General features: G+C 73.4%; 58 protein-coding genes and 1 riboswitch (2 of these 59 only partly in view). Of the genes, 32 read left to right on the forward strand and 26 right to left on the reverse strand.

The window, feature by feature from the left end:
* From ltaE to ACFYXS_RS13715, 3 genes are all read left to right on the forward strand, one after another.
* Window positions 1-972: the 3' portion of a low-specificity L-threonine aldolase gene (ltaE, locus tag ACFYXS_RS13705; protein WP_389247399.1), read on the forward strand. 120 nt of this gene lie to the left of the window's left edge; 972 of the gene's 1,092 nt are visible here — the last part of the coding sequence; its start codon lies off the left edge, out of view; it ends in the stop codon at window positions 970-972.
* 169 nt (window positions 973-1,141) lie between these two features.
* A complete protein-coding gene (locus tag ACFYXS_RS13710) occupies window positions 1,142-1,789 on the forward strand; it encodes a L,D-transpeptidase family protein (protein WP_389247968.1) in 648 nt (215 codons plus the stop codon).
* 256 nt (window positions 1,790-2,045) lie between these two features.
* Entirely contained in the window at window positions 2,046-3,332 is a 1,287-nt protein-coding gene (locus tag ACFYXS_RS13715; RefSeq protein WP_389247401.1) for a ricin-type beta-trefoil lectin domain protein, read from the forward strand.
* A gap of 303 nt (window positions 3,333-3,635) precedes the next feature.
* Here the strand turns inward: ACFYXS_RS13715 and ACFYXS_RS13720 are convergent, their stop codons facing one another.
* From ACFYXS_RS13720 to ACFYXS_RS13755, 8 genes are all read right to left on the reverse strand, one after another.
* Window positions 3,636-4,229 carry a lytic polysaccharide monooxygenase gene (locus ACFYXS_RS13720; protein WP_389247404.1) on the reverse strand — a complete coding sequence of 198 codons (594 nt, stop codon included), beginning with the start codon at window positions 4,227-4,229 and terminating at the stop codon, window positions 3,636-3,638.
* Window positions 4,230-4,485: 256 nt separating this feature from the next.
* On the reverse strand, window positions 4,486-5,508 hold the full coding sequence (locus ACFYXS_RS13725) for a GNAT family N-acetyltransferase (RefSeq protein WP_389247406.1): 1,023 nt from the start codon (window positions 5,506-5,508) through the stop codon (window positions 4,486-4,488).
* A 52-nt stretch (window positions 5,509-5,560) separates the two neighbouring features.
* Complete coding sequence (locus ACFYXS_RS13730; RefSeq protein ID WP_389247408.1) at window positions 5,561-6,193, reverse strand: uridine kinase; 633 nt, start codon at window positions 6,191-6,193, stop codon at window positions 5,561-5,563.
* 69 nt (window positions 6,194-6,262) lie between these two features.
* Complete coding sequence (gene gndA / locus ACFYXS_RS13735) at window positions 6,263-7,702, reverse strand: NADP-dependent phosphogluconate dehydrogenase (RefSeq protein WP_389247410.1); 1,440 nt, start codon at window positions 7,700-7,702, stop codon at window positions 6,263-6,265.
* A gap of 98 nt (window positions 7,703-7,800) precedes the next feature.
* On the reverse strand, window positions 7,801-8,424 hold the full coding sequence (locus ACFYXS_RS13740) for an SRPBCC family protein (protein WP_389247412.1): 624 nt from the start codon (window positions 8,422-8,424) through the stop codon (window positions 7,801-7,803).
* A gap of 137 nt (window positions 8,425-8,561) precedes the next feature.
* Complete coding sequence (locus ACFYXS_RS13745) at window positions 8,562-10,709, reverse strand: SpoIIE family protein phosphatase (RefSeq protein ID WP_389247415.1); 2,148 nt, start codon at window positions 10,707-10,709, stop codon at window positions 8,562-8,564.
* Between the two features lie 187 nt (window positions 10,710-10,896).
* Window positions 10,897-11,430 (reverse strand): winged helix-turn-helix domain-containing protein, encoded by a 534-nt coding sequence (locus ACFYXS_RS13750; protein ID WP_389247418.1) that lies wholly within the window; start codon window positions 11,428-11,430, stop codon window positions 10,897-10,899.
* 297 nt (window positions 11,431-11,727) lie between these two features.
* Window positions 11,728-11,928 (reverse strand): hypothetical protein, encoded by a 201-nt coding sequence (locus ACFYXS_RS13755; protein ID WP_389247420.1) that lies wholly within the window; start codon window positions 11,926-11,928, stop codon window positions 11,728-11,730.
* Between the two features lie 81 nt (window positions 11,929-12,009).
* Between ACFYXS_RS13755 and ACFYXS_RS13760 the strand changes: the two genes are divergently transcribed.
* Window positions 12,010-14,097, forward strand: a complete 2,088-nt coding sequence (locus tag ACFYXS_RS13760) for an FUSC family protein (protein WP_389247422.1) — start codon at window positions 12,010-12,012, stop codon at window positions 14,095-14,097.
* 494 nt (window positions 14,098-14,591) lie between these two features.
* On the opposite strand, the gene ACFYXS_RS13765 is transcribed toward ACFYXS_RS13760, so the two are convergent.
* A complete protein-coding gene (locus tag ACFYXS_RS13765; RefSeq protein ID WP_389247424.1) occupies window positions 14,592-15,815 on the reverse strand; it encodes an acyl-CoA dehydrogenase family protein in 1,224 nt (407 codons plus the stop codon).
* 125 nt (window positions 15,816-15,940) lie between these two features.
* On the opposite strand from ACFYXS_RS13765, the gene ACFYXS_RS13770 reads away from it, so the two are divergent.
* Entirely contained in the window at window positions 15,941-16,591 is a 651-nt protein-coding gene (locus tag ACFYXS_RS13770; RefSeq protein WP_389247426.1) for a TetR family transcriptional regulator, read from the forward strand.
* A gap of 14 nt (window positions 16,592-16,605) precedes the next feature.
* On the opposite strand, the gene def is transcribed toward ACFYXS_RS13770, so the two are convergent.
* On the reverse strand, window positions 16,606-17,151 hold the full coding sequence (gene def / locus ACFYXS_RS13775) for a peptide deformylase (RefSeq protein WP_389247428.1): 546 nt from the start codon (window positions 17,149-17,151) through the stop codon (window positions 16,606-16,608).
* 163 nt (window positions 17,152-17,314) lie between these two features.
* Here def and ACFYXS_RS13780 point away from each other — a divergent pair, with 163 nt between their 5' ends.
* The 6 genes from ACFYXS_RS13780 (at window position 17,315) to ACFYXS_RS13805 (ending at window position 22,915) form a co-directional block, all read left to right on the forward strand.
* Window positions 17,315-18,553 (forward strand): MurT ligase domain-containing protein, encoded by a 1,239-nt coding sequence (locus tag ACFYXS_RS13780; RefSeq protein ID WP_389247430.1) that lies wholly within the window; start codon window positions 17,315-17,317, stop codon window positions 18,551-18,553.
* Between the two features lie 31 nt (window positions 18,554-18,584).
* Window positions 18,585-19,313, forward strand: a complete 729-nt coding sequence (locus ACFYXS_RS13785; RefSeq protein ID WP_389247432.1) for a type 1 glutamine amidotransferase — start codon at window positions 18,585-18,587, stop codon at window positions 19,311-19,313.
* A 167-nt stretch (window positions 19,314-19,480) separates the two neighbouring features.
* Window positions 19,481-20,506 carry a 6-phosphofructokinase gene (locus tag ACFYXS_RS13790; protein WP_389247434.1) on the forward strand — a complete coding sequence of 342 codons (1,026 nt, stop codon included), beginning with the start codon at window positions 19,481-19,483 and terminating at the stop codon, window positions 20,504-20,506.
* A 141-nt stretch (window positions 20,507-20,647) separates the two neighbouring features.
* Window positions 20,648-21,601: a cytochrome c oxidase assembly protein gene (locus ACFYXS_RS13795; protein ID WP_389247436.1), complete on the forward strand. Its 954-nt coding sequence runs from the start codon at window positions 20,648-20,650 to the stop codon at window positions 21,599-21,601.
* A 32-nt stretch (window positions 21,602-21,633) separates the two neighbouring features.
* On the forward strand, window positions 21,634-22,680 hold the full coding sequence (locus tag ACFYXS_RS13800) for a hypothetical protein (RefSeq protein ID WP_389247438.1): 1,047 nt from the start codon (window positions 21,634-21,636) through the stop codon (window positions 22,678-22,680).
* A gap of 73 nt (window positions 22,681-22,753) precedes the next feature.
* Entirely contained in the window at window positions 22,754-22,915 is a 162-nt protein-coding gene (locus tag ACFYXS_RS13805; RefSeq protein ID WP_319660654.1) for a hypothetical protein, read from the forward strand.
* A gap of 35 nt (window positions 22,916-22,950) precedes the next feature.
* On the opposite strand, the gene ACFYXS_RS13810 is transcribed toward ACFYXS_RS13805, so the two are convergent.
* Complete coding sequence (locus tag ACFYXS_RS13810) at window positions 22,951-23,655, reverse strand: TetR/AcrR family transcriptional regulator (RefSeq protein WP_389247440.1); 705 nt, start codon at window positions 23,653-23,655, stop codon at window positions 22,951-22,953.
* A gap of 119 nt (window positions 23,656-23,774) precedes the next feature.
* On the opposite strand from ACFYXS_RS13810, the gene ACFYXS_RS13815 reads away from it, so the two are divergent.
* A complete protein-coding gene (locus ACFYXS_RS13815; protein WP_389247442.1) occupies window positions 23,775-25,232 on the forward strand; it encodes an MFS transporter in 1,458 nt (485 codons plus the stop codon).
* 34 nt (window positions 25,233-25,266) lie between these two features.
* Here ACFYXS_RS13815 and ACFYXS_RS13820 read toward each other — a convergent pair whose 3' ends face one another.
* The gene (locus ACFYXS_RS13820) at window positions 25,267-26,463 is read right to left on the reverse strand and encodes a S1 family peptidase (protein WP_389247444.1); all 1,197 of its coding nucleotides are present in this window, start codon (window positions 26,461-26,463) and stop codon (window positions 25,267-25,269) included.
* 275 nt (window positions 26,464-26,738) lie between these two features.
* Between ACFYXS_RS13820 and ACFYXS_RS13825 the strand changes: the two genes are divergently transcribed.
* From ACFYXS_RS13825 to ACFYXS_RS13840, 4 genes are all read left to right on the forward strand, one after another.
* Window positions 26,739-27,464 carry a lysophospholipid acyltransferase family protein gene (locus ACFYXS_RS13825; RefSeq protein WP_389247446.1) on the forward strand — a complete coding sequence of 242 codons (726 nt, stop codon included), beginning with the start codon at window positions 26,739-26,741 and terminating at the stop codon, window positions 27,462-27,464.
* A 93-nt stretch (window positions 27,465-27,557) separates the two neighbouring features.
* Window positions 27,558-28,631, forward strand: a complete 1,074-nt coding sequence (locus tag ACFYXS_RS13830; protein WP_389247448.1) for an NAD-dependent epimerase/dehydratase family protein — start codon at window positions 27,558-27,560, stop codon at window positions 28,629-28,631.
* A gap of 26 nt (window positions 28,632-28,657) precedes the next feature.
* Complete coding sequence (locus tag ACFYXS_RS13835) at window positions 28,658-29,485, forward strand: TIGR02452 family protein (protein WP_389247450.1); 828 nt, start codon at window positions 28,658-28,660, stop codon at window positions 29,483-29,485.
* 9 nt (window positions 29,486-29,494) lie between these two features.
* Window positions 29,495-29,848, forward strand: a complete 354-nt coding sequence (locus tag ACFYXS_RS13840; protein ID WP_389247452.1) for a cupin domain-containing protein — start codon at window positions 29,495-29,497, stop codon at window positions 29,846-29,848.
* A 78-nt stretch (window positions 29,849-29,926) separates the two neighbouring features.
* Here ACFYXS_RS13840 and ACFYXS_RS13845 read toward each other — a convergent pair whose 3' ends face one another.
* Together ACFYXS_RS13845 and ACFYXS_RS13850 are read right to left on the reverse strand one after the other, a co-directional pair.
* Window positions 29,927-31,519, reverse strand: a complete 1,593-nt coding sequence (locus ACFYXS_RS13845) for an alpha/beta hydrolase (protein WP_389247454.1) — start codon at window positions 31,517-31,519, stop codon at window positions 29,927-29,929.
* A gap of 107 nt (window positions 31,520-31,626) precedes the next feature.
* Complete coding sequence (locus ACFYXS_RS13850) at window positions 31,627-32,391, reverse strand: hypothetical protein (protein WP_389247456.1); 765 nt, start codon at window positions 32,389-32,391, stop codon at window positions 31,627-31,629.
* Window positions 32,392-32,468: 77 nt separating this feature from the next.
* Here ACFYXS_RS13850 and ACFYXS_RS13855 point away from each other — a divergent pair, with 77 nt between their 5' ends.
* Both ACFYXS_RS13855 and ACFYXS_RS13860 read left to right on the forward strand, forming a co-directional pair.
* A complete protein-coding gene (locus ACFYXS_RS13855; RefSeq protein WP_389247458.1) occupies window positions 32,469-33,377 on the forward strand; it encodes a LysR family transcriptional regulator in 909 nt (302 codons plus the stop codon).
* 292 nt (window positions 33,378-33,669) lie between these two features.
* Window positions 33,670-33,987 carry an antibiotic biosynthesis monooxygenase family protein gene (locus ACFYXS_RS13860; RefSeq protein ID WP_384277061.1) on the forward strand — a complete coding sequence of 106 codons (318 nt, stop codon included), beginning with the start codon at window positions 33,670-33,672 and terminating at the stop codon, window positions 33,985-33,987.
* Window positions 33,988-34,092: 105 nt separating this feature from the next.
* Here ACFYXS_RS13860 and ACFYXS_RS13865 read toward each other — a convergent pair whose 3' ends face one another.
* The 8 genes from ACFYXS_RS13865 to ACFYXS_RS13900 form a co-directional block, all read right to left on the reverse strand.
* Window positions 34,093-34,536: a type II toxin-antitoxin system PemK/MazF family toxin gene (locus ACFYXS_RS13865; RefSeq protein ID WP_389247970.1), complete on the reverse strand. Its 444-nt coding sequence runs from the start codon at window positions 34,534-34,536 to the stop codon at window positions 34,093-34,095.
* A gap of 5 nt (window positions 34,537-34,541) precedes the next feature.
* Complete coding sequence (locus ACFYXS_RS13870) at window positions 34,542-35,303, reverse strand: urease accessory protein UreD (protein WP_389247461.1); 762 nt, start codon at window positions 35,301-35,303, stop codon at window positions 34,542-34,544.
* Window positions 35,300-36,001: an urease accessory protein UreG gene (ureG, locus tag ACFYXS_RS13875; RefSeq protein WP_389247463.1), complete on the reverse strand. Its 702-nt coding sequence runs from the start codon at window positions 35,999-36,001 to the stop codon at window positions 35,300-35,302. Before ureG ends, ACFYXS_RS13870 begins: the two co-directional genes overlap by 4 nt.
* Before the next feature lie 9 nt (window positions 36,002-36,010).
* Complete coding sequence (locus ACFYXS_RS13880; RefSeq protein WP_389247465.1) at window positions 36,011-36,703, reverse strand: urease accessory protein UreF; 693 nt, start codon at window positions 36,701-36,703, stop codon at window positions 36,011-36,013.
* Window positions 36,704-36,710: 7 nt separating this feature from the next.
* Window positions 36,711-38,432, reverse strand: a complete 1,722-nt coding sequence (locus ACFYXS_RS13885) for an urease subunit alpha (RefSeq protein ID WP_389247467.1) — start codon at window positions 38,430-38,432, stop codon at window positions 36,711-36,713.
* Window positions 38,425-38,736, reverse strand: coding sequence for an urease subunit beta (locus ACFYXS_RS13890; RefSeq protein WP_389247469.1), 312 nt, complete (start codon window positions 38,734-38,736; stop codon window positions 38,425-38,427). The genes ACFYXS_RS13885 and ACFYXS_RS13890 overlap by 8 nt, the downstream gene beginning before the upstream one ends.
* Window positions 38,733-39,047: an urease subunit gamma gene (locus tag ACFYXS_RS13895; protein WP_389247471.1), complete on the reverse strand. Its 315-nt coding sequence runs from the start codon at window positions 39,045-39,047 to the stop codon at window positions 38,733-38,735. The genes ACFYXS_RS13890 and ACFYXS_RS13895 overlap by 4 nt, the downstream gene beginning before the upstream one ends.
* Before the next feature lie 287 nt (window positions 39,048-39,334).
* Window positions 39,335-39,628: a type II toxin-antitoxin system Phd/YefM family antitoxin gene (locus ACFYXS_RS13900; RefSeq protein WP_389247473.1), complete on the reverse strand. Its 294-nt coding sequence runs from the start codon at window positions 39,626-39,628 to the stop codon at window positions 39,335-39,337.
* 78 nt (window positions 39,629-39,706) lie between these two features.
* Here ACFYXS_RS13900 and ACFYXS_RS13905 point away from each other — a divergent pair, with 78 nt between their 5' ends.
* The 4 genes from ACFYXS_RS13905 to ACFYXS_RS13920 all read left to right on the forward strand — a co-directional run bounded on the left by ACFYXS_RS13905 (window position 39,707) and on the right by ACFYXS_RS13920 (window position 42,396).
* Window positions 39,707-40,348, forward strand: a complete 642-nt coding sequence (locus ACFYXS_RS13905) for an ATP-dependent Clp protease proteolytic subunit (protein ID WP_389247475.1) — start codon at window positions 39,707-39,709, stop codon at window positions 40,346-40,348.
* Window positions 40,349-40,354: 6 nt separating this feature from the next.
* Window positions 40,355-40,660: a hypothetical protein gene (locus ACFYXS_RS13910; protein WP_389247477.1), complete on the forward strand. Its 306-nt coding sequence runs from the start codon at window positions 40,355-40,357 to the stop codon at window positions 40,658-40,660.
* Between the two features lie 383 nt (window positions 40,661-41,043).
* Window positions 41,044-41,203: riboswitch (cyclic di-AMP (ydaO/yuaA leader) on the forward strand.
* Window positions 41,204-41,207: 4 nt separating this feature from the next.
* Window positions 41,208-41,681: a C40 family peptidase gene (locus ACFYXS_RS13915; protein WP_389247479.1), complete on the forward strand. Its 474-nt coding sequence runs from the start codon at window positions 41,208-41,210 to the stop codon at window positions 41,679-41,681.
* Between the two features lie 73 nt (window positions 41,682-41,754).
* Window positions 41,755-42,396: a GNAT family N-acetyltransferase gene (locus ACFYXS_RS13920; RefSeq protein WP_389247481.1), complete on the forward strand. Its 642-nt coding sequence runs from the start codon at window positions 41,755-41,757 to the stop codon at window positions 42,394-42,396.
* A 40-nt stretch (window positions 42,397-42,436) separates the two neighbouring features.
* Here ACFYXS_RS13920 and ACFYXS_RS13925 read toward each other — a convergent pair whose 3' ends face one another.
* Window positions 42,437-42,874 carry an ATP-binding protein gene (locus ACFYXS_RS13925; protein WP_389247483.1) on the reverse strand — a complete coding sequence of 146 codons (438 nt, stop codon included), beginning with the start codon at window positions 42,872-42,874 and terminating at the stop codon, window positions 42,437-42,439.
* 275 nt (window positions 42,875-43,149) lie between these two features.
* On the opposite strand from ACFYXS_RS13925, the gene ACFYXS_RS13930 reads away from it, so the two are divergent.
* The gene (locus ACFYXS_RS13930) at window positions 43,150-44,004 is read left to right on the forward strand and encodes a helix-turn-helix domain-containing protein (protein WP_389247485.1); all 855 of its coding nucleotides are present in this window, start codon (window positions 43,150-43,152) and stop codon (window positions 44,002-44,004) included.
* A 14-nt stretch (window positions 44,005-44,018) separates the two neighbouring features.
* Window positions 44,019-44,270 (forward strand): DUF397 domain-containing protein, encoded by a 252-nt coding sequence (locus ACFYXS_RS13935; protein ID WP_389247487.1) that lies wholly within the window; start codon window positions 44,019-44,021, stop codon window positions 44,268-44,270.
* 2 nt (window positions 44,271-44,272) lie between these two features.
* Here the strand turns inward: ACFYXS_RS13935 and ACFYXS_RS13940 are convergent, their stop codons facing one another.
* Window positions 44,273-45,421: an 8-amino-7-oxononanoate synthase gene (locus ACFYXS_RS13940; protein WP_389247489.1), complete on the reverse strand. Its 1,149-nt coding sequence runs from the start codon at window positions 45,419-45,421 to the stop codon at window positions 44,273-44,275.
* Between the two features lie 147 nt (window positions 45,422-45,568).
* Between ACFYXS_RS13940 and bioB the strand changes: the two genes are divergently transcribed.
* The 6 genes from bioB (at window position 45,569) to ACFYXS_RS13970 (ending at window position 50,796) form a co-directional block, all read left to right on the forward strand.
* The gene (gene bioB, locus ACFYXS_RS13945; RefSeq protein ID WP_389247491.1) at window positions 45,569-46,780 is read left to right on the forward strand and encodes a biotin synthase BioB; all 1,212 of its coding nucleotides are present in this window, start codon (window positions 45,569-45,571) and stop codon (window positions 46,778-46,780) included.
* Window positions 46,773-48,074, forward strand: coding sequence for an adenosylmethionine--8-amino-7-oxononanoate transaminase (locus ACFYXS_RS13950; protein WP_389247493.1), 1,302 nt, complete (start codon window positions 46,773-46,775; stop codon window positions 48,072-48,074). The genes bioB and ACFYXS_RS13950 overlap by 8 nt, the downstream gene beginning before the upstream one ends.
* Complete coding sequence (gene bioD, locus ACFYXS_RS13955; protein ID WP_389247495.1) at window positions 48,071-48,796, forward strand: dethiobiotin synthase; 726 nt, start codon at window positions 48,071-48,073, stop codon at window positions 48,794-48,796. Before ACFYXS_RS13950 ends, bioD begins: the two co-directional genes overlap by 4 nt.
* A 135-nt stretch (window positions 48,797-48,931) precedes the next feature.
* Window positions 48,932-49,597 carry a class I SAM-dependent methyltransferase gene (locus ACFYXS_RS13960; RefSeq protein ID WP_389247497.1) on the forward strand — a complete coding sequence of 222 codons (666 nt, stop codon included), beginning with the start codon at window positions 48,932-48,934 and terminating at the stop codon, window positions 49,595-49,597.
* Between the two features lie 39 nt (window positions 49,598-49,636).
* Window positions 49,637-50,197 carry a TetR/AcrR family transcriptional regulator gene (locus ACFYXS_RS13965; RefSeq protein WP_389247499.1) on the forward strand — a complete coding sequence of 187 codons (561 nt, stop codon included), beginning with the start codon at window positions 49,637-49,639 and terminating at the stop codon, window positions 50,195-50,197.
* A gap of 8 nt (window positions 50,198-50,205) precedes the next feature.
* Complete coding sequence (locus tag ACFYXS_RS13970) at window positions 50,206-50,796, forward strand: DUF4865 family protein (RefSeq protein WP_389247501.1); 591 nt, start codon at window positions 50,206-50,208, stop codon at window positions 50,794-50,796.
* 33 nt (window positions 50,797-50,829) lie between these two features.
* Here ACFYXS_RS13970 and ACFYXS_RS13975 read toward each other — a convergent pair whose 3' ends face one another.
* Together ACFYXS_RS13975 and ACFYXS_RS13980 are read right to left on the reverse strand one after the other, a co-directional pair.
* Window positions 50,830-51,201, reverse strand: coding sequence for a fic family toxin-antitoxin system, toxin component (locus ACFYXS_RS13975; protein WP_389247503.1), 372 nt, complete (start codon window positions 51,199-51,201; stop codon window positions 50,830-50,832).
* Complete coding sequence (locus tag ACFYXS_RS13980; RefSeq protein ID WP_389247505.1) at window positions 51,198-51,425, reverse strand: toxin-antitoxin system HicB family antitoxin; 228 nt, start codon at window positions 51,423-51,425, stop codon at window positions 51,198-51,200. Before ACFYXS_RS13980 ends, ACFYXS_RS13975 begins: the two co-directional genes overlap by 4 nt.
* A 182-nt stretch (window positions 51,426-51,607) precedes the next feature.
* Here ACFYXS_RS13980 and ACFYXS_RS13985 point away from each other — a divergent pair, with 182 nt between their 5' ends.
* Together ACFYXS_RS13985 and ACFYXS_RS13990 are read left to right on the forward strand one after the other, a co-directional pair.
* Window positions 51,608-52,393: an ABC transporter ATP-binding protein gene (locus ACFYXS_RS13985; protein ID WP_389247507.1), complete on the forward strand. Its 786-nt coding sequence runs from the start codon at window positions 51,608-51,610 to the stop codon at window positions 52,391-52,393.
* Between the two features lie 9 nt (window positions 52,394-52,402).
* On the forward strand, window positions 52,403-54,233 hold the 5' portion of the coding sequence (locus ACFYXS_RS13990; RefSeq protein ID WP_389247509.1) for an ABC transporter permease. It continues 737 nt past the right edge of the window; 1,831 of the gene's 2,568 nt are visible here — the first part of the coding sequence; its start codon is at window positions 52,403-52,405; its stop codon lies off the right edge, out of view.

Raw genomic sequence — 54,233 nt, forward strand, 5'->3', positions numbered from 1 at the left:
GACGCCCCGGTGGGGGACGACGTCTTCGGGGAGGACCCCACCGTCAACGCCCTGCAGGAGCGGATCGCCGAGCGCCTGGGCTTCGAGGCCGCGCTCTTCGTGTCCTCCGGTACGCAGAGCAACCTGTGCGCCCTGCTGACCCATTGCGGTCGCGGCGACGAGTACATCGCCGGGCAGTCGGCCCACGTCTACCGCTGGGAGGGCGGCGGCGCGGCCGTGCTGGGCGGCATCCAGCCGAACGCGCTGCCGCACCGCGCGGACGGCACGCTGGACCTGTCCGACATCGCGGCGGCGGTCAAGCCGGACGACCCGCACTTCCCGCGCACCCGCCTGCTCTGCCTGGAGAACACCATCGGCGGCCGGCCCGTCCCGCTGGACTACCTGCGCGCGGCCACCGGCCTCGCCCGGGACCACGGGCTGGCCACCCACCTGGACGGGGCGCGGCTGTTCAACGCCGCGGTGGCCGAGGGCGGCGACCCGTTCGAGCAGGCGCGGCTGATCGCGGGGAACTTCGACAGCGTCTCGGTCTGCTTCAGCAAGGGCCTCGGCGCCCCGGTCGGCTCCACGCTGCTGGGCTCGCGGGAGTTCATCGGGCGCGCCCTGCGCTGGCGCAAGGCGCTGGGCGGCGGGATGCGGCAGGCCGGTGTCCTCGCGGCGGGGGCGCTGCACGCGCTGGAGCACCACGTGCCGCGACTGGCCGACGACCACGCGCACGCCGCGCTGTTCGCGGAGGGGATGAAGGACGTTCCGGGACTGGTGGTCGAGCCCGCGCAGACCAACATGGTCTTCGCAGAGCCCGGGCCCGGGCTGACCGCGGACGAGGTGCGGGACCGCCTCGCGCGGCGCGGGGTGCTGTGCGCCGCGTACCCGGGGCGGCTGCGGTTCGTGTTCCACCTGGACATCACCCGCGAGGACACGGAGCGGGCGGTGCGCACGGTGCGCGAGGCACTGGAGGGGTCCCCAACCCGCTGAAATTGTCGGGTAGTTGTCGCGGTACGCCGTCCCGTCACCGCAACCTCCCGCGGCTCCCGGATGTCCTAGGGAGTGAGGCCGTCGCACGGCGGTCAGGCGGGGAAGGGGAAGCATGGGAGCGAGAGCGACAGCGGGACGGCGCGCGGGGGCGGCCCTCGCGGTGGCCGTGATGGCGGTGACTCCGGTCGTCGCGGGGGGCGGCACGGCGCACGCCGCCGCGAAGTGCACGGCGACCAAGGGGCCGTACCAGAAGGACGTGGAGAAGTTCCTCGGGCGGCCCGTGGACGGGAAGCAGTCCTCGGCGGACTGCAACGCGATACGCGCCTTCCAGACGAAGAACGGCATCTACCCGAACGCGGGCTACGCGGGACCGGTGACCTGGGGCGTCATGAAGATCATGAACGCCCAGAAGGCCGCCGGCCGCACGCCGAACAAGGCGGGCAAGTGCCCCACGAACAAGGGCCGCATCGCCTGCGTCGACCTGACCCGGCAGCTGAGCTGGATACAGGACGGCAAGACCCTCAAGTTCGGGCCGGTGCCGGTCCGGACGGGCCGCAACGGGTACGAGACGCGGACCGGCCTGAAGAAGATCTACTGGCGGCACATCAACCACTACTCGACGATCTACCACGTCGCCATGCCGTACAGCCAGTTCTTCGACGGCGGCGAGGCGTTCCACTCGATCGCGGGGAGCGTGTGGTCCCCGCCGGGTTCGCACGGCTGCGTGAACATGCGCTCGGCGGACGCGAAGAAGTACTGGAGCATGCTGAAGACCGGTGACGACGTGTACGTGTACGGGCGCAAGCCCGGCACCTGACGGACGGACGGCCGGGGAGCGCGCCGGGCATCGTAGCGGCGCGGGGCGGGCTCGTGCGGGGTTTCCCGCGCGGGCCCGTTCTTCTTGGTCCAGACCTCTTGACGGGCTCTTGACCCGGCAGTTCAATCACGGCGTGAACTAAGCCTTGAACAAAGGCGGATGGACCTCAGGCCTCCCCCATGGACCGACCGGCCCGGCCCGTCCCGCACGGGTTCACATGACAGGTGCATGACCTCCCCCACGAAAGGCAGCGCCCGTGAACGCACTCCCCCCACGCCCGCGCCGACGCACCCGCGCCCGCGGTCTGCTCGCCGCCGGCATCACCGGCCTCCTCGCCCTCGCCGCCCTCACCACCACGGGCCCCGCGAGCGGCGCCCCGGCACCGGCCCCCGCCGCCGCGGCGGCCGTCACCACCTTCGCCGACGAGTTCGACGGCCCCGCGGGAAGCGGCGTCGACGGCGGCAAGTGGCAGACCGAGACCGGCGACAACGTCAACAACCACGAGCGGCAGTACTACACCGCGGGCAACCGCAACGCCGCCCTCGACGGCCAGGGCCACCTGGTCATCACCGCCCGCAAGGAGAACCCCGCCGGATACCAGTGCTGGTACGGCAGTTGCCAGTACACCTCGGCCCGGCTCAACACCTCCGGCCGCTTCACCACCACGTACGGGCATGTCGAGACCCGGATGAAGCTCCCCCGCGGCCAGGGCATGTGGCCCGCGTTCTGGATGCTGGGCAACAACATCGGCGACGTCGGATGGCCCAACAGCGGCGAGATCGACATCATGGAGAACGTCGGCTTCGAGCCCGGCTCGGTGCACGGCACGCTCCACGGCCCCGGTTACTCCGGGTCCGGCGGCATCGGCGCCGGCTACACGCTCCCGGGCGGCCAGGCCTTCGCCGACGCCTTCCACACCTTCGCCATCGACTGGAGCCCCGACTCCATCAGCTGGTCGGTCGACGGCACCGTCTACCAGCGCAGGACCCCCGCCGACCTGGGCGGCCGGCAGTGGGTGTTCAACAAGCCGTTCTTCGTCATCCTCAACCTCGCGGTGGGCGGCTACTGGCCGGGCGACCCGGACGGCAGCACCTCCTTCCCGCAGCAACTGGTGGTCGACTACGTGCACGTCACCACGTCCGACACCTCGGGCGGGGGCGGCGGCACCGGGCGCATCACCGGCCTGGCCGGCAAGTGCGTCGACGTCGCCGGCGCCAACCCGGCCAACGGCACCCCCGTCCAGCTCTACGACTGCAACGGCTCGGCCGCCCAGCAGTGGACGGCCGCCGCGGACGGCACCCTGCGCGCCCTCGGCAAGTGCCTGGACGTGAAGGACTTCGGCACCGCCGACGGCTCCCAGCTCCAACTGTGGGACTGCGCCGGCGGGACCAACCAGAAGTGGACCCTGTCCGCCGCCCACGACATCGTCAACCCGCAGGCGAACAAGTGCCTGGACGTGACGGGCAACAGCTCGGCCAACGGCACCCGGCTCCAGCTGTGGACGTGCACCGGTGGCGCGAACCAGAAGTGGACGCTGGGCTGACCCCCTGAGCGTGGGGGGGGGCGGGGGCCCCCCCCCCCCCCCCCCCCGCGCCCCGGGCCCCCCCCCCCCCCCCCCCCCCCCCGGGGGGGGGGGGCCGGGGCCCCGGGGGGGGCGGGGCGCGGGGCCCCCACCCCGTTCGGGGCGGGGGCCCGCCCCCCGTGGCGGGGCGGCGCCCCGCCCCCCGCCCCCCCCCACGGCAGGACCCCGGGAACGGCCACGCCGCCGGGCCGCCGAGGGGGGATCGGCGGACCCGGCGGCGCGACCGTGGGGGATCAGGCCCCGGGGGGGGGCAGGGCCGGAGGATCAGAACCGCACGTCGGAGCAGGCGTAGAAGGCGTTGCCCGTGTCCGCGATGGTCCACACCGCGAGCACGATGTGGCGCCCGGTGCGGCCGGTCGGGATCGTGCCCTGGTGCGTGACGGTCGTCGGGACACGGGCCCCGTTGTAGTCGACCGTCAGGAACGGCGTCGGCGTGAGCGCGGAGCGGGTGAGCGGCCGGCTCGGGTCGAAGCCCTGCTTGGTGATGTAGTACCTGAAGTCGGCGGTCGCGTGCGAGGCGGTGAACTGCCAGCGGAAGCTGTAGTTCTGGCCGCCCGTCACCTTGGTGGTGGGCCAGCCGGTGCCGCCGCGCGGGTCGTCGAGCTGCGCGAACCTGCTGTTGCCGCCCGCGCAGATGGTGCCGTCGGAGGGTCCGCCGGACGGGAAGCCCTTGGGGCCCTCGACACTCTGCGGTTCCCACTGGATGTCACCGCAGTTGGTCACCGTGCCGTTGGCGCAGAGCTTCTGACGGCTGATCGGGGAATCAGTGTAGCCGTGGCTGTAGGCGCTGCCGGTGGCCAGGACGGACAGCCCGGCGAGGGCGAGGCCGACAACGGCCGCACCGAGTTTTCTGGGCATGCTTCGCTCCTCGGAGAACGTGGGGGAGTTCTGAGAGCAGTTGCGGAGCCTGCAGGACCGGCTTGGTCTGGACCAATAGTGAAGCTACTCCGACGAGTTGGTCATGTCTAGGCCAAGAAAAGGAGAAGCCCCGGCCAGGACGGGGGGATCTGGCCGGGGCGGTCACAGGGACGCGACAGCGGAAACGATTCTCTTCGCCGCGCGATCCGAAGATAGTTTAACAGTCAAGGAGAGGCAATTCGAACCGCCAAACTTCTCAACGCTGTGGAGTCGCGCACATCCGCGGGTCGAGCACCCGCTGCAGCCGGTACGCCACGGGGCGGAACCCCACCGCCGGCCAATTCGCCGCGGACACCGGTGATCCCGCGGACCAGCTCGCCGTGATGTGCCGGTACCCGTGGTCGTACGCCCAGGCCAGCGCGGTCGCCAGCAGCACCCGGCTGATGCCCTCGCCGCGGGCGACGTGCGTCACGTACGCCTCGACCAGTTCGACGCATCCCTCCGGCACCATCGGGCCGGGCTCGGCGGGGATCAGCACGACCATGCCGATCTCCTCGCCGCGCCGCAGCGCGACCCACGCCCCGCTGCGGGAATCGGCCAGGGCGCCCGCGTAGTGCGTGCGCAGCGCGGCGAGCGCCGGCTCGGGCTGCGGGCGGAACACCGCGGAGCCCCGGTCGGCGCGGGCCGCCTCCACCGCCATCCGCCCGATCCGTTCCAGGTCCCCGGGGCCCGCCCGGCGCACCGACAGCGCGTCCACACCGCGCGGCTGACGGCCTTTGGGCCGCACCGCCATCAGTCCGCGGACGCGTTCCAGTCCGAAACCGCAGCGGAACCAGGCGAGCGCGGCCTCGTCGTCGGCGGGCAGGTCCACGTAGTGCACGTAGCGGCGGTCCGCGACCAGCCGCTGCGCCACCGTCGCGTACAGCCCGCGCAGCACGTCGTCCCGCACTCCCTCACGGCCGCCGCGCAGGGCGTGGCCGCCGTACTCCACCAGTGCCGAGCGCGGGTGGGAGCGCAGCGCCGCGCGGTCGTCGTCCGCCAGGTCCAGCGCGGTCGCCGCGAGGTACCCGGTCATGGCGCCGTCGCCGGCGCGCGAGGCGACCGCCTCCGTGCGCGGCCCGGCGAGGATCTTCCCCAGCAGCTCCTCGCCGCCCGGCGGGACCGCGGCCCGTCCCGGCTGGAGCGGCAGCCCTCTTCGGACCTTCCCGTACCAGCGGTCCAGCAGTGCGGCGGCCTCGGGGACGTGCTCGGTGGTCAGCGGAGCTATGGCGACAGTCATGGTGCTCCGGGACGCTAACGGTCGCCGTGGGGCGGCGGCAAGCGGCGCCCGGTCAGCCCGTCCACGCCGGATGCCGGGGGTCGTCGGTATGGACGAGGATGTCCGCGGTCTCCCCCGGCGCGGCCTCCCGCTCGTACCGCTCGTACGCCGGGAGCGTCCAGTGCTCCTCCTGCGGCGTCCGGCGGGCCAGCGCCCCCCGCGACATCCGCAGGTGCACGCTCAGGTCGAACGGGAACCCGTATCCCTGCAGCAGCGCCCCCTCCAGGAGCAGCACGCCGCCGGGCGGCAGTTCCTCGTACGCCGCGCGGGTGGCGCGGTCCGTCTCCGGGTTCCAGCGGGAGGGCAGCACGCGCCCGCTGCCGCCGGGCGCGAGCGGGTCGAACACCTCGCGCCACAGTGCGCCGGTGTCGAGCCAGCGGTCGTAGTAGGCGTCCGGGTCCTGGCGCCCCAGCTCGAAGCGCTGCGACGCGGGCCGCCAGTACGTCCGCGCGCCGACCCGCAGCACCGGCCGCCCGCGCAGCCGCAGGGCCTCCGCGAGGGCTTCCGCCAGCGCCTCGGGGTGCGCCGCGGGGGCTCCGTCGACGGCCACGCGCGGGCGTTCTCCCCCGTCCTGCGGTGTCAGCTCCACCACACGGTCGGCCAGCGCTTCGGTCAGCCGTTCCCAGCTCACGGGGGTCAGTCGCACGCGCCCATTGTGCCGGGCACGCCTGTGCACCCGCCCTCGCGGGGGCGGGTGCACAAATCGGGCCGGGACTCAGCCGGCGGAGGTCTCCGAGCGGTCGCCGCCCCACAGTGTGTGGAACGCGCCCGGCTTGTCGACGCGCCCGTAGGTGTGCGCCCCGAAGAAGTCCCGCAGCCCCTGGACGAGCGCGGCGGGCAGCCGCTCGGCGCGCAGCGCGTCGTAGTACGCGAGCGCGGCGGAGAACCCGGGCGCGGGGACGCCCAGTTGGGCGGCGGTGGTGACGACCCGGCGCCAGGCGTCCTGGGCGGAGCCGAGCGCGTCGGCGAAGTGGGAGTCCGTCAGCAGGGTGGCGCGGCCGGGGTCGGCGTCGTACGCCTCCTTGATGCGGTTGAGGAAGCGGGCCCGGATGATGCAGCCGCCGCGCCAGATGGTGGCCATGGCGCCCGGGTCGACCTGCCAGCCGAACTCCGCGCTGCCGGCCTGGATGAGGTTGAAGCCCTGGGCGTAGGCGACGATCTTCGAGGCGTACAGCGCCTCCTCGACGTCGTCGGCGAAGCGGTCGCTCGCCGCGCTGTCGAGCCAGGTCTCGCCCGGCCCGGGCAGTCCCTGGCTGGCCTCGCGCAGTTCGGTGCTGCCGGACAGCGAGCGCGCGAACACCGCCTCGGCGATGCCGGAGGCCGGGACGCCGAAGTCGAGCGCGTTCTGCACGGTCCAGCGGCCGGTGCCCTTCTGCTCGGCGCGGTCGAGGACCACGTCGACGAACGGCTTGCCGGTCCCGGCGTCGGTGTGCGCCAGCACCTCGGCGGTGATCTCCACGAGGTACGACTCCAGGCGCCCGGAGTTCCACGTCCGGAAGATCTCCGCGATTTCGCCCGGCCGCTTGCCCGCCGCGTGCCGCAGCAGGTCGTACGCCTCGGCGATGAGCTGCATGTCGGCGTACTCGATGCCGTTGTGCACCATCTTCACGAAGTGCCCGGCGCCGTCGGGGCCCACGTGCGTGCAGCACGGGACGCCGTCGACCTTGGCGGCGATGTCCTCCAGGATCGGGCCCAGGGACTCGTACGACTCCGCCGAGCCGCCCGGCATGATCGAGGGGCCGTTGAGGGCGCCCTCCTCGCCGCCGGAGATGCCGGTGCCGACGAAGTGCAGGCCCTGCTCGCGCAGTGCCTTCTCCCGGCGCCGGGTGTCGCGGTAGTCGGCGTTGCCGCCGTCGACGACCATGTCGCCCGGTTCCAGCAGCGGCACCAGCTCGTCGATCACGGCGTCGGTGGGGTCACCGGCCTTCACCATGATGATGATGCGCCGGGGGCGTTCGAGGGAGTCGACGAACTCCTTGAGGGTCTCCGCGGGGTGGAATTCGCCCTCGCCGCCGAACTCCTCGACCAGGGACCGCGTCCTTGCCGGAGTGCGGTTGTGCAGGGCCACCGGGTGACCGTGCCGCGCGAGGTTCCTGGCCAGGTTGCGGCCCATGACCGCCAGTCCGGTGACGCCGATGCGGGCCTGCTCCGCCATCTGCGGGTCCTCTCTGTTCAGTCCTGCGGGGGTGGGGCACCTACGGCGTCCAGCCTGTCAGCGAAGTAACCCGATCGAGGGAACTTCGGGCGGATCCGTCAGGTGCCCGTGCCTATGCGGTCCTGACCTGCTACACGCGGGAGCGCGGGACGCAGGGCGGCCGCCGGGAGCATCGCCGCGGCGGCCGGTGCGCGCGGGGCGCCGGCACGTACCTGCCCGGCGGGCGGGGGCGGCTGCGGCGGCGCCACCATGGGGCTGCCGAGCGCCTCGCGGAACCGGCGCGCGTCCTCGGGAAGGTCGCGGCGCCAGGCCCAGCCGAGAAAGGGTGCCAGCAGCAGCATGCCCCCGCCGAGCGTACTGGTGACGCTGAGTTGCACGAACGAGCCCTGTGCGTGGGGCAGCATGCGGAAGGCGTACTCGGGGACCTGGGTGCCCAGCGGGCTCCACATCCGCCGGCCTCGGTAGCTGATCCTGCGGCAGGGCTGGTAGACCGAGCAGACCAGCCGGTGTTCGCGGTGGCGGCCCGGATAGTGATAGCGGTACACGGCCCGCTCCCCCGGTGCCACGCACTCCGTCGAGACGGCGGCGACGCCCGAGCTCCACACCTGGAGGTTGCGGGCGTCGGCCAGGAAGTCGAAGACCTCTTCCACGGTTCGGGTGACGATCACGCTTGTAGACACCGTCGGCATCGCAGACCTCCCCGGTGCCGGCGCGGCCAGCATGTGAGCAGTTCCCTCTTGGCTCCTCACCGACAGCGTGCGGGGGAAAAGGCGGCGTGTCGTGGCGGGTGAGCCGTACGGGTGAATCCGAGGCCCGTGACCGGCCGAAACGTACTCGGGGAGAATGCCGCCGCGTGCTTTCAGCCGGCCGGGGTACCAGGGGCCGGCGCACCGGCCCCCGGATCGTGGAACTCGCACCACACGGCCTTGCCGGAACCGTGCGGTTCCACACCCCAGGCGTCGGCGAGCCGGTCCACCAGCAGCAGCCCGCGGCCGGACGGCTCGCCGTCACCGGGATGGCGGCGGCGCGGCCAGTCGGCGGCCAGGTCGTGCACCTCGACGCGCAGCCGCCGGGCGGGGCCCGCGCCGTCGTGTGCCGGGGCCGGGGCCGGATCGGGGAGCAGCCGCAGGGTGAGCACGGCGCCGCCGTCGGTGTGCACCAGGGCGTTGGTGATCAGTTCGTCGGCGGCGAGGGCGGCCTCGTCGGCCCGGTCGGGCATGCCCCACTCCGCCATGGCGTCCCGGACCACGGCACGGGCCTCGGCGAGCGCCCGCGGGTCCCCGGGGGCGACGTGCTGGTGCCGCCGGCGGGCCGGGGAAGGCTCGCCCTCACCGTCGCCGTCGCGGCGCAGCAGGAGTAGCGCCATGTCGTCCTCGGTGGCCGGCTCGCCCATGACGGTGGTCAGGTGGTCGGCGAGGTTCTGCAGGCCGCAGGGGCCGTCGCGCAGCGCCCCCGCCAGCAGGCGCACACCGTCGTCGAGGTCGGCGCCGGGCCGCTCGACGAGTCCGTCAGTGAACATCAGAAACGTTTCGCCTGGGGCGAGTTCGGCCCGGGTCACCGGGTACTCGGCCGGGCCGAACTGGGCGGACAGGCCGAGCGGGAGCCCACCGGCGGTGGGCAGCACGCGGACGGTGCCGTCGGCCCGCCGCACGAGCGGGTCGATGTGGCCGGCACGGACCACGAGGGTGGTGCCGGCGGCGGGGTCGACCTGGGCGTACAGGCAGGTGGCGAAGCGGTCGGTGTCGAGTTCGTGCAGGAAGGCGGAGGCACGGGCCATGACGGTGGCCGGCGGGTGGCCCTCGGCGGCGTAGGCGCGCAGCGCTATCCGCAACTGCCCCATGACGGCGGCGGCGTGGGTGTCGTGTCCCTGGACGTCGCCGATGACGACCGCGACCCGGCCCCCGGGGACCGCCACGACGTCGTACCAGTCACCGCCGATGTCCCGGGCCAGTCGCGCCGAGCGGTAGCGCACGGCGATCCCGGCGCCCGGGACGTCCGGAATCGTGCGGGGCAGCATCGCGGTCTGCAGGCCCTGCGCGATGTCGTGCTCCTGGTCGAACAGGATGGCCCGCTGCAGGCTCTGGGCGATGCTGCCGCCGAGCGCGATGAGCAGATCGCGCTCCTGCGGGGAGAACGTGGTCTTGTGCCGGTAGAGCAGACCCAGCGCGCCGATCGGCTTGCCCTGCGCGATGAGCGGCAGATAGGCCGCGGCCGAGGGGCCCAGCGGCTCGATGTGCGGCCACAACGTCGGGTAGCGGCGGGCGAATTCCTCGGGCGAGGTGATGAAGCGCGGCGTCAGCGTGCGGACGACCTCGCTCATCGGGTAGTCGTCGTCGATGCGGGTGAACTGGAGCTCCGGGACCCAGCTGGTCTCCTTGGCGTCGCTCACCACGTGCACCCGGCCGCCCTCGACCTGGCCGAGGAAGAGGCTGGCGATGCCGAGCCGGTCCATCCTGCGGTTGCCGGTCAGGGCGGCGGTCACGTCGCGGACGGTCACGGCCCGCGCCAGGGACGCGGTCACCTCGACCACGAGGTTGCTCTCGGTGGACCGGTCCTCCTCCTCGCGCAGGCAGGCGGCGGCCTGGGCGAGTTCGTCCGTGGCGTCGATGGCGATGCCGATCACGCGGCAGGCCCGGCCGGCGCCGTCGCGCACGACACGGCCCCGCAGGCGGACCCATCCGAAGCGCCCGTCACGGCGGGTCAGCCGGCTGTAGGCGCCCCAGGACGCGTGCCCCTCGGCGAGCGCCTGCTTGATCGTGCGGCCGACGGCGGCGGCATCGTCGGGTGTCAGCCGGGACAGCATGGCCAGGGGGTCGCCCTCGAACTCCTCGGGGCGCACGTCGAGCACGCGCAGCGCCTCCGCGTCCAGGTGCACACGCTCGCGGTCGAGGTCCCAGTCGAAACCGCCCACGCCGTTGAGCGCCATGTGCGTGGCCGCGGAGGCCGGCCAGCCGGCCGGCACGGGTATCCCGGATGCCGGGGGCGCCCACTCCCGAGACTCAGCCATCACGCCCTCCGGACCTGCCTCCGTCGCGCTGGACCGCGCCGGAAATGGGGACAGCGTACCCATACTCCGCTGGGGGGACATGCCACGGACGTTACGCGTGGGAAAAGCGGGCGCCGCCGGGGCCGCGGAAGCTCCCCGGCGGCGTCGCGAGGCCGTCGCGGGACCGGCCCGCGCGCCTCACGGAGCGTCAGCCGGCCGCGGGCGGAGCGTACTTGTAGCCGACCCGCCGCACGGTGACGATGCTGCCGCGGTGCTCGGGCCCGAGCTTGCGGCGCAGCCGGGCGACGTGGACGTCCACGGTGCGGCCGTCACCCACATGGCCGTACCCCCAGACGGTGGTGACCAGCTGGTCCCGGGTGTGCACCCGGTGCGGGTGGGCGACGAGATGGGCGAGCAGCTCGAACTCCAGGTACGTGAGGTCGAGGGTGCGGCCGCGCACCTGGGCGACACGCCGTTCGGCGTCCACGCGCACCAGCGGCGGCACGTCGGGGGCGGCGGGCGGCTCCGGCGCGGGAGCCACCTGCTCGGCGGGGACGAGGACGAGGTAGCCGACCATCGGGGGCTGTCCCGCCAGTTCCGGGATCACATGTCCCGGAGCGGGCAGCCAGGTGGCACCGGGCGGCAGGAAGTCGGGAACCGGCGGCGGGACCTCGCCGGGACGCACGGCGCGCAGGCGCTGGCGGCCCGCGGCCGGCACGGGGAGGGGCGGGGGGAGCGACATGGGGTCTCGGTTCTTTCGCGCGAAGGAGTCGTGGACGACGTCTTGCGCGGGACGACCGGGACACCGACAGCGGGCGGCAGCCGTGGTTCGGTGGCGTCAGCTGTGGGCCGGGGTCCGCGCGGGAACCGCGCGACAACACTCCCGGTCGAACTGGTACTCCTGCCGAGACGGCCAGAACGGCTCGAGGTCGCTGCGACCTGTCGCGGTGTCAGTGAGGCTGGCCATGGAAACCATTGAACCACGGGCCCCGCCCGCCGCGAACGCGAATTCCCGACCCCGAGCGTTCGGCCCTTTCGTCTACAGCGGCTGCGGTTCCGGCTGCGGTTCGGGCGCGGGATCGGGGTCCGGCCGCGACGGCGGCTCGGGCAGCGGATCCGGTGCGGGACCGGGCACCGGGTGCGGCGAGGGCGGCACCGGGTCGGGCGGGAAGGGCGGCACGGGGTTCGGGGACGGCACAGGAGGCACGGTCGCGCGGGGTGCGCGGGCAAGGGCGGTCATGACGGGATGTCCTCCTCGGGGCTCGCCGGAACGGATCTTGCGCTGCGCTTACCCGACGCTCCGGGTCCTATCCTCTGGATCATGAGCTGGTTGCCCGCGGTGGGCCGCGCCGCCCGTGCGGGGCTGCGGCTGGAGCGCGCCAAGCTGGAGCCACTGATCGCCCTGCGCGGCGCCGCGGGGGTCGCCGTCGTGGTCGGCGTGACGCTCTGGCTGGCCTCCCCGGTGTTCGCCGCGGCGTCCGCCTTCGGGGCCTTCGCCTCCGGCATGGCGACCTTCCAGCGCAGCTGGCGCCCCCGGCCGCTGCTGGCCCTGGTGACGGGGACCGGGCTGGCGGTGAGCACCTTCCTGGGCTACCTCGCGGGCGCGCACTGGGCCCTGTTCGTGGTGCTGATCGCGGTCTGGGCGTTCCTGGCGGGCACCGCGTGGGCGCTGGGCCCGACGGCGGGCCTGGTCTCGTCGCTGACGGTAGCGGTGATGCTGGTCGTGGTCACCCTGCCCACGTCGGTGGCGACGGCGCTGGGTCACGCGGCGGTGATCGCGGCCGGTGGAGCGGTGCAGGCCGCGCTGATCGTGATCATCCCCCTGCGGCGCTGGGGGCCGCAGCGCGACGCCCTGGCCGACGCCTTCGCGGCGGAGGCGGACTACGCGCGCCGGCTGCGGCACGACCCCGTGGCGCCGTTCGATCCCGCGCCGCTGATGGCCGCGCGCAGCGCCGCCACGGTCACGCCCCGCCAGGCCCGCCGCCGGCCGGCGGCACTGCGGGGCAAACGCGTGCTGGCCGAGCGCATCCGCCCGGTCCTGGCCTCGCTGGCGGACCCGGCGGTCGGCGCGGCCGCCGAGGGGCCCGAACGCGACCGGGCCCGGCAGCTGCTGGCGGCAGCCGCCGACGTGCTGGACGCGGTGGCGCGGGCGGTGCGCAAGGCCGAGCCGGTGCGCGTGCCGGCGGAGGCCGAGGCCGTCGTGCTCGTCGATCCCGGACCCGAGGACCGGCTCACCGGGCCCGCCCGGCGCACCGCCTTGCGGCTGATCGCGCTCCTCGGCGAGGCCGTGTCCGCCGCGGCCGGCCGCCAGGGCTCCGTCGGGGCGGACACCGCCCACCTGCGGCGTCCCACGCTGTGGGAGCTGGTGCCGCTGACCGCCCGCACGGTCCGCCGGGAGCTGCGGTCGGACTCCCCCGTCCTCCGGCACGCGATCCGGCTCGCGGCGGTCACCCCGGCCGGCTACGCCCTCGGCGCCGCACTGCCGCTCGGCCACGGCTACTGGGCGCCGCTGACCTCGGTGATGGTGATGCGGCCGGACTTCTCGCAGACGTACGCGCGCGGCGTGGCGCGTTTCGTCGGCACGCTGGCCGGGGTGACCGTGGCGACGGCCGTCATGCAGGCGTTCTCCCCCGGGCCGTACCTGTGCGCGGCCCTGGCCCTGGTCTCGGTCGCCCTGCTGTACCTGCTGATGCGCACCGGGTACCTGGTCTCGCAGGTGGCCGTCTCCGCGTACGTGGTGTTCCTGCTGGGCATGGCCGGCGCCCAGTGGACGCAGACCGTGCCGGAGCGGGTCCTGCTGACCCTGCTCGGCGGGCTGCTGGCGATGATCGGGTACGCGGTCTTCCCCGCGTGGGAGACGCCCCGGCTGCGGGACCGCCTCGCGGAGCGCATCGAGGCGACCGGGCGCTACGCCGCCGCTGCCCTCGACGCGCACGGCGCCCCGGGGACCGGCCGCCGCGAGGCCGTGCGCTCCGCGTTGCTGGACGCACGCGCCGCCGCCGTCGCGTGGGACCAGGCCGTGGCCCGCGCGAACGCCGAGCCGGTCCGCGGCCGCGGGATCTCCCGGCGCTCCGCGGACGCCGCCGACGCCGCGCTCTCGGCCCTCGGCCGCGTCCCGATGCTCATGGAGGCCCACATCCCCGCGCCGGACGCTCCCCCGGTACCGGACGCCGTCCCCTTCGCCGCCGCGCTGCGCGACGCCACGGCCCGGGGCGCCGCCGCGGTCCGCGCCCGGCGCCCGCCGGACTTCTCCGGCGTCCGGGCGACGCTGGAGCCGTGGCCGCCGTCGGCGGACGACCGCGTGGTGCGCCGCAGTGCCGAGCTCCTCCTCGAAACCCTCGACGACCTCGAAGCCGCCTTCCGCCCCCTCCCCCGCACCCGCCCCTCCCGCCGCCGACTCGCCCCGTAGGGCGCCGGGACCGGGTGAGGCCGCGCCGGATCGCGGCGCGGCGGGCGCGCGACCGGCCGAAACAGCCGCCTCCGTCACGTGCCGGGACGGTGGGCGGGCACACCGCCGCACCGTCACCCCACAGCGACAGCCGGCGGCAGGCCGCGGGTGCGGTGGTACCCCGGACGCACAGGTCGAGGACGTCGCGAGTACCTGCGGCCGCAGCCCGCACCGTCACGGCGTCCGCCGGCTCCGCGGCGAAGGGGCGACAAGTGCTCGCGGCAGTGCGCCGGTGCGTCGCGGCGGACCTGCGAGCGGGCGGGTGGCTGCCGTACGCCGCGACAGCGGCTCGAACTGCCGGCCGGCCCCGCCTGGCCGCAGGCCCGGCCGTGCACCGGCCGGCCCCGGAACCGTCCCTCGCGCCGCGCGCGACGCACACGGGGTAGGGGGCGCCACCGAAGCCTCCGGTGACACCCCCGAGCCGGCCCGCCGGAATCCCTCCGCGGAGCGGCCCGTCAGCGGATGGGCACGCCCGAGACCGTACGGGCGATGACGAGGCGCTGGATCTCGCTGGTGCCTTCGAAGATCGTGTAGATGGCCGCGTCCCGGTGCATGCGCTCGACCGGGTACTCGCGGGTGTAGCCGTTGCCGCCGAGGATCTGGATGGCCTGGCCGGTGACCTTCTTGGCCGTCTCGCTGGCGAAGAGCTTGGACATCGAGCCCTCGGCCGACGTGAAGGGCTTGCCGGCGATCGCCATCCAGGAGGCGCGCCACACCAGCAGGCGCGCGGCGTCGATCTGCGTGCGCATGTCGGCGAGTTGGAAGGCGACGCCCTGGTTGTCGATGATCGGGCGGCCGAACTGGGTGCGGGTCGTCGCGTAGTCGAGGGCGACCTCGTACGCGGCGCGGGCGGTGCCCACCGCCATCGCGCCGACGGCGGGCCGGGAGGCCTCGAACGTGGCCATGGCGGCGTTCTTGACGCGCTCGCCGCCCAGGGCGCGCTCCCGGGCACGGGCGAGGCGCTCGTCGAGCCGTTCCTTTCCGCCGAGCAGGCAGTGCCCGGGGACGCGGACGCCGTCGAGGACGACCTCGGCGGTGTGGGAGGCGCGGATGCCGTGCTTCTTGAACTTCTGCCCCTGCGAGAGCCCGGGGGTGTTCGGCGGGACGATGAACGAGGCGTGGCCCTTGGACCCCAGCGCGGGGTCGACGACGGCGACCACGACGTGGACGTTGGCTATGCCGCCGTTGGTGGCCCAGGTCTTGGTGCCGTTGATGACCCACTCGTCCTTGGCCTCGTCGTACACCGCGGTGGTCCGCATGGAGCTGACGTCGGAGCCCGCGTCCGGTTCCGAGGAGCAGAACGCGGCCACCTTCACGTCGGCGGCGTCGCCGTACATCTGCGGGATCCAGGTGCCGATCTGCTCCTCGGTGCCGTTGGCGAGGACGCCGACCGCCGCGAGCCCGGTGCCGACGATGGACAGGCCGATGCCGGCGTCGCCCCAGAAGAGCTCCTCCATGGCGATCGGGATGCCGAGACCCGTGGGGTCGAAGTACTGCTGGGCGTAGAAGTCCAGGGAGTACAGGCCGATCTTCGCGGCCTCCTGGATCACCGGCCACGGAGTCTCCTCGCGCTCGTCCCACTCCGCCGCGGCCGGGCGCATGACGTCGGCGGCGAAGCCGTGGATCCAGTCACGCACCGATTTCTGGTCGTCGTCGAGCTCGAGCGTGAAGCCGCCCATGGTCCCCTCCACGTGCTGGTTACTTGCGGTAACGCCAGTCTGTTACCGGCCGGTAAGCGATGTCAACCGGACCTGGGGTGTTACGTTGCGCAGACGGGAGAAATCGAACGGGCGGGGAGGCTCGGGTGGGTACCAGCCAGCGGCAGGACCAGCGAACGGCGACCGCGGCGGAGGAACGCCGCAGGGAGCTGCTCGAGGCCGCGGACCGCGTCGTGCTGCGGGACGGCCCGGAGGCGTCCATGAACGCGATCGCCGCCGAGGCCGGCATCACCAAGCCCATTCTGTACCGGCACTTCGGCGACAAGAGCGGTCTTTACCGCGCCCTGGCCATCCGTCACACCGACGCGCTGCTCGCCAACCTGCGGGCCGCTCTGGACGCGCCGAACGAGCGCCGCGACCGGGTCGAGGCGACCCTGCACGCGTACCTCTCCGCGATCGAGGCCCGGCCCCAGGTCTACCGCTTCCTGATGCACCCGGCGGAGAACGCCACCGAGGGCGAGCACGGATTCGACGTCGGCCGCCACTCGGCCCCGGTGCTGCGCCGCATGGGCGAGGAACTGGCCCGATTCATCGCCGAGCGGCTGGACCTCGGCCCCGACGGCCAGGAGGCGGCCCGGGTCTGGGGTCACGGCATCGTCGGCATGATGCACGCCGCCGGTGACTGGTGGCTCGGCGAACGCCCCTGCTCGCGGGACGTGCTGGTGCGGCACCTGGCCGATCTCCTGTGGGGCCGGCTGGCCGCGGTGGGCGACCGCCCCGGCGCCCCGCTGCTGTAGACCCCGCCGACGTGTCAGCGGGACACCGCCCACGGGGCACGCCGGGCGGCGCGCAGGGTCCACCGGCGGCGCAGGCCGGTGAGCCGGTCGGTGAAGACGCCGCCGTCGAGGTGGTCACTCTCGTGCTGCAGGCAGCGGGCGAAGAATCCGGTGCCCTCCACGCGCAGCGGCCGGCCGTGCAGATCGACGCCCTCGACGACGGTCTCGTCGTGGCGGGACGTGGGCGCGTGCACGCCCGGGAGCGACAGACAACCCTCGTGGCCGGTCACCGTGACCCCGCCGATGTGCGTCACCCTCGGATTCACCACATGGCCGAGGTGGCGGATCTCCTCGTCGTCCGGGCAGTCCCAGACGAACACCCGCAGGGGGACCCCGATCTGGTTCGCGGCCAGGCCGACCCCGTCGTGCGCGTACATCGTGGCGTACAAGTCCTCGACCAGCGCGGCGAGTTCGGCGTCGAAAGCGGTCACCTCACGGCAGGGCGCGGTGAGCTCCGGGTCTCCCAGCAACCGCATCGGACGGACGGTCCCGGAGCTGCCGGGGATGGTGACGTGTGGCATGCGGGCCAGCGTACGGGGGCGGCTCGTTTCAGCGCCGGTAGGGGAAGTGGATAGGCTGATCGGCGACCGATGCCTTCCGGCCGGTGAGACGGCCGGGGCACGCGCTCCGGCGGACCGCCGGGGAGGGCGACCGGGGCCGGACGCGAGGAGGATGGTGGAGACGATGGCAGGCAACGCGGAGCCACTGTCGCCGCGGGCCAAGCTGGCCGTGACGGCGGGCAAGGCCGCGGCAGCGGTGTCGCGGGCGGCGGGACGCGGCAGCGGCTCGGTGATCGGCGGCCGGGTGGCGCTCAAACTCGACCCGGACCTGCTGGCCCGGCTGGCGACGCACCTCGACGTCGTGCTCGTTTCGGCCACCAACGGCAAGACCACCACCACCCGGCTGCTCGCCGAGGCGCTGCGTGCCAACGGCGAGGTCGTCTCCAACGCGCTCGGCGCCAATATGCCGGCCGGCATCACCTCGGCCCTGGCGGGCGGCTCCGAGGCCCGCTACGGCGTGATCGAGGTCGACGAGAAGTACCTGGCCGGTGTGGCACGGGACGTGCACCCCAAGGCCATCGCCCTGCTGAACCTCTCGCGCGACCAGCTGGACCGGGCCGCCGAGACGCGCATGCTGGCCGAGAAGTGGCGCGAGGGACTGGCCGGCACCGACGCGATCATCATCGCCAACGCCGACGACCCGCTGATCACCTGGGCGGCCTCCTCCTGCCCGACCGTCGTCTGGGTCGCCGCCGGCCAGGAGTGGAAGGACGACGCCTGGTCCTGCCCGTCCTGCGGCGGTGTGCTCCAGCGCCCCTCCGAGGACTGGTTCTGCGGCGAGTGCGGCTTCCGCCGCCCGACCCCGACCTGGGCGCTCTCCGGCGACCACGTGATCGACCCGTACGGCTCCGCCTGGCCGATCCAGTTGCAGCTGCCCGGCCGCGCCAACAAGTCGAACGCCACCGTCTCCGCCGCCGCGGCCGCCGCCTTCGGCGTGGACCCCAAGGTCGCGCTGGAGCGGATGTACAAGGTCCAGGCGGTGGCCGGACGCTACGACGTGGTGCAGTTCCAGGGCCGCGACGTACGACTGCTGCTGGCGAAGAACCCGGCCGGCTGGCTGGAGACCTTCTCGCTGATCGACGGGCCGCCCACGCCGGTGATCCTCTCGGTGAACGCCCGCGGCGCCGACGGCACCGACACCTCGTGGCTGTGGGACGTGGACTACACCCGGCTGGCCGGGCACCCGATCCGGGTGATCGGCGACCGTAAGCTGGACCTGGCGGTCCGCCTGGAGGTCGCCGGGCTGCAGTTCCAGGTGTGCGCGGACTTCGACGAGGCGGTGCGCACCTCGCCGCAGGGCCGGATCGAGGCCATCGCCAACTACACCGCGTTCCAGGACCTGCGCCGCCGCGTCGGCAACTGACCGAAGACCCGTTTCGACAGGAGAACACGCCATGAGCGACTCCAGCCTGCGCCTGGTGTGGGTCTACCCCGACCTGCTCAGCACCTACGGCGACCAGGGCAACGTGCTGGTCACCGAACGCCGCGCGCGCCAGCGCCGGGTCCCGGTCACCCGCATCGACGTACGGTCCGACCAGCCGATCCCGACCTCCGGTGACATCTACCTGATCGGCGGCGGCGAGGACCGGCCGCAGCGGCTGGCCGCCGAGCGGCTGCGCCGCGACGGCGGGCTGAACCGCGCGGTCGACAACGGTGCCATCGTCTTCTCGGTCTGCGCCGGCTACCAGATCCTCGGCCACGAGTTCGTCAACGACCTCGGCCGCCCCGAGCCGGGCCTCGGCCTGCTCGACGTGGTCAGCGTCCGCGGCGAGGGCGAGCGGTGCGTCGGCGACGTCCTGGCCGACATCGACCCGGCGCTCGGCCTGCCGCCGCTGACCGGCTTCGAGAACCACCAGGGCATCACGCACGTCGGCAAGTACGCCCGCCCGCTCGCCCGCACCCGGTTCGGCAACGGCAACGGGACGGGCGACGGCACCGAGGGCGCGTACAACGAGACCGTCTTCGGCACCTACATGCACGGCCCGGTCATGGCCCGCAATCCGCAGATCGCGGACATGCTGATCAAGCTGGCGATGGACGTCAGGGCACTGCCGCCCGTGGACGACCAGTGGTACGAGGCGCTGCGCACGGAGCGGATCGCCGCCGCCACGCAGCCTGCCTGAAGCAGCGGTACCGGGAGCGGGGCCCGGGCCGGGAGTGTCCGCAGTGCGGGCGGCGTTTCCGTCGTCCGTGCCCGGCTCGATAACGTAGGTATTGCGGCGCGCGCGTCGCAGGTCCATCCGGACGACGGCGTCCGGCGCCCGGATCGATCTTCCAGGAGTAACGAGCAATGCGTATTGGTGTGCTGACGAGCGGCGGCGACTGCCCCGGCCTGAACGCCGTCATCCGGTCGGTCGTGCACCGCGCGGTCGTCGACCACGGGGACGAGGTCATAGGTTTCCACGACGGGTGGAAGGGCCTCCTCGAATGCGACTACCGCAAGCTCGACCTCGACGCGGTGGGCGGCATCCTGGCCCGCGGCGGCACGATCCTCGGTTCCTCCCGGGTCCGTCCCGAGCACCTGCGGGACGGCGTGGAGCGGGCCAAGGGCCACGTCGCCGACCTCGGCCTCGACGCGATCATCCCGATCGGCGGTGAGGGCACCCTCAAGGCGGCCCGCCTGCTGTCGGACAACGGGCTGCCGATCGTGGGCGTGCCCAAGACCATCGACAACGACATCGCCTCCACCGACGTCACCTTCGGCTTCGACACCGCCGTGACCGTCGCCACCGAGGCGCTGGACCGTCTCAAGACCACCGCCGAATCGCACCAGCGCGTGCTGATCGTCGAGGTCATGGGGCGCCACACGGGCTGGATCGCGCTGCACTCCGGCATGGCGGCCGGCGCGCACGCGATCGTGGTGCCGGAGCGTCCCTTCGACATCGAGGAGCTGACCCGGCGGGTCGGCGAGCGCTTCTCGGCGGGCAAGAAGTTCGCCATCGTGGTGGTCTCGGAGGGCGCCAAGCCCCGCGAGGGCACCATGCCGTTCGAGGCCGGCGTCAAGGACGCGTACGGCCACGAGCGCTTCACCGGCATCGCCACCCGGCTCTCGGTGGAACTGGAGGAGCGGCTGGGCAAGGAGGCCCGCCCGGTGATCCTCGGCCACGTGCAGCGCGGTGGCACCCCGACCGCGTACGACCGCGTGCTCGCCACCCGCTTCGGCTGGCACGCCGTGGAGGCCGCGCACAACGACGACTTCGGCATGATGACGGCGCTGCGCGGCACCGACATCACCCTGGTCCCGCTCGCCGAGGCCGTCGAGCACCTCAAGACGGTGCCCGTCGAGCGCTACGTCGAGGCCGAGTGCGTGCTGTGACGCGCTGATCACCCTTCTGGAACCGCCCCCGGCCGCGAGCGCGACCGGGGGCGGTTCTAGTCTGGTGCGGGCGCACCCGCCCCAACCGGCACATTGCCGACGGCGCGGTGCGTGCGGACGGGCACGACAGGAGAGTGACGGATGGACCACGGCGGACACGGCATGATGACGGAGCTCCCGCCGTTCACTCTCGGCCGGGGGCTCGCCTTCAGCGGGGACGCGTTCTTCCTCGTCGGCTGCCTGCTGGCGCTGGGCCTGTACGGCGTCGCCGTCGTGCGCCTGCGCAGCCGCGGCGACCACTGGCCGGTCGGACGCGTCATCGCCTTCGTCTGCGGCGTGCTGTCCATCGGGCTGGCGATGTGCACCGCGCTGAACGACTACGGCATGGTCATGTTCAGCGTCCACATGGTGCAGCACATGGTGCTGTCGATGGTCGCCCCGATCCTGCTGCTGCTCGGCGCCCCGGTGACGCTGGCACTGCGCGCGCTGCCGGCCGCCCCGCGCGGCCGCAAGGGGCCGCGCGAGCTGCTGGTCGCGCTGCTGCACAGCCGCTACATGCAGGTGGTCACGCATCCGGCGTTCACCATCCCGCTGTTCATCGCGAGCCTGTACGGGCTCTACTTCACCCCGCTGTTCGACACCCTGATGGGCAGCCGGGCCGGGCACATCGCGATGATGGTGCACTTCCTCGCCGTGGGCCTGGTCTTCTTCTGGCCGATCATGGGCGTCGACCCCGGACCGCACCGGCCGGGGTACGTGATGCGGATGCTGGAACTGTTCGCGGGCATGCCCTTCCACGCGTTCTTCGGCATCGCGCTGATGATGGCCTCCGAGCCCATGATCCGCACCTTCCAGCACCCCTCGGCCTCGCTGGGGATCGACGCCCTCGACGACCAGACCGCCGCCGGCGGCATCGCCTGGGCGTTCAGCGAGATCCCCTCGGTCCTCGTGCTGGTGGCGCTGCTGATCCAGTGGTACACCTCGGAACAGCGGCACGCCCGCCGCAAGGACCGTGCGGCGGACCGCGACGGTGACGCGGAACTGGCCGCGTACAACGCCTACTTGGCATCCTTGGAGGCGCGGGGTCGCGGCTGACCGGGGCCGCCCGCCGCGAAGGGAGGCCCTCGATGGGCGACCAGGTACGGATATCGGGCGACGCGCTGCTCCTGCCGGGCGGTGTGACGGTGCGCTTCATGCGTACGCTGCGCCTGCCCGAGACGGGCACGCACCCCCTGCCACCAGGGCTCGGCACCTTCCCGCTGCGCCGCGTCGCGGACTTCCCCGACCGCGCGCCCGAGCAGTGGCTCGCGCGCGGCGGCGTCATGCTGCCGGTCTACCAGCGCGAGGCGATGTGGCTGAGCTTCTCGGCCACCGCGCCCGCCGCGCTGCAGGTGGGCGTCGGCAAGGTCTGCGCGGTGTCGGGCAAGCCGTGGAACGACCGGCTCACGCAGAACCCGCAGAACTACGTCGTGCTCCCCAGGCAACCGTGGCTGGACGGCATCAACTCCGGCTCCGGCACGATCCGGCAGTTCGTCGCCGTGCCGCTGGGCCTCGGTGCGACCGTCGAGGGCCAGGTCACCGGCGAGGAGGTCTGGGGCGGGGTGCAGCTCCAGGTCTCCGAGCTCCGCGAGGACCGGCTGGCGGCCTGGCAGGCCGAGCAGCGGCGCGGCGACGGCGTGCCCCGTGCGGCCTTCGGCGGGTACGGAGGTCCCGCGGGCGCGATGCCGATGGCGCCGATGGCGGCACCCGCCCCCGGCGCGGCGCCCTCCGGACGGACGCGCGGGCCGGCGCGGTCCGCCCCCGCGATGGGGCTGGGCGCGGGCGGACGGATGCGGCAGGAGGTCTACCGCGACGACCGCAAGCCCTCCGACTGGCGGGACGAACCGTCGGGCCGGATCTTCGTCCACCTGACCACGGCCCCCGAATGGCGCCGCATCACCGGCGAGGCACCGCCGCCGTCCCCGGTGAACCGGGCGGCGTACACCGCGGCCGGGCTGCCGTGGTTCGACTACTACGACGCCGACGCGGAGGACCTGGCGGCCCCCGAGACCCTCACCCAGGTGAAGCCGGTCGGCGACTGGCTGGGCGAGGACGAGTCGCCCTGGGTGCCCCCGGCGCCGGGACAGGTGCAGCAGCTCAAGGGTGACGGCACGGTCACCGACGGCGACTGGTAGCGCCCCGGGGCCCGTCGGGGCGACCATGGTGTCCGGGCCGCCGCCGTGCGCCGCCCGGGGAGGAGGGCCCTCGATGCCCGCACCTGCGAAGGCGATGATCGCGCTCACGGTGGCCTGCCTGGTCGCCGTGACCGCGTACACGGTGGCCCTCGGGCCGAACGGCTGGCTCTGGTTCGCCTGGGTCGTGCTCGGCCTCGCGACGATCGGCACCTTCGCGATCCGCACGCCGCGCTGACTCCGCCCCGTGCCGGGGCTCCGGTGCGGCGGCCGTCAGGCCGTCGCGTGCCGGGCGAGGCCGGAGACGAGGAGGTCGAGGCCGAACTCGAACCGTTCGTCGCCCTCGCTGCGGGTGAGGGCGTCGACCATGCCCGTGATGTGCGGGAACCGATCGGGCGGCAGTGAGGCGAAGTACTCGCGGGCGCGGGCCACCTGCTCCTCCAGGCTCACTTCGGACGCGCCGAAGCCCTGTGCGCGCTGCGAGTCCTCCACGGCGGTCGCGGTGATGAAGAGCGCCAGGGCGTCCACCCCGTAGGAGCAGACGCGGTCGGACAGGCCGCCGGCCTTGAGGATCCCGAGCATGGCCTCGGCGTTGAGCAGGGCGTTGGGGCCCGAGGGGATGCCCTGGCCCAGAGCGGCCCTGGACAGGTCGCGGTGGGTGACGAGGACCCGGCGGCCTTCGCGGGCCATCTCCTTGATCTGTTCCTGCCACCGCTCGGGATCCGGCTCCGGGCGCGTCACATCGGTCTGGATGCGGTCCAGGAGGAGCTCCAGCAGCTCCTCCTTGTTGGAGACGTGCGCGTAGAGCGAGGCGGCGCCGGTGTCCAGCTCCTGAGCGACACGGCGCATGCTCAGCGCGTCGAGGCCCTCGGCGTCGACGATCCGCAGGGCGGCGGTGACGACCGCCTCCTGGCTGAGCGTGCGGCGGGGCGCCTTCTTGCGCTCGGGGCGCCAGGGCGGGGCGGGGACCGATGTCACGGGCTGCGTACCTCCGGGAGCGGAACACGAACAGCGTACTTGACACGAACGATGTTCGTCTTCTAGAACACTGTTCGTTGAGAACGAACGTCGTTCGCCCACGCCACCCGGAGGCCTCCGTGAGCACCGAAGCATCCCTCTCCCCGCCGACGCCCACGGCCGCCTCCTCCGGCGGCCACCCCCTGCGCAAGCTCGGCCTCGCCGTGGTCCTGGCCGTCGAGATCATGGATCTGCTCGACGCCACGATCGTCGGCGTCGCCTCGCCCTCGATCCGCGCCGATTTCGGCGGCAGCTCCACGCAGATCCAGTGGATCACCGCCGCCTACACCCTCACGTTCTCCGTGCTGATGATCACCGGGGCGCGGCTGGGCGACATCGTCGGACGCCGCCGGATGTTCCTGGCCGGACTCGCCGGCTTCACGGTCTGCTCCGCGCTGTGCGCGGCGGCGGGCTCGGCCGGGATGCTCATCGGCGGGCGGGCCGCGCAGGGGGTGTTCGCCGCGATGATGGTCCCGCAGGGCCTCGACATCCTGCGCCAGATGTTCCCGCCGCAGGAACAGGGCGCGGCCTTCGGCGCCTTCGGCCCGGTCATGGGGCTGGCCGCGGTCGCCGGGCCGGTGCTCGGCGGCTTCCTCACCGACGCGGACCTGCTCGGCTCCGGCTGGCGCGCGGTCTTCCTGATCAACGTCCCGATCGGCGTCGTCGCCTTCGTCGCCGCGCTGCGCATCCTGCCCGAGGGCCGGGCGCCGCACGCGCCACGGCTGGACCTCCCCGGGTCGGCGCTGGTCAGCCTCGGGGTGCTCATGCTGGTGTACCCGCTGGTGCAGGGCCGTGACCTGGGCTGGCCGCTGTGGACGTACCTGTCCATGGCGGGCGCGGTCCCGGTCTTCTGGCTCTTCGTCCGCTACCAGCGGCGACTGGTGGCCCGCGGCGGATCACCCCTGGTCGAGCCCGGTCTTTTCCGGCACCGGGGCTTCAGCGCCGCGCTCGTCGTGGGCGTGGTCTTCTTCGCCGCGATCAGCGGGCTGATGCTCGTGCTCACCCTGCACCTGCAGGTGGGCCTGGGCTACAGCGCCCTGCACGCCGGTGCCTCGATGATCCCCTGGTCCGCCGGCACCGTGATCGGCGCCGTGCTCTCCGGAGCGGTGCTCGGACCGAAGTACGGCCGGCTCACGATCCAGGCCGGCTTCGCGCTGTCCGCCGTCGCGGTCGCCGCGCTCGCCCTCACGGTGCACCTCGCCGGTCACGGGGCGACCACCTGGCAACTGCTGCCCGCACTGCTGCTCAACGGCTTCGCGATGGGCCTGGTCATGGCGCCGTTCTTCGACATCGCCCTCGCCGACGTCGAGGAGCACGAGAACGGATCGGCCTCCGGCGTGCTCAACGCCGTGCAGCAGCTGGGCGGGTCGGTCGGTGTCGCGGTACTGGGCACGGCCTTCTTCTCGTACGCGGCCGGCGGGGACACCGTGGACGCCGCCCAGTGGACGGCGCTCATGACGGCGGCGGCCTTCGTCGTCGCCCTGGCGGCCACCGTCCTGATGCCCCGTCACGCCCGGGAGGGCGCGACGGGGCACTGACCGGGTGACGTCAGGTGGCCAGGCGGTCAGGCGGTCAGGCGGTGTGGAGCGTCAGACCGTACCGGGACAGGATCGGGTTCACAGGCTGGAACCAGGTCTCACCGCCGGAGGAGCAGTTGCCCCAGCCGCCGGAGGTGACGCCCTGGGCCTGGTCGCCGCTGATGAACGAGCCGCCGGAGTCGCCCGGTTCGGCGCACACGTTGGTCTTGGTCAGGCCGAACACGCTGCCCTGGCTGTAGTTCACCGTCTCGTTCTTCGCCAGGACCGTGCCGCAGTGCCAGTGGGTCGTGGACCCCGAGCGGCACACCGAGGCACCGACCGGCGCCTCGGCGGAGCCGCGGACCAGGGCGTCGGGGACGGTGCCCCAGCCCAGCACCACCGGGACCGTCCACCAGCCGCTGCCGACGTTGACCCAGCCGTAGTCGTTGCCGGGGAACGTCCCGCCCTGGAAGTTGCCGATGTAGGAACCGTCCCAGCCGTTCACCCCGGCGCCGAGCTGGGCGCAGTGGCCGGCGGTCACGAAGCCGCCGTAGACGGAGAAGCCGATCGAGCAGCGGATGTTGTGGCTGTAGTAGGGGTCACCGCCAACGGTGCCCGCCGCGAGGGTCACCGGGGCACGGCCGGCCGGCCGCACCGAGGTGACGACGGCGTCCGGCGCGGCCCGGCGGGCCCGGGCCACGAAGGCCTCGGTGGCGGCGTCGTGCTCCGCCCCGGCGCGGACGTCGACCACCACGCGGTTGGCGCGCGGGTCGACCCGCCACCCCGTCACCCCGGACGGGGCGGCCTTCGCCCTGGCCGTGCGGTCCAAACCGGTCTTGACCGCGTCGAGTTCGCCCGCGGTGTGCCGGACGAGCCGGGCCCCCGCCCCGGTGCCGCGCACGGCTTCGGCGCCGTGGGCGCCCACGACCGCGACGACGAGCCGGCCGCTTTTCGCGTCGTACCAGGAACCGCCGTACGCGGCGCCGGCCGCGCGCCGGGCCGTCGGCTCCAGCCGCGTCGCGGCGGCCTCGTCCCGGAGTCGTTCACGGGCCTGACCGCGGGTCAGGCCCAGGTCGCGCGCCATGATCCCGACCAGCTCCGCGGAGGCGGGCGCGGAGGTGCGGGCGGAGGTGCGGGCCGCGGTGGCGGCGGGCGCGGCGGCGGCGGGCGAGAGCGAGGTGAGCGTGCCGCCCAGGCCGGCCAGTACGAGAAGGGCGGACAGGCCCATGCGCGCGCTGATCCTGCGTCTCATGACAGGTCCCCTAACTGTTGTGGGAGGAAGGTCTGCAGGGGGGTGCAGAGGGTGCTGAGGGATCTCATGAGAGCGCTCTCACCGACGACGTCGCGGCGAGCCTAGGGCTGACGATTAGTCATGTCCATACCAACTTCGCGTCAGGTCGTGCACGAGGGCCGCCCGCGACCGGTGACGGACAGCGAGGCGGGCACCTACACTGGCCGTCCCCGACACGCCTTCCGACGTGGCAGAACGCTGCCCCGAGGCCGAGCCGGACGGTTGGGAGTCGCCCCGTGTTCTACTACGTGCTCAAGTACGTGCTCCTCGGCCCGCTCCTCAGGCTGCTGTTCCGCCCGAGGATCGAGGGCATGGAGAACATCCCGGAGGAGGGCGCCGCGATCGTCGCAGGGAACCACCTGTCGTTCTCCGACCACTTCCTGATGCCGGCGATCCTGCCGCGGCGCATCACGTTCCTCGCCAAGGCCGAGTACTTCACCGGCCCCGGCGTCAAGGGCCGGCTGACCGCGGCGTTCTTCCGGAGCGCGGGGCAGATCCCGGTCGACCGCTCCGGCGGCAAGGCGGGCGAGTCGGCGATCCGGGAGGGGCTGAAGGTGCTGGCCAAGGACGAGTTGCTCGGCATCTACCCCGAGGGCACGCGCTCGCACGACGGACGGCTGTACAAGGGCAAGGTGGGCGTGGCGACGATGGCCCTGCGCGCGAAGGTCAAGGTGATCCCCTGCGCGATGATCGGCACGTACGAGATCCAGCCGGCCGGACGCCGGCTGCCGCGCATCAAGCCGGTGACCATCCGCTTCGGCGAACCGCTGGAGTTCTCCCGCTTCGAGGGGATGGACCACGAGCGCTTCGTGGTGCGCTCCGTGACCGACGAGATCATGTACGCCATCCTGGAGCTGTCCGGCCAGGAGTACGTCGACCGCTACGCCGCGGACGTCAAGGCCGAGGAGCAGGGCCGGAATCCGGGGCGCGGCGTCGGCTCCCGGCTGCGGCGCGGCGCCTGACCGGCCCCTCGCCGTGCTCGTTGCGCCCTCAGCGGATCCGCGTAGGGCGAACGGGCCTGGCCGGGGCCACGGGCGGCCGCCTAACGTCGCCGCATGACGACGGGAAGCGCGTTCGTGATCGGGGCGACGGGACAGATCGGGCGGGCGGCGGTGCGCGCGCTCGCGGAGGACGGGTGGCAGGTGCGCGCGGCCTCCCGCGGGGGCGGCGGCGATGTGCCCTGGCCCGACGGCGTGCGGCCCGTCACGCTGGACCGCGAGGACACCGCGGCGCTGGCCGCGGCCCTCGGTGACGGCTGCGACGTCCTGCTGGACTGCGTGGCGTACGGGGCGGAGCACGCACGCCAGTTGCTGGACCTGTCCGGGCGCATCGGCTCCGCCGTCGTCGTCTCCAGCTGCTCGGTCTACGCGGACGACCGGGGCCGCAGCCTGCAGACCCAGGGGGAGCCGGACGGCACCCCGGTGCTGCCCGTCCCGATCCCCGAGACCCAGTCGCTCGTGCCTGCGGGGCCGGGCGACTACGCCGCCCGCAAGGTCGCCCTCGAACGCGAACTCCTCGCGGCCGGCGACCGGTTGCCCACCACGCTGCTGCGGGCGGGCGCGATCCACGGCCCGCACGACCTGCGCCCGCGCGAGATGTACTTCGTCAAGCGGGCTCTCGACAAGCGGCCGGTCCTGATCATGGCCCACAACGGCGAGAGCCGCTTCCACCCGGTCCACACCGCCAATCTGGCCGAACTCGTCCGGCTGGCCGCCCGCCGTCCCGGCTCGCGCGTCCTGAACGCCGGTGATCCGTACGCCCCGACGGTCGCGGAGATCGCCGCCGCGATCGGCGGGCTGCTGGACCACGACGTCGCAACGGTCCTGGTGGACGGGCCGCCGCCGGCCCCGAACGTCGGCGACACCCCGTGGACCACGGCGCATCCCTTCGTCCTCGACATGACGGCCGCCGCACGCGAGCTCGGCTACCGGGCCGTGACCGGCTACGAGGAGTCGCTGCCGGCGACCGTGCAGGGCCTCGTGGCACGGCTCGGCGACCGCGACTGGCGTGCCGCGTTCCCGGTGCTGGCCACCACCTACGACCGTTTCGGCGACCTCTTCGACTACGCGGCCGAGGACCGCTGGCTCGCCGAGGGAAAACCCCTCGCTCCCGGGACCGGCCCCAACTAGCCTTCCGGCGTGGGAAGCGATCATTCATGAGCGCCCGGCTGCGGGCGATCGCCCGGGCGACGGAGGACGTCGTCGCCGTGGGCGGCTACCGCACGGCGCGGGGCACCGAGGTGTCGATCGGCGCGGCGGTGCGACGTGCCGTCGCGGGCACCCGGATCCTCGGGCCGGAACCCGTCGACCCCGGCGCCGCACCGGCCCTCGCGGCACCGACCGCCTTCGAGGTGACCGGCGAGGACAGCCTCCAGGCGGCCGGACGGCTCGTGCGCGCGGGCGCCGGCCCGGTCGCGGTGCTCAACTTCGCCTCGGCCCGCAATCCCGGCGGCGGCTACCTCAACGGCGCGCAGGCCCAGGAGGAGGCGCTGTGCCGCTCCTCGGCGCTGTACACGACGCTGCTCGCCGCGCGGGACTTCTACACCTGGCACCGCACCGACGGCAGTCCCTTCTACAGCGACCGGGTGGTCCACTCCCCCGCCGTCCCGGTGTTCCGGGACCCGCGCGGGGAGCTGCTGGAGGAACCGTTCGAGGTGGGCTTCCTCACCTGCGCGGCGCCCAATGCCGGGGTCGTCGAGCTCCGGGACCCGCCGTCCGCCGTCCGGCTGCCCGCCGCGATCGACGCGCGGGCCGGCCGGGTGCTGGAGGCCGCGTCCGCCGGGGGATACCGGGCGCTGGTGCTGGGCGCCTGGGGCTGCGGGGTGTTCCGCAACGACCCGGCGCGCGTCGCGGCGGCCTTCCGCGGCCTGCTGGTCCCCGGCGGACGCTTCGCGGAGCGCTTCGACCGGGTCGTCTTCGCCGTTCTGGACCGGCAGCGGGACGCGCCCACGCGCGCGGCCTTCGCCGCCGCGTTCCCCGGGTAGGGAGAGAGCATGGACAAACGCAACATCGACACCGTCATGGACGCCGTGGAGCAGAAGTGGCTCCCGCACGTCCTGGCCGAGGTCAACGACTACGACGTCAAGGTCGCCAACGTCGAGGGCGAATTCAGCGAGCACGTCCACGCCGACACCGACGAGTTCTTCCTCGTGCTGGCCGGCCGGCTGCACCTGGACCTGCCGGACGGGACCGTGACGCTCGACCCGCACGAGGTGTTCACGGTGCCCAAGGGCGTTCCGCACCGGCCGCGCGCGGAGAAGGGCACCCGCATCCTGATGTTCGAGCCGCGCGGCACGGTCAACACCGGTGACGGCAACGAGGGCACGACGGGAGTGCGCCCGGCCTGACCGGCCCCGTGCCGAGGCAAACGGTCCCGGCCCCCCTCGACCGGGGGCCGGGACCGTTCGTGCGGGGTGGTGCCGGGGTCAGCTCGTGGCCGGGACCGGTGCCGCGTGCGGGGCGCACGTGACGTCGTGGCGGTCCAGCGAGCCGTTGACGAAGTAGCCGGTCACCCGGTCGTTGATGCAGGGGTTGACCAGACCGGTGACGCCGTGCGAGCCGGCGCCCTTCTCCGTGATCATGAGCGAGCCCTTGAACCGCTGGTGCAGTTCGACGGCCCCGGGGTACGGGGTCGCCGCGTCACGGGTGCTCTGGACGATCATGACGCGCGGCAGTCCGTGGCCGGTCCGCACCTCCACCGGGTTCTTCTGCGGGACGCCCCAGGTGGCGCAGGGGAGGTTCAGCCAGGCGTTGGCCCAGGTCAGGAACGGGTACTTGGCGTGCAGCCGGGTGTTGTCGCGGTCCCAGGTGCGCCAGTCGCGCGGCCACTTGGCGTCGGTGCACTCCACCGCCGTGTAGACCGCGTTGCCGTTCTCCGCCGCGGCGTTGCCCGCGGTGTCCGACAGGTCCGGAGCCGTCGCGTCCACCAGCGCCTGGGTGTTCCCTGCGAGGTACTGGCTCCAGACCCCGGCCACGGTCGCCCACGACGAGTCGTAGTAGGGAGCCGTCTGGAAGAGCCCGAGCAGTTCGTTCGGGCCGACGAGGCCGCCGATGGGGTGGGCCTTGGCGGTGGCGCGCAGCCGCTCCCACTGCGCCTGGACCTTCGCCGGCGTGCTGCCGATGTGGTAGACGGAGTCGTACTTCGCGACCCACGCCTTCCAGTCGTCCCAGCGGCCCTGGAAGGCCACGTCCTGGTCGAGGTTGTTCTGGTACCAGATCTGGTCGCGGGCCGGGTTGACGACACTGTCGACGACCATGCGGCGGACGTGCCCCGGGAAGAGCGTCGCGTACACGGCGCCGAGGTAGGTGCCGTAGGAGACGCCCAGGTAGTTGAGCTTGCGCTCGCCGAGCGCGGCGCGGACGACGTCGAGGTCCCGGGCCGTGTTGGGCGTGGTCATCTGGGAGAGCATGGCGGCGCCGGTGCGCTCCTTGCACCCCTCGGCGTACTCCGCGGCGAGCTTGCGCTGCGCCCGCTTGTCGGCCTCGCTGTCCGGGACCGGGTCGGCCTTGGGGGCCTTCACGAACTCCTGCGGGTCGACGCAGGAGATGGGCGCCGAGTGGCCGACGCCGCGCGGGTCGAAGCCCACGAAGTCGTACGCCTTGGCGGTGGCCGTCCAGATGGGGTTCTTGGCGGTGACGCGGAGCGGGAAGCGCATACCGGAGCCGCCGGGGCCGCCGGGGTTGTAGATCAGGGCACCCTGCCGCTCGGCGGCGGTGCCGGTGTTGCCGACGCGGTCCACGGCGATCCTGATCGTCCTGCCGTACGGCTTGGCGTAGTCGACCGGCACGGTGACCCAGCCGCACTGGACCGGCGCGGCGATGCCCCAGTCGGCGGGGCAGGCGGCCCAGTCGATGCCCGCCCTGGCGGCGCGGGCGGCGGCGACGCGCACACCGACGTCCTCCGCGTTCACATGGTGTCCGTGGCCGGCACCCCCCGCGACCGCGGTCTGCGGCGCGGCGGCGACGACGGTGCCGGCTATCAGGGCTCCGGTGAGCCCGAGCACGGCTGTGCGTCTCACGATGACGTCCCCCTGCTGTTGAGCCGCTTGTGGCGGCGCGAGCACAGAACTTCAGAGGGAGCATTTCGCCCGAATGGCCGTCAGGAGAAGATCGCACGAGCGTATCTTTACCAAGCCGTATGCATGACGCGGCGGTTGCCCGCGCGGGCCACGGCCGCCGCGGCGAAGGCCCGGACGAGGGGGTGCGGTACCGAGCCGTCCCCCGCCAGCTCCGGCTGGAAGAGGGTCGCCACATAGAAGGGGTGGCCCGGGAGTTCGGCGATCCGCGCCTCGCCGTCCGGGTCGTGCCCGGTGAAGACCAGTCCCCGGCCGGACAGTTCGCCGAGGCGGCCGCGGTCGAGGCCGAAGGCGCAGTGGTAGCGCTCGACGGTCCGCGTGGCGCCGAGCACCGTCGCGGTGAGCGAGCCCGGCGTGATCAGCAGCGGGCCCTCGTGCCCGACGAGCGAACAGGCGAGCGGCACGATCAACGCGTCCTCCCCCGCGTCCGGTTCGTTCTCGCCGTGCCGGGCGCCGGCCACGCCGCACACGTTCCGCGCGAACTCCAGCAGCGCGTGCTGGAATCCGGCGCAGGTGCCGAGGAAGGGGATGCCCCGCTCACGGGCGGTACGGATCGCGGCCAGGGCCCCGGCCTCGCTGCGGTACGGACTGCCCGGCACCGTCCACACCGCGTCGAAGCCCTCGACGCCGCCGGTATCGCCCGCCGCCTCGGCCTCCTCGGTGGGGATCCAGTAGGCGTCCAGGAGCAGCCCGTCGCGGACGCGGAGCGCCTCGAGCAGCCGCGGCACGCGGCGGTGGGAACGCACGGACTCGGAGCGGTCGCCGACGAGGGCGAGACGGGCGGTGGCCTGCGGACGTCCGGTGGTCGAGGTCATGCGCACCATCCTCCGCGCGTGTCCGCATCGCGTCCAACGATGAAGTACGCACGGCTGATCAGGGATACTGATCGGCTGTGGACCCTCATCTGCTGCGCACCTTCACCGAGGTGGTCCGGTGCGCCTCCTTCTCGGGCGCCGCACGGGAGCTCGGCTACACCCAGTCCGCGGTCTCGCAGCACATCGCGGCCCTGGAGGCCGATCTCGGGGTGGAGTTGCTGCGGCGGCGGCCGGTGACGCCGACGGAAGCGGGCGCCCGGCTGCTGGAGCACGCCGAGCCGCTGCTGCTGCGCCTGGCGGCGGCCCGCGCCGAGGTCACCCGCGGGACGGGGGCCCCTGCGGCCCGGATCACTGCCGGGCTCTCCGCACCGGCCATGGGGGGCCGTCCGGCCCGCGCGGTGGCCCGGCTGCTGGCGGAGCGGCCGCGCGTGGAGGTGACACTGCGGGTCCTGGAGCGGGCCGCGGTGGTGGCCGGCGTCACGGCCGGGGACCTGGACCTCGGTCTGGTGGACGGCGCCGCCGCGCCGAGCGATCCGCTGGGGGTGCCCGGCGCCGGTGCCCTGCGGGCCGTGCGGTGCGCCGAGGAGGAGCTGGTCGTCGCCCTGGCCGCGGACCATCCGCTGGCCCGCCGCTCCGGACTGCGGCTGGCCGACCTCTCCGACGCCCTGTGGGTGGACGCGCCGGCCGCCGCCGTGCCGCCCGCGGGACTCCACCCGGCGGCGGCGGGCGAGGGCTTCCGCACCGGCGTGCGCTACGAGGGGCCGGACGTGCGCGGGGTGCTCGACCTGGTGCGGGCCGGGCTCGGCCCCGTACTGCTGCCGCGGTCGGCCGCGACCGGCCGGCAGGGCGTCGTGGCGGTGCCGCTGACCGCACCGCGGCTGGTCCACCGCACCGAGCTCCTGCACCGCCGCGGGGGTCCCGGGGAGGCGGCGGGGGCACTCGCCGCGCTGCTGACGGCGGCCGTGCTGCCGGAGCCCGGGGCCTGACGCCCCAAGGGCCCGCTCACCCGTTCGGCTCATCGGTTTTGCGCCGCCCGGGTGATGGGGCCACAGTCGTGGGACGGCGGCATTCGGGGTGCCCGCGCCCCATGGGAGTCCGCTCATGGGAAACGCGGGGCAGGACACCCTCTCGTCACGTCACCGACCCGCCGGGGATCCGCGCCTCGCGGTCCCGGCCCGCCGGACCCGTCGCCGTCCCGCATCGTGGCCTGACGGCCCCGCAGAGTGAGCATCCGGCGAAGCAACAGCGTCCTCGCTGTCCCACGGGAGGTCGAGGGTCATGAGCACTTCACCGAAGACTTCACCCACCAAGACGCGCGTCGTCCTGCGCATCCAGCTGCACGAGGGCATGGGCGACCAGTATGCGGCGGCATACGACCTCGTGCACCACGACATCGCCAAGGCCGACGGGTACATCAGCTCCCAGCTGTGCAAATCCGTCAAGGACCCCGACTGCTGGATCGTCACCAGCGAATGGGCGTCCATGGAGCAGTACCTCGCGTTCGTCGCGAGCGAGGAGTTCACGGCGCGTCGCGCCGGCATGCGCAAGTGCGTGCTGGAGCACGACTCCTCGCAGTACTCCATCGTCGCGGAGTGACCCGCGGACGCTCCCGCGGACCGGCCCGCGCACCGACCACGCATGCGAAGGCCCCCGGGGCGGCACGACCGCCCGGGGGCCTTCGCCTCGCGTCGCCGCCGGGGCTCAGCGCCAGCGGTAGAGCTCCCTGAGCCGGTTCACGACGATGTTGAAGCGGCCGCGGTCCAGGGCGCACGCCTCGCGGCGCATGCCCTCGTCGTGCACCCGCAGAACGCGGTCGACGTTGACCCAGGAGGCGCGGCCGGACTTGTCCCAGGGGCCGGAGCCGATGGGCACCCACTCCCGGTCGTCGTTGTGCTCCTTGCTGGAGAGCTGGACGGCGAGCAGGGTTCCGGCCGGCTCGCGGGCCACGACCAGGACCGGACGGTCCTTGCCGCGGCCGTCGTTCTCCTCGAACGGAACCCAGGTCCACACGATTTCCCCGGGGTCGGGGTCTCCGTCGTGGTCCGGGGAGTACTCGGTGCGGACGGGGCCGACCTGCTCGGGCTCGGCCTCGGTGGTCGCGCCGGGGCCGTACCGGCCCGGGCTCTCGGTGTCATCGGTGTCTATCGAACTCACGGACCCACGCTAGCCGACAACAGCCGCCGCAGGGACAGCCCGTCCGCCGCCGCGGCCGTGATCAGGGCGGCCGGCCCCGCCAGCGGGGTGAGTACGGCCTCGCCCCGCTCCGGGTCCTCGCCGAGGACGCGCGCGCCCGCCGGTTTCTCCTCGAAGGCGGGGTCCACCAGCAGCAGTTGGCCGGCCGCCCGGTGCGTGTGCAGTACGGCGGGGCCGGACCACCCCGGCGCGCCGGGACCGAAGGACAGTGCCTGGTCGAGCAGCGGGCGTCCGGCGACGCGTACGACCAGCCGGGAGACGAGCCGTCCGGGACGCTCGCCCGCCCGGCCGAGGATCTGCTCCTCGCGCAGCACCAGCCGGGCGCCGGGGGCGAGTTCGACGGTGGTGGTCATCCGCAGGTCGCTGCCCTCGGCCGCGATGAGGGGCTCGGGCAGCCAGTGCAGTTCGGCGTCCTCGCCGACGGTCAGCCGCACCTCGTAGTGGGCGGGCTCCCCGGACCGGCCGGGCAGCGACACCGTCGCCGCTGCGGCGTCCACGCGCAGTGCGGCGCCGGGCAGCACGGCCGCGTGGATCGCGAGGTGGTCGCCGCCGAGCGGCGCGCTCATGGCACCGACGACGGTGACCCGGGCCGTACCGCCCTCGGCCGACCGGGTGCGGCGCAGCGCGAGCGGGCCGTCCCCGACGAGCTCCGGCAGCGCGGTGCCGCCGCGGCCGTCGGGGGCGGCCGTGATCCGTGCGGTGGCGCGGACACCCGTCACGCCGGGACCGCGGTCCAGGCGGCGATGCGGGCGCGGATCCACTCGGCCACCGGGGCGACGCCGTCCTCCGCGACGAGGGAGGTGAACACGACGGGCAGGTCGCCGCGTTGCGCCTTCGCGTCGCGGGCCATCCGGTCCAGGTCGGAGCCGACGTAGCGGGCGAGGTCGGTCTTGTTGACCACGAGCAGGTCGGCGGTGGTCACACCCGGTCCGCCCTTGCGCGGGATGTCGTCGCCGCCGGCCACGTCGATGACGAAGATCTGGGCGTCGACCAGGCCCTTGGAGAAGGTCGCGGTGAGGTTGTCGCCGCCGGACTCGACGAGCACGAGGTCGAGCGGGCCGAGGCGTTCCTCCAGGTCCTCGACCGCTTCGAGGTTGGCGGAGATGTCGTCGCGGATCGCCGTGTGCGGGCAGGCGCCGGTCTCCACGGCCGTGATCCGCTCGGGCGGCAGGACGGCGTTGCGGAGCAGGAAGTCGGCGTCCTCACGGGTGTAGATGTCGTTGGTGACGACCGCGAGGGACAGCCGGTCGCGCAGCGCCCGGCACAGGGCGGCGACGGTGGCGGTCTTGCCGGAGCCGACGGGGCCGCCGAGCCCGACACGCAGCGCGCGGCGGCTGCCGTCGAGGCAGGTGGCGGAGGTGACGGGGGCGGCGTACGCGGAGCGCTCGGGGAACTCGTGGTCGTGGTCGAGATGCATGGTGGCGTCCTAGGAGGCGAAGAGGCGTACGGGCCAGGTGGCGTGCTGCTCGGCGTACACGTCGAGCAGCGGCGCGGACGCGGCGGGCAGCGCGCCGGTGCCCTCGGTCAGGGCGCGGCGCGCCGCGTCAGCGGCCTGCCCCGCGACCTCGTCCAGGCCGGGGGCGAGCCGGGCGAGCACGGCGGTCACGGCGAACGGGTCCAGACTCAGCAGGCGTACGGCGGCGGTCGCCGGCCCGGTCACGGACTCGTGGGCCGCCACGTGGGCGGCGTCCGGCGGGGTGAGGCCCGCGGCACGGGCGGTCAGGCCCAGTACGACGGGCTGGTGGGCGCCGCGCGGCCGGGCGGCGGCGAGCGCGTCGAGGGCCTCCGACGGCCAGGCCGCGCGGGCGGCCCGGGTGAGTTGCCGGCCGAGCCGGCGCGCGGTCGCGCGCAGCGCGGGCGACGGGGTGCGGGCGTCGGCGGCCGCGTCCAGTTCGAGCGGGTCGAGACCGGCGGCCGCGGCGGCGGCCAGTGCCGCCGCGACCAGTCCCGCGGTGTGCAGCCGGCCCCGGCAGAAGGACTCCAGCGTGGCGGGGCAGCGGATGCGGCCCGCCTTGACGGCGGCCTCCGCGCCGCCGGAGTGCGCGTGGCCACCGGCGGGGAAGCGTCCGTCGGCCAGTACCAGCAGTGCGGCCCGGTTCGCGGTAGCGATCGCTGTCATAGCGGGCTCAGAAGAGGAAGTAGCGCTGGGCCATGGGGAGTTCCACGGCCGGGGCGGGCTCGACGACGTCGCCGTCGATACGGACGGTGAAGGTGTCGGGGTCGACCTCGACCCGGGGCATGGCGTCGTTCTCGCGCATGTCGGCCTTGGTGAGCCGGCGCGTGTTGCGAATGGCGACGAACTCCTTGGACAGGCCGAGCCGTTCCGGCAGGCCGTCCTCCAGTGCCGTGCCGGTGGTGAAGTTGACCGAGTTCAGGCCGGGCGCCCGGCCGAGCGCCCCGAACATCGGGCGCGGCAGGACCGGTTGGGGGGTGGGGATGGAGGCGTTGGCGTCGCCCATCTGCGCGTAGGCGATCTGACCGCCCTTGATCACCAGTTGGGGCTTCACGCCGAAGAACGCGGGGTCCCACAGGACGAGGTCGGCGAGCTTGCCGGGCTCCACGGAGCCGATCTCGCCGTCGAGGCCCTGGGCGACGGCCGGGTTGATCGTGTATTTGGCGACATATCGACGTGCGCGGAGGTTGTCGGCCCGTCCGTCACCGGGCAGCGCGCCGCGCCGCTTCTTCATCACGTGGGCGGTCTGCCAGGTCCGCAGCACCACCTCGCCGACCCGGCCCATCGCCTGCGAGTCCGAGGAGATGATCGAGATCGCGCCCAGGTCGTGCAGGAAGTCCTCGGCCGCGATGGTGCCGGGCCGGATCCGGGACTCGGCGAAGGCGAGGTCCTCCGGCACCGACGGGTTGAGGTGGTGGCAGACCATCAGCATGTCGAGGTGCTCCTCGACGGTGTTGACGGTGTGCGGCCGGGTCGGGTTCGTGGACGAGGGCAGCACGTTGGGATGCGCGACCACCGTCATGATGTCCGGCGCGTGCCCGCCGCCCGCTCCCTCGGTGTGGTAGGCGTGGATGCCGCGCCCGGCGATCGCGGCCAGGGTGTCCTCGACGAATCCGGCCTCGTTCAGCGTGTCGGTGTGGAGCGCGAGCTGGGCGCCGGTGGCCTCGCACACCGTGAGGCAGGCGTCGATCGCGGCCGGGGTCGCACCCCAGTCCTCGTGGATCTTGAAGCCGAGCGCGCCGCCGCGCAGCTGGGAGCGCATCGCCTCCTGCGAGACGGTGTTGCCCTTGCCCAGTAGGCCGATGTTGACCGGGTAGTGCTCCAGCGCGGCGAACATCCGGGCCAGGTGCCAGGGTCCCGGGGTGATCGTGGTCGCCTTGGTGCCCTCGGCGGGGCCGGTGCCCCCGCCGACGAGAGTGGTGATCCCCGAGGCGAGGGCCTCGTCGGCGATCGTCGGGGAGATGAAGTGGACGTGCGCGTCGATGGCGCCCGCGGTCACGATCCTGCCGTTGCCGGCGATGATCTCGGTCTCCGGGCCGATGACCAGGTCCGGGTGCACCCCGTCCATGGTCTCCGGGTTGCCGGCCTTGCCGATCGCGGCGATGCGGCCGTCCCGGATGCCGATATCGGCCTTGACCACACCCCAGTGGTCGAGGATCACCGCTCCGGTGACGACGGTGTCGGGGGTGCCCTCGGCGCGGGTGGCCCGGGACTGCCCCATCGACTCGCGGATCACCTTGCCGCCGCCGAAGACGACCTCGTCCCCGGAGTTGCCGGGCCCTCCGGACAGGTCCTTCTCCACCTCGACGAGCAGATCGGTGTCGGCGAGCCGTACACGGTCACCGGTGGTCGGCCCGAACAGGTCCGCGTAGACGGCACGGGAGAGCTCAGCCATCGAGGGCACCTCCGGTCTCGCCGCGCAGTCCCCCGACCACGCGCGCGCCGCCGATCGGCACGAGGTCCACCTCGACGGGGATGCCCGGTTCGAAGCGGACCGCGGTACCGGCCGCGACGGCCAGCCGCTTGCCGCGGGCGGCGGCGCGGTCGAAGCGCAGGCCGGGATTGGCCTCGGCGAAGTGGTAGTGGGAGCCGACCTGGACCGGGCGGTCGGCGGCGTTGAGCACGACCAGCCGGGTCACCGGCCGGCCCGCGTTCGGCTCGACCGGTTCCTCGCCGTAGAGGATCTCCCCGGGGATCACGTGGACACCTGGGCGATCGGCTCGTGGACGGTGACGAGCTTGGTGCCGTCCGGGAAGGTGGCCTCGACCTGGACGTCGTGGATCATCTCGGGCACGCCGTCCATGACGTCGTCGCGGGTGAGGACCTTGCGGCCGGAGGCCATGAGGTCGGCGACGGTCCGGCCGTCGCGGGCGCCCTCCAGGATGTGCGAGGTGATCAGGGCGATCGCCTCGGGATGGTTCAGCCTGAGCCCCCGGGCCCGCCTCTTCTCCGCCACGTCGGCGGCGACATGGATGAGCAGGCGTTCTTGCTCATGAGGGGTCAGTTGCATGGCCACACCTCGCAGTCGTCCCGGGTGAGCGGTTCCGCGGGCCGCGCCTGACCTGCGACTCCGTTCGCCGACAGCCGGAGGTCGCAGGCTAGTTCGGCGGCGTTTCGTCCGCGTTAACTCGCCGCACCGGGAAGGACGGGCCCCGGATCGTGCCGACCGGGGGACGGGCGGCCAGGTCCGGCCGGGCACCCCGGGCAGCATGCCACGACGGCGCGGGCACGCCGCGCAGGACACAGCCGGACACAGCCGGCCGGGCCGCACGGGCGCGGCCCGCGACGCCGGGCCGCTCAGGCGCCGTCGTGGCGCGCGTTGGTCGTGCCGCGGTGCTCGGCGGCGATACCGAAGCGGCGCCGTTCGCCCGTGGCGGACACCGAGGGGCGCACCGAGGAGACGGTACTGACCACGGCCTCGTCCTCGGCCTCGTCGAGTTCCTGAAGTCGCTGCAGGTCAGCGGCGGAGACGAGGGCGACGAGCGGCTTGCCGTGACGCGTCACGACGACGCGTTCACCGCCGTAGACGACGCGGTTGATGAGCTCGGCGAGCTCTGCTCTCGCTTGTGTCACGGGGACTTCATGGGCCATGCTCCCCATCATAACGGGATGTACGTCCTGTACATTTTTTACATGGACGGGGACCCGTGCCCCGACGGAGGTGCCGCGATGCTTCGACCGACCGCCCGCTATGTCCTGCCCGAGTTCACCGAGCGCACCAGCGAAGGTGTGCACTCCCTTGATCCGTACTCCAAGCTGCTCCGGGAGCGGATCGTGCTGCTGGGCACGCCCATCGACGACACGTCCGCCAACGACGTCATCGCCCAGCTCATCCACCTGGAGAGCGCCGCCCCGGAGCAGGACATCTCGCTCTACATCAACTCCCCCGGCGGGTCGCTCACCGCCATGACGGCGATCTACGACACCATGCAGTTCGTCAACTGCGACGTCTCGACGGTGTGCGTCGGCCAGGCCGCGTCGGCCGCGGCCGTGCTGCTGGCGGCCGGGACGCCGGGCAAGCGGCTGGCGACTCCCCACTCGCGGGTTCTGATCCATCAGCCCTCCTTCTCGGAGGCCGTCCAGGGCACCACCGCCGACCTCGAGATCCAGGCCAGGGAACTGCTGCGCAGTCGTGACCAGTTGGAGGAACTGCTGGTACGGCACACCGGAGGGGACCCGGAGCGGATCCGGGCCGACATCGAGCGCGACATGATCCTCGACGCCCCGTCCGCGCTCGCGTACGGACTGGTGGACCGGCTCACCGTCAGCCGCAAGGGCGACGGCGGGGCCGGCCCGCGCGCCCTGCGGTGACCGGCCGTGCCGCCCGAACTGCCGCCACTGCCGGCCCTGACCCGCGCCGAGGGCGAGCTCATCGACACCTATCTGGAGGTCGTGGATCTGCTGGGGAGGATCAACCCCGCCCGTACCCGGGACACCTACGGCGCGCTGCGGGCCGCCCAGGCCCTGGCGGGGCGGGCGGCGAAATTGCGCGACGCGCTGACCACGATGCACCTGCGGGGGGAGAGCGAGCTGCACACCACGACGATCGAGCGCGCCCTGCGCGTGCTCGACGGGGAACGGCGTACGCGGCTGATCACCCTGCCTCCCGCACCGCCTCGCTGAGGGTGCGTCATGTTGAGTGGTGGTCAGATCAGCTCTCCGCCGCCGTGTCATGCGCCACCACGGGCCCGACACGAAGTGACACCGAATGGACTCGCCCGATCGTTGTACGTGGCGTCGACACGCGGTCGGTCCCGACTTGCGCTCCGCGGCTGCACACATCCGGAATCTGACGCTCCATCGCAGGTGTTCGACTGGTTTCGAGTCATCAGGCGAGGCTCCTGAGACCGGAGTCCACCCGAATAGGTGAGTCGTGAAGAGACTCACATTCGACCGGATGAGCTATGTCCTGACCGGTTCTGTGAGTAACCATCCCTTCGACGACAAGCCCCCGTCATCCGGCGGGGCGGTCCGCGCGGACGCCGAGTCCTGCCGCCGTCGCGGACGCCAGGTCGACACCGAACGCAACGGCAGGAGCGGAGGACCCGAGTACGACGGGACCGGCCCACGGGCCGATTCCTTGGGGTGAAGCCGCAGCAGCGGCCGGGCATCTTCGCCTGCCCGAACCCGACAGGTCATCCTTCGCAGGCGGACGACGAAGGGTTTGCGCATGATCGCGCCATCAGCCATGTCCGCGGTTCTCACCCGGCTCGGGGCGGTATCCGCCCTCACGGCGGCTGCCGTTGCCGGACCGGCGGTCCTGCCGGACATGGCCCAGCACGCCGAGGCCGCGACGCTCCGGGCCCAGGCACTGCAGGTCGCGGCGTCGAAGAAGGGCGCTCCCTACCGGTACGGGGCCACCGGCCCCCGCAGCTTCGACTGCTCCGGTCTGACGCTCTACTCGTTCAAGAAGGTGGGCAGGAAACTGCCCCGCACCGCCGCCGCGCAGTACAACAGCACACGGCACATCCACCGTTCCGACCGCACCCGCGGGGACCTGGTGTTCTTCCACTACGGAAGCAGCATCTACCACGTCGGGATATACGCGGGCCACGGGAGGATCTGGCACTCCCCCAAGCCGGGCGGCAGGGTGCGCCTGGAGAAGATCTGGACCCGCAGCGTCTGGTACGGCCGTGTGAAGTGACCGCCCGTCGCGGGGCCCAGGGAATCGCCCACCCGGAGGCCCCGCGGCGTACCGGCCCGCGTAGCGTGGTGCCATGACGCTGCGGCAGCTGCTCGCCGATGCGGCCGAGGGCGTCCTCCCGCCCCCCGACGGATCGGTGACGATCCTGCCGCAGCCCTCGGCACGCGACGCGGGCGTCCTCGCCTTCACGGCGCACACGGTGGTCTTCGCCGACGCCGACCCCGGCCGCGTCCGCGAACTGCTGCCACCGGGCGACCTGTCGGCGCCACTCAACCCGCCCTTCCTGACCGCCCTGTGCGGGCTGCTCGGGCGCCGGGTGAACGGCATCGACCTGCTGGCGACGGCCACCGCCCTTCCCGGTCCGCCGGACGGCCCCCCGCTCGCCCTGCGGGAGACCGCCGGCCGCGAGCACCCCCGGGCCGCGCGGGCGCTGGCGCACCGGGACGAGGTGCGCGTGTGGACGGTCCCGGGCGGGACGGTGCTCATCGGGCGCGGAGTGGCCGGCCGGTGGGAGGTGGCCGTCGAGGTCGAGCCCGCGGCGCGCGGCGCCGGGCTCGGCCGCCGGCTGGCCCTGGAGGCGCGCCGGCTGGTCCCGGACGGCGGGACGCTGTGGGCCCAGATCGCCCCCGGCAACGCGGCGAGCGTGCGCGCGCTGCTGGCGGCGGGCTACACGCCCATCGGCGCGGAGGCACTGCTCGTGCCGGGTGGTGGCTGAGCCGCCGGTCCGCACGGAGCCTGGCGGCCCCCGGCCGGACTCACTCCACCGGGGCGGGCGCGGCCACCCACGGAAGGGTGATCCAGACGGTCTTGCCGCCGTCGACGGTGGGGGTGACATGGAGCCGGCCGCCGGCCTCGGCGGTGAGGTGCCGGATGATCACCATGCCGCGGCCGTTGTCCTGCTGGACGGCCGCAGGCAGCCGCTGGGGCCAGCGCGGGTGGCTGTCGGTGACCCCGATCCGCAACTGCTCGTCGCGGTCGAGCTGGACGTCGAGGGTGAAGGTCGGCGACTGGCCGAGAGTGTGCAGGACGGCGTTGGTGGCGAGTTCGGAGACGATCAGCCGGACGGCGTCGGCGGGCGACGAGTCCTCCGCCATCCCCCACTCCACCAACAGGTCGCACACGTAACGACGGGCCGCGGGTACCGAGGCAGGGTCGCTCGGCAGGGTGACGGATACTTCCTGATGGTCTGCCATGGCGACGCTGTCCCTTTCCCGCCGTGACCGGGACTCCGGCGCGCGCCTGTCCGGGCCGCGCGCCCGGCCGCCGGCCGCCCGTACTTCCCATACGGTGCGCACCGGCTTCCACGCGCCAGAGTGCCACTCATCGTGCCGTTAAACAGGTGCCACCACAGCTATATGCATATATCTGTCGCCCAAAGCGGTGAACTCTGCTACGAGAGAACGTATTTGCGCGGCAGACTTCGCCCGGGGACCGGCGGGGCATGCCGGGAACCAGGAGGTACACAGTCATGCAGCAGGTGCCGGCGGTCCGCCGCCGCAAGATCGGCTCCGAATTGCGCCGTCTCAGGGACACGGCCGGCCTGACGAGCGGAGAGGTCGCCCTCCGGGTGGGCTGGCATCAGTCCAAGGTGAGCCGCATCGAGACCGGCCGCAGCGGCGTACGCCCGGAGGACGTGACCGCGCTGCTGGACGCGTACGGCGTGCGCGACCAGCGGCTGCGCGACATGCTGGCGGCGCTGGCCGGCGGTGAGGGTGTCCGGCGCGGCTGGTGGCACGAGTACCGCGAGGAACTCCCCTCCGCCTACCGGGACTTCATCAGTCTGGAGACCGACGCCTGCCGGGCCCGCACCCTGGAGACCACCGTGGTGCCGGGGCTTCTGCAGACCCCGGACTACGCCCGCGAGCTGACCCGTTCGGTGCTGCCCCAGCTCGGCCCGCGGCAGGTCGCGACGCTGGTGGACGTGCGCATGACGCGGCAGGCGGTACTGCGCGCGTCACCGCCGCTGGAGCTGTGGGCGGTGCTCGACGAGGCGGTGCTGCGCCGCAGAGTGGGGGGCCCGGAAGTGATGGCGGCGCAATTAAGCCATCTTGTGGAGCTCGGTTCCCTGCCCCATGTGCATCTGCAGGTGTTGCCTTTCTCGGCCGGTGGCCATATCGGCGTCACGGGGCCTTTCGTCATCTTCTCATTTCCGCGCATTGCTGATCTGGATGTTGTCGTTCTCGACCAGTTGACGAGTAGTCTCTATCTGGATCAGCAAGAGGACATCAGGGCGTACGGTGCCGCCTTCAACAGATTGCGCTCCCACGCCCTGTCCAGTGAACAGTCGCTGTCCTTCATCACCGGCATCGGCAAAGGCGCGTAAGGAGGCACACCCCCATGTCCACCGCACTGCCTCAGTACGTTTCCTCCAGTACGTCCCTCTTCGGCGTGAATTGGCGACGCAGCAGCTACAGTACGGCGGCGAACAACTGCGTCGAGACGGCCCTCGTCCCCTCCGGGCCGCTCTCGGGACAGCTCGCCGTCCGCGACTCCAAGGATGTGCGCGGCCCGGCCCTGCTCTTCTCCCCCACCGAGTGGAACGCGTTCCTGGACGCGGTGCGCACAGGAACCCTCATCGAGCGCCCCTGAGCTCAGCGGCGTGGCGGCGCCGTACGGACGATGGTCCCGACGGCGTCGCCGATCTCCCGGTCCGTCAGGTCGGCGCGCGCGGTGAGCCGCAGACGGGAGATCCCGTCCGGCACCGACGGAGGCCGGAAACACCCCACCGCGAGCCCCGCCTCCCGGCAGTCCGCGGCCCATTGCACGGCCGCCTCCGGCGAGGGCGCCCGCACCGACACCACGCACGCGTCCGGCGCGGTGGCCTCCAGCCCCGCAGCCGTCAGTCGTTCGTACAGCTCACGGGCCACCTGGCGGGCCCGCGCGGCGCGGTCCGGCTCCCGGCGCAGCAGCCGCAGCGCCCCCAGCGCGGCGCCGGTGGCCGCCGGCGCGAGGCCGGTGTCGAAGATGAACGTCCGCGCCGCGTTGACCAGATGCCCGATCACCCGGGCCGGGCCGAGTACCACGCCGCCCTGGCTGCCCAGCGACTTGGACAGCGTGGCCGTGCACACCAGCCCCGGTGCCCCGGCGAGCCCGGCGGCGGCCGCCGCGCCCCGGCCGCCGTCGCCGAGGACGCCGAGCCCGTGCGCGTCGTCGACCAGCAGCGCGGCCCCCGCCTCGGCGCAGGCCGCGGCCAGTTCGCCGAGCGGGGCGGCGTCGCCGTCCACCGAGAAGACCGAGTCGGTGACGGTCACGGCCGGCCCGTCGTGCCCGGCCAGCGCCTTGCGCACGGCCGCGGGGTCGGCGTGGGCGACGACCTCGGTGGAGGCCCGGGAGAGCCGGCAGCCGTCGATGAGCGAGGCGTGGTTGCCCGCGTCGGAGACGATCAGGGTGCCCGGCTCGGTGGTCAGCGCGGTCACCGCGGCCAGATTGGCGGCGTACCCCGAGGCCAGCACCAGAGCCGCCTCGAACCCGCAGAACGCCGCGAGTTCGGCCTCCAGTTCCGCGTGCAGTTCGGTGCTGCCGGTGACCAGCCGTGAGCCGGTCGACCCGGCGCCCCAGCGCAGGCAGGCGTCGGCACCCGCACGGGTGACCTCCGGGTGCCGGGCCAGGCCCAGGTAGTCGTTGGAGGCGAGGTCGAGCAGCGGCGACTCCGGGGGCCGGGGCCGCAGGGTGCGCACCAGCCCCGCGGCGCCGCGCCGTTCGGCGTGCGCGTCGATCCAGTCGAACGGGTCGCGGGCCATGGTCGTCCCCGGGGTCGGTGTGAGGTCTCTGCAGCACCGTAGTGTGCCCGGCCGGTTCGCACGGTGTGGTGATCCACACACCCTGCGCGAGCGGTCTTGTGGGGTGCCTCATTGGCTCCGGGTCGCCGCGTGCGTCAGGATCGCGGCATGGATCTGCTCAATGGGTTGGTGGAGAAGGGGCTGCGCCGCGAGCTGCCCACGCGCGAGGAGGCCCTCGCCGTGCTGGTCACCTCCGACGACGAACTGCTCGACGTGGTGACCGCGGCCGGCAAGGTGCGCCGGGCCTGGTTCGGCCGCCGCGTGAAGCTGAACTACCTGGTCAATCTCAAGTCGGGGCTGTGCCCCGAGGACTGCTCGTACTGCTCGCAGCGGCTGGGTTCCGAGGCCGGTGTCCTCAAGTACACCTGGCTGAAGCCCGAACAGGCGGCCGCCGCCGCGGCGGCGGGGGTCGCCGGCGGTGCCAAGCGGGTGTGCCTGGTGGCCAGCGGGCGCGGACCGACCGACCGCGACGTGGACCGGGTCTCGAAGACCATCGAGGCCATCAAGGAGCAGAACGAGGGCGTGGAGGTCTGCGCCTGCCTCGGCCTGCTCTCCGAGGGACAGGCCGGCCGGCTGCGCGGCGCGGGCGCCGACGCGTACAACCACAACCTCAACACCTCCGAGGCGACCTACGGGGACATCACCACCACGCACACCTACGCCGACCGTGTCGACACGGTGCAACAGGCGCAGGCGGCGGGCCTGTCCGCCTGCTCGGGCCTGATCGCGGGCATGGGCGAGAGCGACGAGGACCTGGTCGACGTCGTGTTCGCCCTTCGGGAGCTGGACCCGGACTCGGTCCCCGTCAACTTCCTCATCCCCTTCGAGGGCACGCCGCTGGCCAAGGAGTGGAACCTCACCCCGCAGCGGTGCCTGCGCATCCTCGCGATGGTGCGCTTCGTCTGCCCGGACGTGGAGGTCCGCATCGCGGGCGGCCGCGAGGTGCACCTGCGCACCATGCAGCCGCTGGCGCTGCACCTGGCCAACTCCATCTTCCTGGGCGACTACCTCACCAGCGAGGGCCAGGCCGGTCAGGCCGATCTCGACATGATCGCGGACGCCGGCTTCGAGGTGGAGGGCGCGGGCACGGTCACCCTCCCCCAGCACCGCGCCGACGTCGCGGACGCGCAGGCGGCCGCCGGATGCGGCCCGCACGGCAACGGCTGCGGCTCGCACGGTGCCGGGGACGGTGCGTGCGGCCCCTGCGGCGGCCACTCCGACGCGGTCCCGGTCCCGGCGGGCACCGCGGGTGCCGCGCGCACGGACCTGGTGGCGGTGCGCCGTCGCGGCACCGGGACGGACCTGCCGCCCAATGCCTGAACCGCTCACCGCGGGCGAGCTCCTCGCGCTGGACCGGGAGCACGTCTGGCATCCGTACGGGCCCATGCCGGGCCGTCAGGACCCACTGGTCGTCGCGTCCGCGGCCGGGGTCCGGCTGCGGCTCGCCGAGCCGGTCGAGGGCGTGACCGAGCTCGTGGACGGCATGTCCTCCTGGTGGTCGGCGATCCACGGCTACAACCACCCGGTGCTCAACGAGGCGGCGCGCGGCCAGCTGGACCGCATGAGCCACGTCATGTTCGGCGGGCTCACGCACGAGCCCGCCGTCCGGCTCGCCACCCGCCTGGTGGAGATCACCCCGGAGCCGCTGCGGCACGTGTTCCTCGCCGACTCCGGCTCCGTGTCGGTCGAGGTCGCCGTCAAGATGTGCCTGCAGTACTGGCGGTCCCTCGGGCGGCCCGCCAAGCAGCGCCTGATGACCTGGCGCGGCGGCTACCACGGCGACACCTGGCAGCCGATGTCCGTATGCGACCCCGAGGGCGGCATGCACGGGCTGTGGTCCGGGGTGCTGCCCCGCCAGGTCTTCGCCGACGCGCCACCGGCCGAGTACGACGAGGCGTACGCCCTCCACCTGCGGGAGACCGTCGCCCGCCACGCGCACGAACTCGCCGCGGTCGTCGTGGAGCCCGTGGTGCAGGGCGCGGGCGGCATGTCCTTCCACCCGCCGGCCTATCTGCGGGTGCTGCGCGAGGCCTGCGACGAGCACGACGTGCTGCTCGTGTTCGACGAGATCGCCACCGGCTTCGGCCGGACCGGCACGCTCTTCGCCGCCGAGCAGGCGGGCGTCTCCCCCGACGTGATGTGCGTCGGCAAGGCCCTGACGGGCGGCTATCTGACCATGGCCGCGACCCTGTGCACCGCGCGGGTCGCCGACGGCATCTCCCGGGGCGAGGTCCCCGTCCTCGCCCATGGCCCCACCTTCATGGGCAACCCGCTGGCGGCGGCCGTCGCCTGTGCCTCGATCGACCTGCTGCTCGGGCAGGACTGGGCCCAGGAGGTCAAGCGCATCGAGGCCGGCCTGCGGGACGGACTGGCGCCCGCCGCCGCCCTTCCCGGGGTGCGGGACGTACGGGTGCTGGGCGCGATCGGGGTCGTCCAGCTCGACACCGCCCTCGACGCGGCTGCCATGGCGGCCGCCTCGCGGGCCGCCGTGCGCGGGGGGGTATGGTTGCGGCCGTTCCGGGACTTGATCTACACGATGCCCCCGTACGTGACGGGGGACGAGGACGTCGCGCGCATCTGCGCGGCGGTGTGCGCGGCAGCGGAGGCGGCATGACGGTGTTGTTCGTGACCGGTACGGGCACGGAGATCGGCAAGACGATGGTCTCGGCGGCCATCGCGGCGACCTCGCTCGCGGTGGGCTTCAGCGTCGCCTACCTCAAGCCCGCCCAGACCGGCCTCGGTCCCGACCAGCCGGGCGACGCCGCGGAGGTGACCCGGCTGGCCGGGCACGAGCTCACCGGCGTCGAACTCGCCCGCTACCCCGACCCCCTGGCCCCGGCCACGGCGGCCCGGCGCGCCGGCCTGCCGTCCGTGGGCCCCGCTGAGATCGCCGAGGCCGCCGCGAAGCTCGCGGCCGTCCACGACATCGTCCTGGTCGAGGGCGCGGGCGGGCTGCTGGTCCGGTTCGACCAGGAGGGCTCCACGCTCGCGGACGCGGCGAAGATGCTGGGTGCACCGGTGCTCGTCGTCGCGCAGGCCGGGCTGGGCACGCTCAACACGGCGGCCCTCACGGCGGAGGCGCTGCGGGCCCGCGCGCTGGCCTGCGCCGGCTTCGTCATCGGCAGCTGGCCCGACGACCCGGACCTGGCGGCCCGCAGCAACCTCGCCGACCTCCCGGACTGCACCGGCGCCCCGCTGATCGGCGCCCTCCCCGCGGGTGCCGGGTCGCTCACGCCGGACGCCTTCCGGCAGGCCGCGCCGGGCTGGCTCGCACCGCGCATCGGCGGCCTGTGGGACGTGGACGCCTTCACCGCGATCTGGTCCTCCATCATCTGACGGCTCGAACGGCCGTCCGGCTCCGGCCGTATCGCGGCCGGAACCGCGCAGCGGGAGGCATGGCGGGGCCGCCCCGGCGGCACAATCCGGAAGAGGGGGGCACGACGAGGCGAACTCGAGAAGAAGGGGCCTGCCATGCCCATCCGTTCCCGCGTGATGCGCGAGCCCGTCAACCACCCGCTGTTCGCTCGCTTCTACGCCCGCTGCGCCCAGGGCGCCGAGACCCGTATGGGCCTGGCGGAGCTGCGGGGCGAACTCCTGGCCGGGCTGTCCGGCCGGGTGATCGAGATCGGCGCCGGCCCGGGGCTGAACTTCCGTCACTATCCGCGCACGGTCGCGGAGGTCGTGGCCATCGAGCCCGAACGGCACCTGCGCCGACTCGCCCTGGACGAGGCGCAGCGTGCGCAGGTGCCGGTGGACGTGGTGCCGGGCGTCGCGGAGGCCCTGCCGGTCAAGAGCGAGGGTTTTGACGCCGCGGTGTCCTCGCTGGTGATGTGCTCGGTACGGGATCAGGCGAGGACGCTCGGGGAGTTGCTGCGCGTGCTGCGGCCGGGCGGTGAACTGCGGCTGCTGGAACACTGCCGGGCCCCGGGGCGCGCGGGTGCCGCGGTGCAGTGGGTGGCGGACCACACGTTCTGGCCGTTGCTGTTCGGGGGCTGCCGGACGGGACGGGACACCCCGGCGGCGGTGGAGGCGAGCGGCTTCGAGCTGCTGGAGCTGCGCCGTCTGCGCATCCCTGAGCGCGGACTCCAGGTGCCGAGCTCGCCGCACGTACTGGCCACGGCGCGCCGTCCGGGCTGATCCTGTTCGCTGTACCTACTGGTATGTACAGTCCCTTGCGTGGACACCCCCGACCGGTTGATCGAGAGCACCCGCGCGCTGCTGTGGGAGCGCGGCTACGTCGGCACCAGCCCCAAGGCCATCCAGCAGCGCTCAGGTGTCGGCCAGGGGAGCATGTACCACCACTTCTCCGGCAAACCCGATCTCGCGCTCGCCGCCGTGCGGCGCACCGCCGCGGAGATGCGCGCGGCCGCCGAGGAACAGCTGGCCGGGCCCGGCACTGCGGTCGAGCGGATCACCCGCTACCTGCGGCGCGAGCGCGAGGTGCTGCGCGGCTGCCCGGTGGGCGGGCTCACCCAGGACCCCGAGATCGTCACCAGCCCCGCGCTGCGCGCTCCGGTGGACGCGACCTTCGAGTGGCTCCGCGGCCGAATCGCGGACGTGCTCGCCGACGGCCAGGCGCGCGGCGAATTCGCCCCCGGGCTCGACCCCGACGACATCGCGGCGACCGTCGTCGCCGTCCTCCAGGGCGGCTACGTCCTCGCCCGCGCGGCCGGCTCGGCCGCGCCCTTCGACCAGGCCGTCAGCGGAGTGCTGACGCTGCTGTCGCATCACTCCTAGGCGGTTCCGTGTACGCGATGCAGTACGAGATCACCCTGCCCGCCGACTACGACATGGGGATCATCCACGACCGGGTGGCCGGCCGCGGCCATCTCACCGACGGGTACGAGGGCCTGGGCTTCAAGGCCTATCTCGTGCGGGAGCGCGGCATCGACGGCTCACCGGTCAACCAGTACGCCCCCTTCTACCTCTGGGGCGACACCGGCGGGATGAACCGCTTCCTGTGGGGCGGCGGCGGCTTCGGGGGCATCGTCGGCGACTTCGGCCGCCCGTCCGTGCACCACTGGACCGGTGCCGCCTTCCGCCCCGGTCCGGCGCGCGGCTCCGTGCCCCGGGCGGCGAGCCGCCTGCGCGAGGCCCTGCCGGCGGGCGCCGACCCGCGCGAGCCGGTGGCCCGCGCGCTGGAACGCTGGGAGGAGCGTTCCGCCGCCCCGGGCGTGCACGCGACCGTGCTCGCGGTCGACCCGCGGCACTGGGAGATCGTCCACCTCACCTTGTGGGCGGAGCCGGCGGCGGGGGACGACCCCGACCGCTACGCGCTGCTGCACCTGTCGGCCCCGCACTGGGACGAGCTCCCGGTCGGCAGCCGGTGGCCGTAGCCCCGGGGCCGAACGGCGCGCCCGGCCGCCCTGTCACAGACTCCAGCTGCGCAGCGCCTCGGCGATCTCCAGCACGTCGGCCGTACCGCCCTTCACCAGCCGGGCCAGCTCGCGCACCCGCTCAGGCGAGGTGGCGACCTTGAGCCCGCTCGCGACCAGATAGGCGTAGGCCACGGCCGAGGCGAACATGACGTTGGACCGCTCCAGGGCGGGGACGTGCACCAGCAACTGCATGAGGGACGCGGCGCACTCGAAGGGGTCGCCGTACACGGGCACGCCGAATATCTCGGCCTGGTGCCGGCTGACGGCGGCGACGAGCGCGCCCCAGTCGGCGACCTGGGGGTCGCCGGGGGTGTTGTGCTCGGCGACCATGAGCAGCCAGGCGAGATCGATCCGCAGGGTCAACGACGGCCTTCGTGCTCCGTGCCGAACTCCTCGGCGAAGACGGACTCGTACTGCTTCATGAAGTCGGCGGCCGCCTCGACGAAGGTGCGGCCGTTCTCGCCCGCGTCCTGCTGGACGAGCTCCTCTATGTAGCGGTTCACACTGATCCCCCGCTGCGCGGCCCGTTCCCGGGCGGTCGCGGCGGTGGTCTCGTCGACCCGCACGTTCAACTGGGTCTTGGCCATACCCTCAGGCTAGCGCTGAAGTGCTAGCAACGACAAGTGCCGGCCGGGACCCGTACCGGCAGCGACAAGTGCCCCTTACACGGACGATGCGGAGCCCGACCGCCGGACGATGCAGCCGGGCCCGCGACGACCTACCCTCGCCCCATACGCATGCGCGCACATCACGACGATGGGGGACAAGCGTGTCGACACCGGCCACAACAGACCCGGAGGACGCCGTGGCGGGCGCCGAGGTCGCCGCCCGGGCCATGGCGCTGACCAAGGCGTACGGAACGGGCGAGACCCGCGTGGTGGCACTGGACGCGGTGGACGTGGACATCGCACGGGGGCGGTTCACGGCCGTCATGGGGCCGTCGGGCTCCGGCAAGTCCACGCTGATGCACTGCCTGGCGGGGCTGGACTCCGTCACCTCCGGGCAGGTGTGGATCGGCGACACCGAGATCACGCGGCTGGGCGAACGGCAGCTGACGCGTCTGCGCCGGGACCAGGTCGGCTTCGTCTTCCAGGCGTTCAACCTGCTGCCGACCCTGACCGCGGCGGAGAACATCACGCTGCCGATGGACATCGCCGGCCGCAGGCCCGACCAGGAGTGGCTGGACCGCGTCATCGACACCCTCGGCCTGCGCGACCGGCTCCGGCACCGCCCGTCGCAGTTGTCCGGCGGCCAGCAGCAGCGCGTCGCGTGCGCCCGCGCGCTCGCCTCCCGCCCGCAACTGATCTTCGCCGACGAGCCCACCGGCAACCTGGACTCCCAGTCCGGCGCGGAGGTGCTGCGCTTCCTGCGGGAGGCCGTGGACCGGCTGGGCCAGACGGTGGTGATGGTGACCCACGACCCCACCGCGGCCGCGCACTCGGACCTCGTGCTCTTCCTCAACGACGGGCGGATCGTCGACGAGCTGTCCCGGCCCTCGGCCGACGGCGTGCTGGAACGGCTCAAGCGCTTCGACGCGCTGCGGAAGCAGGGCTAGGCCTCACCCGTGCTCCGGGCGACGCTGCGCAGCTTCCTGGCCCACAGGGGCCGGCTGCTGCTCTCCGCGCTCGCCGTCCTGCTGTCGGTGGCCTTCGTCACAGGGAGCATGATCTTCTCCGACACCGTCAACCGCACGTTCGACCGGCTCTTCGCCTCGACGGCGGCCGATGTGACGGTGGGTCCGCCCGAGGCGTTCGCCGAGAACCAGAACTACGCCTCGGGTCAGGTGGGCACCCTTCCGGCCGCGGTGCTGACCCGGGTCAGGGCGGTCCCGGGGGTCGCCGACGCGCGCATCGACGTCACCGTCCAGAACGTCACCGTCGTCGACGCCCGGGACCGCCCCGTGGGCCCGACGACCGGGGCGCACACGCTGGCCACCAACTGGTCGGGGAAGGGGCGCAGTTCGGTCCGGCTGACCAGCGGCCATCCCCCGCACGGCGACCGCGAGGCGCTGATCGACGCCGACACCGCCGCGCACCGCGGTCTGCGGATCGGCGACACCCTGCGCGTGCTCGCGCAGCCGGGCGCCTTCCCCGTACGGCTCGTCGGCATCGCCACGTTCACCACCACCAACCCGGGCGCCGCCCTGCTGTTCGTGGACACGCCCACCGCGCAGACCCGCCTCATCGGCCGGGCCGGCGCCGCCACCTCGGTGCAGGCCGACGCCGCGCCCGGCGTGTCCGACGCGACGCTGAAGCGGCGGATCGCCGCCGCGCTGGGTCCCGGTTACACGTACACGACGCAAGCCGAACACGCGAAGTCGGCCGCCGAGTCGCTGGCGGGCTTCCTCGACGTGATCAAGTACGTGATGCTGGGCTTCGCCGGGGTCGCGGTCCTCGTCGGCGTCTTCCTGATCGTCAACACCTTCTCCATGCTCATCGCGCAGCGCACCCGCGAGCTCGGGCTGCTGCGGGCGCTGGGCGCGGACCGGCGGCAGGTGGGGCGCTCGGTGCTGGTGGAGGCGGCGCTCCTCGGCCTCGTCGGCTCCACCCTGGGGCTGCTGTGCGGGGTGGGGCTTGCGTCCGGGCTGATCCGGCTGCTGGGCGCGTTCGGCATGAACATCGACGCCTCGCAGATGGTGCTGCGCCCGCTGGTGCCGGTGGCGGCGTACGCGGTCGGGCTGGTGGTGACCCTCGTCGCGGCCTATCTGCCGGCGCGCCGGGCCTCGCGGGTCTCCCCCATGGCCGCGCTCGCCGACGTCGAGGTCACGGACGGCGACAGGTCGCTGCGCGGGCGGGCGATCGCGGGCGGGCTCCTCACACTGCCGGCGGCCGGCGCGCTGGCGGGCGCCGCGGCCGCGGGGACGATCGGTGCCGCGGCGTCCTTCCTGGGCCTGGGCATCGGGCTCTCGCTGATCGCCGCGGTGGTGGCAGGACCGCTGCTCGTGCGCCCGGTCATCCGCGTGGTGGGCGGGGCGCTGCCACGGGTGTTCGGGCCGGTGGGGCGGATGAGCCAGCGCAACGCGCTGCGCAATCCGCGGCGCACGGGCGCGACGGCCTCGGCCCTGATGATCGGGCTCGCCCTGGTGACCGGCATGTCGATGGCCGGGACCTCGATGGCCAGTTCCTTCGACCACGAGATCGACAAGGCGCTCGGCGCCGACTTCGTCGTCCAGGGCGACCACTTCGCGCCCTTCTCCCCCGTCGTCACCAAGGCGGTGCGCAAGGTGCCGGGGGCGGGCCAGGTCGTCCCGATGCGCTATGTGCCCGTCCTCGTCACCCTGCCCGGCGGTCGTACGGCGAAGCTCACCGGCGCCGCCATCGGCCCCGGCGCCGACGATGTGCTCAACCTCGACTACGCCCGCGGTGACACCGCCCGGGCGCTCGCCCCGGACAGTG

Origin of the sequence: Streptomyces sp. NPDC002574 (assembly GCF_042889545.1) — a bacterium.
GTDB lineage: Bacteria > Actinomycetota > Actinomycetes > Streptomycetales > Streptomycetaceae > Actinacidiphila.

Excerpts from the sequence above, each read along its gene's own strand:
- ACFYXS_RS13710 (WP_389247968.1), top strand. The coding sequence starts at position 1,142 with ATGGCGGTGACTCCGGTCGTCGCGGGGGGCGGCACGGCGCACGCCGCC.
- ACFYXS_RS13720 (WP_389247404.1), bottom strand. The coding sequence starts at position 4,229 with ATGCCCAGAAAACTCGGTGCGGCCGTTGTCGGCCTCGCCCTCGCCGGG.
- ACFYXS_RS13725 (WP_389247406.1), bottom strand. The coding sequence starts at position 5,508 with ATGACTGTCGCCATAGCTCCGCTGACCACCGAGCACGTCCCCGAGGCC.
- gndA (WP_389247410.1), bottom strand. The coding sequence starts at position 7,702 with ATGGCGGAGCAGGCCCGCATCGGCGTCACCGGACTGGCGGTCATGGGC.
- ACFYXS_RS13740 (WP_389247412.1), bottom strand. The coding sequence starts at position 8,424 with ATGCTGGCCGCGCCGGCACCGGGGAGGTCTGCGATGCCGACGGTGTCT.
- ACFYXS_RS13745 (WP_389247415.1), bottom strand. The coding sequence starts at position 10,709 with ATGGCTGAGTCTCGGGAGTGGGCGCCCCCGGCATCCGGGATACCCGTG.
- ACFYXS_RS13750 (WP_389247418.1), bottom strand. The coding sequence starts at position 11,430 with ATGTCGCTCCCCCCGCCCCTCCCCGTGCCGGCCGCGGGCCGCCAGCGC.
- ACFYXS_RS13755 (WP_389247420.1), bottom strand. The coding sequence starts at position 11,928 with ATGACCGCCCTTGCCCGCGCACCCCGCGCGACCGTGCCTCCTGTGCCG.
- ACFYXS_RS13760 (WP_389247422.1), top strand. The coding sequence starts at position 12,010 with ATGAGCTGGTTGCCCGCGGTGGGCCGCGCCGCCCGTGCGGGGCTGCGG.
- ACFYXS_RS13765 (WP_389247424.1), bottom strand. The coding sequence starts at position 15,815 with ATGGGCGGCTTCACGCTCGAGCTCGACGACGACCAGAAATCGGTGCGT.
- def (WP_389247428.1), bottom strand. The coding sequence starts at position 17,151 with ATGCCACACGTCACCATCCCCGGCAGCTCCGGGACCGTCCGTCCGATG.
- ACFYXS_RS13780 (WP_389247430.1), top strand. The coding sequence starts at position 17,315 with ATGGCAGGCAACGCGGAGCCACTGTCGCCGCGGGCCAAGCTGGCCGTG.
- ACFYXS_RS13785 (WP_389247432.1), top strand. The coding sequence starts at position 18,585 with ATGAGCGACTCCAGCCTGCGCCTGGTGTGGGTCTACCCCGACCTGCTC.
- ACFYXS_RS13790 (WP_389247434.1), top strand. The coding sequence starts at position 19,481 with ATGCGTATTGGTGTGCTGACGAGCGGCGGCGACTGCCCCGGCCTGAAC.
- ACFYXS_RS13795 (WP_389247436.1), top strand. The coding sequence starts at position 20,648 with ATGGACCACGGCGGACACGGCATGATGACGGAGCTCCCGCCGTTCACT.
- ACFYXS_RS13800 (WP_389247438.1), top strand. The coding sequence starts at position 21,634 with ATGGGCGACCAGGTACGGATATCGGGCGACGCGCTGCTCCTGCCGGGC.
- ACFYXS_RS13805 (WP_319660654.1), top strand. The coding sequence starts at position 22,754 with ATGCCCGCACCTGCGAAGGCGATGATCGCGCTCACGGTGGCCTGCCTG.
- ACFYXS_RS13820 (WP_389247444.1), bottom strand. The coding sequence starts at position 26,463 with ATGAGACGCAGGATCAGCGCGCGCATGGGCCTGTCCGCCCTTCTCGTA.
- ACFYXS_RS13830 (WP_389247448.1), top strand. The coding sequence starts at position 27,558 with ATGACGACGGGAAGCGCGTTCGTGATCGGGGCGACGGGACAGATCGGG.
- ACFYXS_RS13835 (WP_389247450.1), top strand. The coding sequence starts at position 28,658 with ATGAGCGCCCGGCTGCGGGCGATCGCCCGGGCGACGGAGGACGTCGTC.
- ACFYXS_RS13840 (WP_389247452.1), top strand. The coding sequence starts at position 29,495 with ATGGACAAACGCAACATCGACACCGTCATGGACGCCGTGGAGCAGAAG.
- ACFYXS_RS13850 (WP_389247456.1), bottom strand. The coding sequence starts at position 32,391 with ATGACCTCGACCACCGGACGTCCGCAGGCCACCGCCCGTCTCGCCCTC.
- ACFYXS_RS13860 (WP_384277061.1), top strand. The coding sequence starts at position 33,670 with ATGAGCACTTCACCGAAGACTTCACCCACCAAGACGCGCGTCGTCCTG.
- ureG (WP_389247463.1), bottom strand. The coding sequence starts at position 36,001 with ATGCATCTCGACCACGACCACGAGTTCCCCGAGCGCTCCGCGTACGCC.
- ACFYXS_RS13880 (WP_389247465.1), bottom strand. The coding sequence starts at position 36,703 with ATGACAGCGATCGCTACCGCGAACCGGGCCGCACTGCTGGTACTGGCC.
- ACFYXS_RS13885 (WP_389247467.1), bottom strand. The coding sequence starts at position 38,432 with ATGGCTGAGCTCTCCCGTGCCGTCTACGCGGACCTGTTCGGGCCGACC.
- ACFYXS_RS13895 (WP_389247471.1), bottom strand. The coding sequence starts at position 39,047 with ATGCAACTGACCCCTCATGAGCAAGAACGCCTGCTCATCCATGTCGCC.
- ACFYXS_RS13900 (WP_389247473.1), bottom strand. The coding sequence starts at position 39,628 with ATGGCCCATGAAGTCCCCGTGACACAAGCGAGAGCAGAGCTCGCCGAG.
- ACFYXS_RS13905 (WP_389247475.1), top strand. The coding sequence starts at position 39,707 with ATGCTTCGACCGACCGCCCGCTATGTCCTGCCCGAGTTCACCGAGCGC.
- ACFYXS_RS13915 (WP_389247479.1), top strand. The coding sequence starts at position 41,208 with ATGATCGCGCCATCAGCCATGTCCGCGGTTCTCACCCGGCTCGGGGCG.
- ACFYXS_RS13920 (WP_389247481.1), top strand. The coding sequence starts at position 41,755 with ATGACGCTGCGGCAGCTGCTCGCCGATGCGGCCGAGGGCGTCCTCCCG.
- ACFYXS_RS13925 (WP_389247483.1), bottom strand. The coding sequence starts at position 42,874 with ATGGCAGACCATCAGGAAGTATCCGTCACCCTGCCGAGCGACCCTGCC.
- ACFYXS_RS13930 (WP_389247485.1), top strand. The coding sequence starts at position 43,150 with ATGCAGCAGGTGCCGGCGGTCCGCCGCCGCAAGATCGGCTCCGAATTG.
- ACFYXS_RS13935 (WP_389247487.1), top strand. The coding sequence starts at position 44,019 with ATGTCCACCGCACTGCCTCAGTACGTTTCCTCCAGTACGTCCCTCTTC.
- ACFYXS_RS13940 (WP_389247489.1), bottom strand. The coding sequence starts at position 45,421 with ATGGCCCGCGACCCGTTCGACTGGATCGACGCGCACGCCGAACGGCGC.
- bioB (WP_389247491.1), top strand. The coding sequence starts at position 45,569 with ATGGATCTGCTCAATGGGTTGGTGGAGAAGGGGCTGCGCCGCGAGCTG.
- ACFYXS_RS13950 (WP_389247493.1), top strand. The coding sequence starts at position 46,773 with ATGCCTGAACCGCTCACCGCGGGCGAGCTCCTCGCGCTGGACCGGGAG.
- bioD (WP_389247495.1), top strand. The coding sequence starts at position 48,071 with ATGACGGTGTTGTTCGTGACCGGTACGGGCACGGAGATCGGCAAGACG.
- ACFYXS_RS13960 (WP_389247497.1), top strand. The coding sequence starts at position 48,932 with ATGCCCATCCGTTCCCGCGTGATGCGCGAGCCCGTCAACCACCCGCTG.
- ACFYXS_RS13980 (WP_389247505.1), bottom strand. The coding sequence starts at position 51,425 with ATGGCCAAGACCCAGTTGAACGTGCGGGTCGACGAGACCACCGCCGCG.